We start from the raw sequence: 55,631 nt of genomic DNA, 5'->3' as shown, positions 1-55,631 counted from the left end.
CCGATGACCAGTTTGCGTTTGGTTTCAATGGCTTTCGCTACAACGCGTTTGGCATCAGCCACAGTCGTCGCGAGTGGTTTTTCAACGAAGACATGCGCTCCGGCCTCCATCGCTGTGCAGGCGTAATCAGCATGGCTGTCAGAATAGGTGGCGACGACTACCAGATCCGGGTTGGTCTCAGTCAGAGCTGTCTGAAAATCTGAATAAGCCGGATAGCCTGACAGATCGGGATGGTCCACGTGACCGGAACGGTTCACCAATCCCACGATCTGCGCGTCCGGGTGATGGTGGTGGGCTAGCGCGTGGCTCAGCCCCATATTGCCGAGGCCAGCGATCAGAACTTTGGTCATTTGACAGCTCCTGAAGTGATGCCGCGGATCAGTTGGCGTGAGAAGATGACGTAGAGCACCAGCACCGGCAGGATCGCCATGCTGAGCGCCGACAGAACCGCGTTCCAGTCGGTGACGAACTGACCGATGAAGACCTGACTGCCCAGCGTCAGAGTTTTGGTTTCCTCGGCCGGTGCGAGGATCAGCGGGAACCAGAGGTCGTTCCAGATGGGGATCATGTTGAACACGGCGACGGTCGCCATGGCAGGGCGGACGAGCGGAAGGACCAGTCGGAAGAAGATGGTATATTCCGATAGGCCGTCGACGCGGCCCGCGTTTTTTAGATCGTCCGAAACCTGTCGCATGAATTCGGACAGGATGAACACGGCCAGCGGCAGGCCTTGTGCAGTATAGACAAGGATCAGCGCCCAAAGAGTGTTCACCAACCCGGTTGCCACCATCATCTCAAGTATCGCCACGGTGCCGATGCGGATTGGGATCATGATCCCAAGGGCCAGATAGAGGCCCATCAGGGTGTTGCCCTTGAACTTGTACTCGCTCAGCGCAAAAGCAGCCATTGCGCCGAACAACAGAACAAAAGCCAGCGATACCACGGTCACGATCAGCGAGTTCTGGAAGTAGAGGAAGAAATCCCCTTGTTTCATCACCGTCTGATAACCGATCAGCGAGAAGCTTTCGGCATCGGGCAGGGCGAGTGGCTCGCGGAAAATCGAGCGGCGCGTTTTGAAGCTGTTGATGATGATCACGAAGACCGGGAAGAGGGCGATCAATGTGTAGAGGATCAGCGCCCCATGCATGGCGGCCGTGTTCAGCGGGTTATGGCGTGCTTTGTTCATCCGGCGATCCTCACAGCTGATACCGGCGCATCCGGGTCTGGATGCCGAAGAGGTAGATACAGACACCCACGAGGATGATGGCAAACATGGCGCCAGCGATGGCGGAGCCCATATGCGGGTCGCCCAGTTGCAGCTGGAAGCCAAAGAAGGTGCGGTACATGAAGGTGCCCAGAATATCGGTTGAGAAATCCGGTCCTGCCAGCGCGCCTTGCGAGACGTAGATCAGGTCGAATGCGTTGAAATTGCCTACAAAAGTCAGGATTGAGATGATTCCGATTGAAGGAATGATCAACGGCAGTTTGATCTTCCAGAATGCCGAGGCTCCGGTGATGCCGTCTATTTCTCCGGCCTCAAGGATCTCTTCGGGGATCGACAGCAGGGCGGCATAGATCAACATCATCGGGATGCCGACGAATTGCCAGACCGAGACAAGTGCCAGTGTCGTCAGCGCGTATTCTTCCTTGCCCAGCCATGGTGCAAACAGAGACTTAAGACCAACGGCGTCCAGCATCGAAGGTGCAATGCCCCAAAGCGGGGACAAGATTAATTTCCACGCGAATCCGACAATGACAAAGCTCAGAATGGTCGGAATGAAAATCGCGGACCGGTAGAGCGCCGCAAACCGCAGGCGGGGATGCGAAAGTAGTGCCGCCAGAGCGATACCGATTGGGTTCTGCAACAGCATGTGGATCAGGAAGAACCAGAAGTTGTTGCCCAAAGCGTTCCAGAACTGCTCGGACCAGATTGGATCGAAGAACAGGGTGCGGAAATTCTGCAGGCCCACGTAGATACGTGTCTGATCAACCTCGGTGAACAGTGCGAGGCGCAGAGTGTTGAACAAGGGGAAGATCATCACCGCCGTATAAACCAGCACCGCAGGGGCGAGGAAAACGGCAATGTGCCAGCGTATGCGGCGGGTCTGCATGGGAATCTCCGGGGAAAAAGGTCCGGACGCGACGCGGTGGCCGCGTCCGGTGTGAGTGGCCTAGGTGTTACTGATGCGGTGCGTACCAGCTGGCCAGACCGTCTTGCAGTTGCTGACCCAGCGCTTCGGGTGTCTCGGCACCCTTGATGGCTGCAACGGATGCACCCCAAGTCTCGTTTTCGAGGTTCGGCGTGCCGCGTGACAGGATTTGGTAGGTCGAACGGATCGTGCTTTCGCACTCTTCGCGCCAGCCTACGATTTCTTTGGCCAGTGGATCTTCCAGCTCGACCGGAGTGCTGGATAACGGGAAGAAACCGGGTAGGGCGTTACCGAATATGCTGGCAAACTCGTGGCTTGCGACCCAAGCCAGGAAGGTGCGCGCAGCTTCTTGGTTTTCGCTCGCGGCGTTCATACCGATGCCGATATCAGTGTGGTCCGAAATATAGCAGGTATCGCCCGCGTTCTGGACCGGCGGCTTAAAGGCGCCCATTTCAAAATCGGCCTGCGTGTTGAAGCCCGAGATTTCCCAGCTGCCTGCTGGATAGACCGCTGCACGACCCAGCGTGAACAGGTTCTGGCTGTCGGGATAGGTTTGCGCCTCATATCCATCGCCCAGATAATCCGCCCATTTGGCCAGCGTCGCATAAGGGGCAACCCACTGTGGATCGGTCAGCTTTTGCTCGCCCTTGATTAGCGCCTGACGGCCTTCTTCACCTTTCCAGTAGTTTGGGCCGATGTTGTTATAGCCCATTGTGGCGGCTTCCCACTGATCATTGGTACCCATCGCCATCGGGATATAGGTGCCGTCTTCTTTGATCTTGTCGAGGGCGGCAAAGAATTCAGCCTCGGTGGTAGGAACTTCGATGCCCAGCTCGTTGAACGCATCCTTGTTGTAGATGAAGCCGTGAATCACCGACGCCATCGGGACGCAGAAGCTGGCCGATCCATCATCGGTTTGCCAGGCAGATTTGGCGACGTCGGAGAAATTGCCCATAGCGTCCAGATCGGACAAATCCGTCAGGTGGCCGTCTTCATAAAGCGCGAGCGACGCATCAAACGGACGGCAGGTGATCAGATCACCAGCCGATCCGGCCTCAAGCTTTGAATTCAGAACGGCGTTGTATTCCGCAGGGGCAGAGGGCGAGAAAATCACTTTGATGTCGGGGTGCTCGGCTTCAAAAGCCGGAATGATTTTTTCCTGCCACAGAGCCAGATCGTCATTGCGCCAGCTTTCGATTGTCAGGGTGGCCTCCTGCGCATAGGCGCTTGTGACCAACGCCGTACTCATCAGAGCAAGGCTCAGAACGTTGCGTGTCATTTGGTTTCTCCCAGGTTGATGGTTTCTTGGTTTTGCTTAATCCGCTCCAGGGCGGGGCGGAGGTGATCATTTGCGTCGTGCAACATGGCCTGTGCCTCGCCCAGTGTTGGGGCCCCTGCTGCAAGCAAGGCGGCACATTTCAGATTGCCGCTGGCCGTCATCAATGCTGTTTCGGCTTGTTCGGGTTCAACGCCGGCCAGTTGACAAACAATCCCTTTGGCGCGGGCGCGGAGCTTATCATTGTCAGCGCGCAGATTGATCATCATGCCGTCCTGAATATGCCCCAACTCCATTGCCATCAGGGTCGACAGCATGTTCAGCGCGATTTTTTGTGCCGTGCCTGCCCCCATGCGGGTCGAACCCGATACCAGCTCGGGCGGTGTGGAAAGCAAAATGGGGTGATCAGACAGTCGCAACAGTTCGGTATCGCCGTTATTCGCGATCCCGACGATAGGGGCTCCCTTGTCGCGCGCAATCTGGGCTGCGGTAACGGTATACGGCGTCGTACCGCTGGCAGAAACAGTGATCAAAGTGTCTTTGGGGGACAGATCCACAAGATCACGAGCAAGAGTGCTGGTCGCATCTTCCGTATCTCCGGGCATCTCGACACCCGTTGGCATACCACCTGCCATATGAATGCGTATTTGGCTTGGAGGTATTGAATAAGTTCCGCCGAGTTCCAGCGCATCCGAAGCGGCCATCAGGCCAGATGACCCCGCCGCGAGATAATGCAAGACCCCGCCCGTGCGGATCGTTTGCGCCATTGCTTTTGCTCCGGTGCAAATGGGGGTGAGCGAGGTGAGCGGGGTTGTCGCGGCCTCAGACTGAGATTGGGCCAGCAACTCGGCAACTTCGGTCAAAGGGCGCGCGTCTAGCCCGATCGCATCCTTGTGCAGTTGTTCCGTTACTGGCGTGGCCACGTGATTCTCCCCTCAGTTCTGGTTATCATACCTTTTAGATACCATTAGTCTACCATTTTCTTTTTGTGTCGATATGTTTCAGAATTTTAGCCGTAATTCTGTAATTTGGTCGCAATTGGGTCTTCAAAAGCTTCAATAGGTATTATAAAGGTATTTTCATGAGTCGTCTTGCTGATACCATAGTGCTCGCTGTAGATGGCGGTGGTACGCGTTGTCGTATCGCTGTTTCTGATGGTTCCTTTGCTCGCCAAGTTGAGGTGGGGGCTGCGAACGTCTCGACCGATTTCGAAGCAGCTTGTGCCGAGCTGAATCGCGGTATTGCGGATCTGGCCAAGCAAGCCGGATTAAATGGCGCACAGATTGCAGGGACGTCGGCCTATTTGGGGTTGGCTGGGATCACTGGCAAAACGCTGGCAGAGCGACTCGCAGCGAGGCTGCCGTTCGAACGAGCCCGAATTGAAGATGACAGGCCCTCCGCATTGCGGGGTGCGCTTGGGTCGAAAGATGGTTTCGTGGCGCATTGTGGTACGGGGTCGTTTCTCGCGTCACAGAGAGATGGTCAGAGTCGCTTGGCCGGTGGCTGGGGACCGGTATTAGGGGATCAAGCTTCGGCGCAATGGGTTGGCCGACAGGCTTTGGCGCGCACTCTCGATTGTGTCGATGGCATCGTGCCGACCTCCGAGATGGCGAATGGTCTTTTGGCACGCTTTGATGGTGGCGCCGGGATTGTAAGGGCTGCATCCTTGATGACGCCCACCGAGTTCGGTGCGCTGGCCCCTGTAGTCACGCTTAGCGCTGAGCAGGGGGATGCGCTTGCGCGCGCTATCATGGAGGCCGGTGCACGATATCTGGCGGAACAGATCGAGGCGATGGGCTGGAAGCCCGGTCTATCGATTTGTCTGACCGGGGGGATCGGTCCGCAATACGCGCCTTACCTCTCGGAGATCATGCAGCAGGACCTGACTGAACCACTGGGCGATCCATTGGCCGGTGCAATCGCGCTGGCCCGTGCGTTTCATGAGGAGATCGAACATGAGCGTTGCTGACTTCCTGAAACCCGAAGGATGGCTGGGTCAGACCGCTGGTCCGCGTTATGTGCAATTGCGCCATCGGTTGGAGCAGGGGATAGAAGAGGGCATTCTAGCCCCGAACAGTTCGCTTCCACCCGAACGCGAGATCGCTGAGCTCACGGATCTGTCGCGCGTTACGGTGCGAAAGGCGATTCAGGAATTGGTGCGCAAAGGTGCGATTGAACAGAGGCAGGGTTCAGGCTCATTCGTGCGTCAGCCCGTTGCACGGGTTGAGCAATCATTGTCTCACTTGACCTCATTTACCGAGGATATGGAGCGACGTGGTTTTGAAACAACCTCGACCTGGTTGGAGCGCGGGGTGTTTCTGCCCTCTCCGGACGAGATGTTGGCACTAGGGCTATCGACCAATGATCAGGTCGCCCGAATTCATCGTTTGCGCGCTGCCGGAGGACGGCCAATGGCGTTAGAGCGCGCAGCTTTGCCGCTGGATATCCTGCCCAACCCGACCGAAGTCACTGGGTCCTTGTATGCCTTCCTGGAAATATCCGGGAACCGTCCGGTGCGCGCGATCCAAAAGATCTCGGCCATCAACCTTGAAGCCACCGAGGCACGCTTGCTTGATGTTGCAGAGGGCACAGCGGGGCTGCGCATTCAGCGTACCTCATACCTCGAAAGCGGGCGCGTCGCCGAACTCACCCGATCCATCTATCACGGCGATGCCTACGATTTTGTGGCAGAGCTGCGTTTATCAACCTGAAAGGCGGGACATATGTCCACCGAAACAACTCAAATGCGGAGGGAAATCAACGAGATACCCTTCGCCGTTGATCGACTTTTAACCGAAGGTGCCAGGGCGATCTCCGCGACTGCTGGCGCGATCCGCGAGCATGATCCTAATTTCCTGATCTCAGTCGCACGCGGATCGTCGGATCATGCCTGCAGCTATCTGAAATACGCGTCTGAACTGCTGCTGGGCCTGCCCATGGCGTCGGTCGGGCCGAGCGTCAAATCGATTTACGGGGTAGACATGCGCTGCCCCGGCGCCCTGTGTATCTCGGTGTCACAATCGGGCCAAAGCCCGGATATCGTTCAATTGACAAAATCCCTGACTGAAGGCGGATCATACTCGGTTGCAATTACCAATGATACAGGATCGGCCCTGGCCAAGGTTGCGTCTTCGGCTCTGTCGATCCACGCAGGCGCTGAACTGAGCGTGGCTGCCACCAAAACTTTCGTCACCTCTCTGGTTGCCGGGCTTTGGTTGTTGGCCGAGGTCAAGGGCGATGATGAATTGCTGTCGTCGATCCACAAACTGCCGGATGTTTTGTCGCGCGCGATCACATGCGATTGGGGCGCTGTCGTAGACGCCGTTGATGGCCAATCACTGTTCACGCTTGGGCGTGGCATGTCCTGGGCAATTTCGAATGAGGCGGCTCTGAAATTCAAGGAAACCTGCCAGATCCACGCGGAAAGCTATTCCTCGGCCGAGGTATTGCATGGTCCGGTTTCGATTGTCGATCAGGGGTTTCCAGTAATAGCCTTCGCCTCAGGTGATGCGGCCGAGGCCAATATTGCCGAGGTTGCGGATGCGCTTGCGGGCAAAGGGGCAAAGGTCTTTGCGACAACCAACAAGGTGGCTGATGCTGTGTCGCTGCCGCATGTGCGCACATCGCACTGGATGACGGATCCGGTTGCCTCGATTGCGTCTTTCTACGGTTTGGTCGAGGCAGTAGCCACACGGCGCGGTATCAACCCTGATACACCACGCCACCTGCGGAAAGTGACGGAAACGGTATGACGGCTGCGACGATCACCTTCGCCGGAGGGCCGATTTTCGACGGCGAAATGCTGGTAGAAGGGCATGCGGCCCGCTTCGTCGACGGGAGGTTGGATTGCTTCTTGCCCGAATCTCAGCTGTCTGCGGGTGAAGTGATCGAGAATCTGTCGGGTGACATTCTCAGCCCTGGTTACGTAGATTTGCAGGTCAATGGCGGCGGAGGTGTCATGTTCAATGATGATCCGTCAGTCGAAACACTGCGGCGTATCGCAGGGGCACATCGCCAACTTGGGGCGACATCGATCTTGCCGACGTTGATTACGGATACACCTGAAAAGACCAGAGCCGCGATAGCGGCCGCAACGCAGGCCATCAAACAGGGGGTGCACGGGATTGCAGGACTGCACCTTGAGGGCCCGCACCTGTCCGTGCGTCGCAAAGGCGCGCATGACGCTGCACTGATCAGGCCCATGGAAGGTGCCGATCTTCAGCAACTGTTAGATGCGGCAAAGGTGCTGCCTGCGCTTATGGTCACGATTGCACCCGAGAGTGTCACGACGGCTCAGGTCGAAACGCTTACCAAAGCGGGAGTCATCGTCTCAATGGGGCACAGTGATGCTGCGTTTGAAACCTGTGTGACGTACGTTAAGGCAGGCGCGCATTGTGCGACGCATCTGTTCAACGCCATGAGCCAATTGGGCAACCGCGAGCCCGGCCTCGTTGGCGCCGTCCTTTCCCAAGGCGCAATGTCAGCAGGTCTGATCGCAGACGCGATTCATGTTCACCCAGAGACAATGCGCGCGGCCTTCGCCGCCAAGCAAGGGCCGGGCCGCCTGTTTCTGGTCAGTGATGCGATGGCCGTCGCTGGGACAGACTTGACAGAGTTCAAGTTGGAAGGACGCATCATCCAACGAAAAAACGGTAGGCTAACCTTGCAGGACGGAACACTGGCTGGGGCTGATCTTGATCTGACCACTGCCTTGCGTGTGTTGACGACAAAAGTTGGCATATCACTGCCCGATGCCTTGGCAGCGGCAACGCGCATTCCCGGAGATATCATCTCGCAAAGAGCCATCTCTGATCTGAGCACGATCACGCAGGCCATTCGAATTTCCCCGGATTTGTCACAGGCCCGACCGGTTGTTGCAGGTTGAACGCCATTTTTGGCGAAACTCATGACACCACAGATTTAGCATCTCGCCGCAGCCGCTGCGGTTGTGTAAGACGATAGGCAAACGCGGTTTGGGAATGTCCTAATGTTTCAAGATATTGGCAAATTCGACATGAGGGCGGTTGCCCAGATTTTGCCATGACCCAGAAGCGAGGCGTTTTCATTGGGCAGCGCAAGGATCGTATGGGCGCGCGCCTGTTAATGATCCTGACCTGCATCCGTCTGGCTGAAGATTTTGAGACCGACTACCGCGTGAACTGGTTCCCACAGGGCGCGGACGCACCGGAACTGGATCAGCCCGAGGAGCTGTTCACTACTGATTGGATGGATGCGCATTTTCTTAATCAGCCAGAGTTCGACGCACTGAATGAGACCGCTCAGCCGATTTGGGCTTTCCAGAACGACCCATCGCCAGAGCGGTTGATGGACCATTTAGCCTCGGGCCGTTCGGTACTGGTCGAAGAAGGGTTCGAGGTGCTGGCGTTCCCTTGGGAGGATATCGAAGCCATCCGCCCCCGTTATCGTGATTTCATCCGCGGTGTTGGGTTCGTCGATAAGGTTCGTCAGATCATGGATCGGGCGGATGAAAAACTTTCAGGGCAGGGGGTTTCTGCCTATCACATCCGTCGTGGCGATATCTTGAATGGATTGCCGTGGAAACACTCAACCTGGCCCGCCAAGATCGAGCCCGAAGAGTTTTATGAGGTCCATCTGGAAAAATCCAGGGGCCAGACGGCGATCATGTTCTCAGATCAGCCCGAGTTGATCGTACGGTTTAAGCAGCGGTTTCCGCAGCTTATGCAAATGTCGGACATTGCCGATCTGTCGGGTCTAACTCGAGCGCAACGAGACTTTCTGGAACTCTACGCAATGTCGCGGGCGGATCAGGTGATTGCACCATATATTTCGGCCTTTTCGATGGCAGCGGCGCGGATATCGGGACAGCAGCGCAAGGTGTTTCGCGATGTATTGACTGAGGAGGAATTGCAAGGGGCGAATGAGCGCGTCATCGAGCGGGTCGCGCAAGGACCAGCAGAGTTTCTGAATCCTTCGGAGGCTGCGCATATCTATGCAAAAGCGGCGCAATATCTATCGGCTCAGGATCGCTGTGAAGAGGCGTATGAAAGTGCGAAACCCATCCTGGACACCGGGGCTGACAATGCCTTTATGCCGTTGCTGCAATCACTGAATTGTTTTTACCTGTCCAAGTGGCAGGAAAGCGAGACGCTTGCCCGTGAGGGGTTGGAGAATCCGCATCTCTGGCCCGAAGATTATGCCGTCATGTGCGCTTTGCGTGGCGCCATTCTGGGTGTGCAGGGCAAACGCTGGGCGGCGACACGGCATTTTGCAAAAGCGTTCTGGGCCAAGCCATTACGGCCGGATGTTGTAGTGCTGGGTTCCAGAATGTTGTACCGGTCACATCTGGCACATCGACTGCTGCCGCCGGTTGACTGGTCGTTACAGCGCACGGTGCGTCAGCGCCGTTTTCCACCGTTCAACAATCTTTATCTAGTTCAGCACAAGGTGGTATCATGGCGGCCGTGCAACTTTGATTTCGTTCTGCTGGATTGGGCGGATCTGGCGCTGGATCAACGCGCAAGACGCCTGTTTGATCAGCTTAAGAGGCTGGAAGCATTGAGCTCAGCCTTGGACGATTTGCCTGACGTACCCGCAGACGACCCGCGATTGCAGAGCGCGCAGGTTGTACTGCAAAAGCATCTGGGCAATGTCTCCGGCGCCCAGGCCATCGACAGAACACGTCGGATAGTAGCTGAAGTGCCGGAAAATACACTGTATCAGAAACGACTAGCCGAGCTTTATGAAGCGGAGGGCGATACCGACGCCGCCCAAAAAACAATGGCCGAGGCGCTGGCCTGCGACCCCGAAAGCCCATTTCTTCTGTACGCAATGGGCCTTTTGCTGGAGCGGACGGGCCAGATCGGGCAGGGCGAGAAGCTGATCTTGCAAGCCGCTGATCAGGATGAAGTCAGTGTCGCTATTCAGGGTATGGCGGGTCAGATCCACATGCGGCGTGGAAACAAGAAAAAGGCGCGGCCGTATCTTGAGAAAGCGCGCGATCTTTATCCGCCCTACAAGCGGTTTACCAATCAGTTGAACAGGCTTTCGGGGTAGACGCGGCCCTAATCCAGTGCAATCTCTTGCCGCAGTTTTCCGGTTGTCTTGTCAAAGATCAAAATACGATTGTCTTCGGTCACGACCGCATACCAGTTGCTGCCGATGGTCAATGCTTGGGCCTTTGCTCCGCCAGGTAACTCGATCTGATCGGGCAGCTTGGGTGTGCGGTCGGATAGGCGGATGACAATCAGGGCGAATGTAACTAGAACCCCGCCAATCATAACCGCGGTCAACAGCATGACCATGCGCCGCAGCAGTCTAAGCTGCGGTGTTTCCTGCGGTTCCTGAGGTTCGGAAGGGACAGTCATGGGCACCCGCCTGATAGAGTTTCAAATCGCGGCCGCTCCGCCGCCCCGCCTTGATAAGGCGCTTGCGCGGGATGTGCCAGCGGAAGAGAACCTGTCGCGTACCCGACTGACACGATTGATCACCGAGGGGGCAGTCACCGTCGATGGAGCGGTCATAAAAGACCCCAAGGCCAAAATTTCCGAAGATGCACAGATCGGGATTACAGTGGCTGAGGCCGAAGACAGCCATATCGGCCCAGAGGATATCCCTCTGGAAGTTGTCTATGAGGATGACGATCTGATCGTGATCAACAAGGCCGCTGGTATGGTGGTGCATCCGGCACCGGGCTCGCCGAACGGCACGCTGGTCAATGCGCTGCTTCATCATTGCGGCGAAGATCTATCAGGAGTCGGCGGTGTCAAACGCCCAGGAATCGTACATCGGATCGACAAGGAAACCAGTGGCCTGTTGGTCGTGGCCAAATCGGATGTGGCGCATCATGGGCTGGCGGCCCAGTTCGAAGCGCATAGCGTCGAGCGCTACTACCGCGCCATTTGTTATGGCGTGCCCGACGCCAACGATCCCCGATTGCGTGGGATAAAGGGCGTTAGTTTTGAGCCCGGCAACATTATGCGTCTGACGACTCAGCTGGCGCGACACAAAACGGATCGGCAAAAGCAGGCCGTGCTGTTTCACGGTGGACGGCATGCGGTGACACGAGCGCGGATTGTCGAAGTATTCGGGCCGTCCGGTGGCCTATCGTTAGTCGAATGCTGGCTCGAGACGGGCAGGACACATCAAATCCGTGTCCATATGGCACACGCTGGCCATGGCCTTGTCGGAGACCCGATTTATGGTGGCAAACGCAAATTGGCAGCGCGTGCGTTCGCGCCCGAGGCGATTGAAGCTGTGCGAGCATTCCCACGTCAAGCGCTGCACGCAGCGGTGCTTGGGTTCGAACACCCAGTTTCCAGCGAAATGCTGCGATTTGAGGCGCCGTTGCCGCAGGATATGTCAATGCTGTTGGAAAACCTGAGAAAGCCGCTGAAATAATCTGCAAAGGCTTGTGAAAATCGCAATTTCAGCTTTCCTTTACATAGGGTTAATTCCAGACTTGTATCAGATCCTCTTGAATGTACCGGGTCTGGTACCCATATCCCATGTTAAGGGCTTAAACATTTGTCCAAGGGGCAGAAATAAATGGCAAATTATTCAAATCTTCCAGCACCGACACCTGAAGGTGGACTGAACCGCTATATGCAGGAGATTCGTAAGTTTCCTCTGCTGGAGCCAGAGGAAGAGTACATGCTGGCCAAGCGGTGGGTCGAGGAACAGGATACCGAGGCCGCACATAAGATGGTCACGTCACACCTGCGTTTGGCGGCCAAGATTGCGATGGGATATCGCGGCTATGGTTTGCCGCAGGCCGAGGTGATTTCCGAGGCCAATGTGGGCCTGATGCAGGCGGTCAAGAAATTCGACCCTGAAAAGGGATTCCGTTTGGCGACCTATGCCATGTGGTGGATCCGCGCTTCGATTCAGGAATATGTCCTGCGGTCGTGGTCGATGGTGAAGCTGGGCACAACTTCGGCGCAGAAAAAGCTGTTCTTTAACCTGCGTAAGGCGAAGGCGCGTATTGGCGCGCTGGAAGAAGGCGATCTGCGTCCTGAAAACGTGGCCAAGATCGCTGAAGACCTCGGTGTGACAGAAGATGAAGTGATCAGCATGAACCGCCGGATGTCCGGTGGTGATGCCTCGCTGAACGCGACCGTCGGGTCCGAAGGCGAAGGCACGATGCAATGGCAGGATTGGCTAGAGGATGAAGATGCTGATCAGGCTAGCGACTATGAGGCGCGCGATGAACTGGAAGCCCGGCGCGAGCTGCTTGCCGCTGCGTTGGACGTCTTGAATGATCGTGAAAAAGATATTCTGACCCAGCGCCGTCTGATGGATCAGGCTGTCACGCTTGAGGAATTGAGCACGCAATACAGTGTAAGCCGTGAACGCATTCGTCAGATCGAAGTGCGCGCGTTTGAGAAGCTGCAAAAGAAGATGCGAGAGCTTGCGCGCGAGAAGGGGATGCTGGGATCAAACTGATCCCAGGCAGATATCAGCCCGCCAGATGAGCGGCCTGATTTTTTATGCGAAAATGAAGTCCGACTCGGACAGATGACTTGCCCAGACACCTGACAGATAGATGCTGTCTCCGTCATCCAGTTCGATCTTGGTACCAAAGAACTTGCCATCGATATCGTCCTCGATGTCCTCATAGCTGGTGATGCCATCGTATTCGGACAGGTCAATCTTGTCCTTGCCGACGCGGAAATCGACAATCCAGTCGTGACCGTCGCCTTCTTCGAAAACGAACATATCTTTACCATGACCGCCGAATAGCTTGTCGTTGCCCTCACCACCGTCGATGATGTCTTTCCCACGGCCACCGAAGATTTTGTCATGGCCTTCGTCGCCACGCAGAATGTCCTTTCCGCGCCCGCCGAAGATGATGTCATTCCCGGCACCGCCAAGCGCCACATCGTTGCCCGAGCCGGTGTTGATCACGTCATTGCCGCCATCACCGTGAACAAAATCTTTGCCGCGGCCGGTAAAGATGAACTCATCGCTGCTATCACCCAGGATAAAGTCTGTGTTCTTTTTACCCAGAATGCCCGATACCGAGACGGGCAAAAGCACCCCATCAAGCACATGGATTATACCGTTTGACGCATCCACGTCGAACGCGATCAGCCCTGGATCATCAATGCCCGGATCAGCATCGCCCAGACTGGGGGGATCGCTTTCAAGGTTCAGTTCGACTGACGGACCAAGCAGAGTTGGGATTTCTGCCCCGTCGCCCAGACCGACCACAGTGGTGCTGTCGAATTCTCCATCAACCACGTGATATTGCAGGATATTAGTCAACAACGGGATGGGGTCCCCACCACCAATCAACGTGAGTGCTTTGATGATGTGGCCCAATGCTCCGGCCTCGTCATCCCCCTGATAGCCAAGCGTCTGCGCCAGAGTGATGAAGGCAGCGTCGTTTGGGGCAAAGACGGTTAGATGCGCCTCTGGATTGTTCAGCGCATCCGCTAGCCCGGCTGCAATCACCGCTTCACGCAGGATGTCGAAATCCTGATTGTCGCTGTCAAATGTCCCGGGATCACCGCTTTTCAGCACTGTTCCTGTAATCGAATGTGTTGCTGGCATCTCAGTAAGCCTCCCACCCTGTCTGCCTTTGTTTCAGATGTTGCCGGGGCTCCATCCGAACGTGTTTCCGTGGATGATTGGACTACGGCGGCAGTATCAGACTGGATCAACAAATTTGATTTGCGAGGGCAGGTGTGGCGCAAGTCGCTGCTGGATTACCAATTTAGTACATTGGGTTATCGGTCTCTTTTAAACTTATCTAAAATTTATCCAAGACGCATGATCTCAAAATGGCCCGAGAAAGAACTGACTTATTGGCGGGTGATTGATAGACAGATCAGTAACTGATTTTCATTGAGCTCGCTGCGAGCGGGTTACGTCAATTTTAGGGGGCGCAGATGCATAAACCGGTCAATTGGGGTGTTCTGGGTGCGGCCAGATTCGCCCGGCAACAGATGGCACCGGCCATCCACGCAGCTGAGGGCGCGCGGCTGGCAGGGTTAGCGACCTCGGACCCGGCCAAGGCCGAGCCATTCGCCAGATATTGCCCTGATCTGAACGTCTACAACAGCTATGAGGACCTGCTGGCCGATCCTGAGATCGAAGCGGTCTACATCCCGCTGCCCAACCATCTGCACGTCGAATGGAGCCTGAAGGCGCTGGACGCGGGCAAGCATGTGCTGTGCGAGAAGCCGATGACCATGCGGGCTGATGAGTTTGACGCTCTGATCGCCAAGCGGGACCAGACCGGGTTGCTGGCTGCCGAAGCATACATGATCGTGCATCATCCGCAGTGGCATCTGACACGCAAACTGATCGCGGACGGAGCGATCGGACGGCTGGTCCATGTCACCGGGGCGTTCAGCTATGACAACCGGGCGGACACAGGCAACATTCGCAACCGTGCGGAAACCGGCGGGGGCGGTCTGCGTGACATCGGGGTGTATGTTATCGGCAGCGCTCGGTTTGCGACCGGGCAAGAGCCGGTCTCGGTCAGCGGCGCGATCCGATGGGAGAACGACGTGGATGTCTTCACCGAAATTCGCGCTCAGTTTCCGGACTTTACCTATTCCAGCTACGTCTCGACGCGCATGCACCCGCATCAGGAAATGGTGTTTCACGGAGAGGGCGGCATGATCCGTCTGACGGCTCCGTTCAATGCCCGCGTGTTCGGCGAAGCGCGGGTTGAACTGCACCGGCCGGGCCTTGAGGTTCTGGTGCCTCGGTTTCCGGCGGAAAACCACTATCAGTTGCAGGTCGAGGCGTTCTGCCGATCGGTTCGCGAGGGGTCTGAATATCCCTGTCCACTGGAATTCGTGAGGGGTACGCAAGAGGTTATCGATCAGGTCTTTGACAACGCCGTATCGCTCTAGCTTGCCACGCCCGTGGTGTCTCGCGTATCCTGTCCCGACCGGATCAGGAGGGTCAAATGGCGGGCGGTTGGGCGCGCGATGGCGCGGTGAGTGAACAGATCGAAGCGTCGATTTCGGATGAGCTGGCGCGGATGCAGGCGCAAAAGCGACCTGTGGGCGAAAGCCTGACCCATTGCGCCGAATGCGAGGAACCGATCCCCGAAAAACGCCGCCTTGCTTTGCCCGGCGTAAAGCTGTGCCTGGACTGCCAGCAAGATCGTGACAGCAGCTTCAAGACCCGCGGCGGGATCAATCGGCGGGGTTCGAAAGACAGTCAGCTGAAGTAACGCTAGGAGCGCCCTTTGAAGGATCAGCCGCAGAGATCATTACTGCAAAACGGGTTGGTTCTTGGGTTCCTCGCCGCGTTTCTATGGGGCACGCACAGCGTTATCGTGCGGTACCTGACCAGTGATCTCGGTGGGTTACAGATTGCCGTATCGCGCTTGTTCATAGCCGCATTTGCGATCTACTGCATGTTGCGGGTGATGGGCGCGCGGGTCTCGGTTCGGTACAGGGATTGGAACTTCCGGCTGGCGGTTTTGTCGACGGTAGTGAACTATATCCTGTTCCACATAGGCTTGGAACATACAGGTGCTGCTAATGCGATGGTGCTTGAGAATACCGCGCCGTTCTTCGTGTTGATATTCCTGTATTTCTTCGCGGATACCACCGTTGGCCGGACTGATGTGCTGGCGACGCTGTTGGCGATCCTCGGTGTGTTTCTGACCGTCTACCGGGATTTTCAGGGCGGGGGAGAGCCCCTGTTGGGCGATCTGATGGAAATCGGGGCGGGGCTCAGCTGGGCGGTGTTCCTGATTTCCAGCAGCCGCGCGATGCAGACCTCGGAAACTACCGCCGAAAGGTTGAACTTCCTGTTTGGCATCTTTTTGTGTTCGGGCGTCTTGTTGATGCCACCGGCGGCTTTCTCGTTCCAGATGCCAACCGCAAATGATGTGATCTTCTTGATCCTTCTGGGCGTTTTGCCCACCGCGCTTGCCTATTATCTTTGGTACGAAGCCGCCGCGCGCGTGTCGACATTGACGGCGACGCTGCTATTCGCCGCGTCGGTTGTGTTTACCTTTGTCAATTCGGCGCTGTTTCTGGGCGCAACGATCACACCGCTTGCGATTGTCGGCGCGTTTTTGATCGTGACGGCCATTTTCGTGACGACGATGAAATCAACCAAAGAGAAATGAGGCAGCCCTTGCAAGCTGCCCCTTAGATTTAGCTTTCCATCGCTTCCAGTTCGTCAATAAAGCTTGAGATCATCGACAGGCCTTTGTCCCAGAACTCGGGATCGCTGGCGTCCAGTCCGAACGGGGCAAGAAGCTCTTTATGGTGCTTCGAGCCGCCGGCACGCAGCATTTCGAAATACTTGTCCTCGAACCCGTCCGCACCGCTTTCGTAAACCGAATAGAGCGCGTTCACCAAGCCGTCGCCAAACGCATAGGCATAGACGTAGAAGGGCGAGTGGACGAAGTGCGGGATATAGGCCCAGAAGGTCTCGTACCCGTCCATGAATTCGAATGCGGGGCCAAGGCTTTCGGCCTGAACGCTCATCCAAAGGGCGTTGATGTCGTCCGGGGTCAGTTCGCCCTCGCGACGGGCGGCGTGCAGTTTGCATTCGAAGTCGTAGAACGCGATTTGGCGGACAACCGTGTTGATCATGTCCTCGACCTTACCGGCCAACAGCACCTTGCGCTGTTCCGGGGTTTCGGCCTGATCAAGCATTTTGCGGAAGGTGAGCATTTCGCCAAAAACCGAGGCTGTTTCGGCCAGAGTCAGCGGTGTCGATGACAGCATCTCGCCCTGATCGGCGGCCAAAACCTGATGTACGCCGTGGCCCAATTCATGCGCCAGAGTCATTACATCGCGCGGTTTGCCCAGATAGTTGAGCATCACGTAGGGATGGACCTCGGTGACGGTGGGGTGCGCGAAGGCACCGGGCGCTTTGCCAGGCTTAACCGCCGCGTCGATCCAACCCTTCGAGAAGAAGGGGGCTGCGATCTCACCCATCCGAGGATCAAACGCGTTATAGGCGTCCATCACCGTCTTCTCGGCCTCGGACCAATCAACGATGCGGGTGTCCTCCATCGGCAACGGTGCGTTGCGGTCCCAGACTTGCATGACGTCCAGACCAAGCCATTTGCGTTTCAGTTCATAATAACGATGGCTCAGCTTGGGGTAGGCGGCCACAACTGCCTCGCGCAGCGCTTCGACCACTTCGGGCTCAACGTCGTTGGACAGGTGACGTCCAGTCTGGGCAGTTGGCATGTTGCGCCAGCGATCGACGATCTCTTTTTCCTTGGCTTGCGTGTTATGAACGCGGGCGAAGGTTTTGATGTTGCTCTGGAAAACGCTTGCAAGTTCACGCGCAGCAGCCTCGCGCTTGGCACGGTCCTGTTCGGTCAGCAGGTTCAGCGTGCCTTCGATATTCAGCTCTTCACCATCAACGGTAAAGGTCAGGCCCGCGATGGTTTCGTCGAACAGGCGTTCCCACGCGTCGCCGACAACGCCGAGGTCGTGCAGAAATTTTTCCAACTCATCGGACAGTTGATATGGTTTCATCGCGCGAATGCGACGGAACACCGGTTCGTATCGTGCCAGATCGGCATTGGCGGCGAAATGCGCGGCCAGCTCGTCATCATCGATGCGGTTCAGTTCCAAAGTGAAAAACACCAGCGGCGTGGTGAAGACGGTGATCTTCTCCTGCATGTCCGACAGGAACTTGGCACGATCCGCGTCGGTGGTCAGCTGGTAATAGCGCAGACCGGCGAAAGACATAATCCGCCCGGCGATGGCGTTGATCTTTTCGTTGCGCAGCACGCAGGTCAGCAGTCCAGCGGCGTCCAGTTCGGCCAACTTGCCCTCATAATCTGCGGCAAAGGACGCACATTCGCCTTCCAGCCAGTCCAGATCGCGGGACAGTTCAGGCGCATCTTCCGAGGCGTAGAGGTCCGTCAGATCCCATTCCGGCAAATTGCCCAGATCATCGGCACCGCCACTTGCATTTGCATCACGGACGGGGAAGGGAAGGTCGCGCATGGAACACCTCGAATAAACTGCGTTGGCAAACATTTAGGCGCGGCACGTCCGGATCACAAGCAAGCTGTCGGCTTGGGCCTTAATGACAGGGCTCGGGTTTTGGTTTCGCCGCGGCTGCCGCGAAATGTGCAGCCAGTTGATCAAAGACCGGCTCGCGCACCTCGGGTGCCTCCATCAGAACTTCGTGTTCGCCGTCGGGGATCTCGACCAGAGTACCACTGGGCCAGTCGGCCATCCGGGCTCGGATCGCTTTGCGATCCACAATCTGTTCGTGACTACCCAAGAAGGTCAGGGCAGGGATGTCGGGCGCGGTCTGTTCCATCAGCCAGGTGCATTCATCCATCGCCTCTCGCAGCCAGATGGTGGATGGTGCCCCCAAAGCCAACTCAGGATGCGCGGCCAGCTGGCCCTGCATCATTCGGTACATCGCCGGATCGCGCGTCAGCACGTTTCCTTCGAAAGGTTGCGACACCACATAGCTTTCCAGAGAGGTTGTGGGCGGCTTTTTCTCTCCCAACCCCAGGCGCGGCCCCCAATAGGCGGTCAGCTGGCTGAGCGGTTTCATGATCGGTGTAAAGAAAATACCCCACATCGGCCCTGTGAAGGCACAAGCCGCGAAGTCATCTCCTTCCAGAACCGCGCGCAACCCAATGGCACCACCCATCGAGTGACCGATCACAAACCAGGGTTTGGGCAATTCCTGTTGCGTGGCGAGTGCCAGGGTGGATCGAACGTCATGCTGATAATCAGTGAATTGTTCGACATGACCGATTCTCGGATCATCAAGCAAGCGATCCGCCAGACCTTGCCCGCGCCAGTCAACGGAAAAGCAGGCAAAGCCCCGGCTCACGAATTCAAGGGCCGCGTCGCCGTATTTCTCAATATATTCCGTTCGACCGGGGAACAGCATCACCGTGCCGCTCGCATCACCTTCGGGCAGCCAATGTGCCACGCGGATGCGTATGCCGTCTTCGGTAGTCAGCCAATGGGCCAATCCACCAGCAGGGCCGCCGGCCACGTCTTCGAATAAGGGGGCCGGCGAAAACTCCATCAGGCCAGCACCGAGGCGAGTTTCATGGCGATTCCCATGTCTCCGTCAACGCTCAGCTTGCCGGACATGAATGCACCGGTTGGGTTCAGGTCGCCGCTGAGGATTTGTTCAAAGGTGTCCGCATCGGCGCTGAGGGTCACATCAGCCTCGTCGTCGCTGACGCGCGCACCGCTTGCATCAAGGATGATAGATCCCAGATCGGCGATGGCAAACTTGGCCGACGCGTCGAAATCGCCGCCAGACAGTTTCTCATTCAATGCCGCCGCGGCTTTTTCCAGAATATCGCTCATGGTCTTCCTCATATTGTTCATGCGCCGTGAATGGACATCCCCGGCCGCAACGCTACACTGACCATTGTTATGGGTATTGCAATCACCAATCTCAAACGTACCGTCGCGGCACTTGCCGTCATAGTCACGTTTTCCACCACTTGTACTGCGCAAGAGGCGGATTCGCGCGACGAGGCGGAGCTGTTGCAGCAACTGGCGCAATCGACGCCCGAGCAGGCCATTGGTTTGGATCGGCAATTGCAGGCGCTGTGGTCACAATCCGGTTCGGCCTCGGCTGATTTGCTGCTTGAGCGCGGGCGAGAGGCGTTGGATGATGGCGATGTCGAGGCTGCTCTGGACCATCTGACAGCGCTCATTGATCATGCACCTGAATTCGCCGAAGGCTGGCACGTGCGTGCATCGGCTTTTTTCGGCATAGAGCGGTTTGGTATGGCAGCTGCGGATCTTGAACACGCTTTGACCCTTAACCCAAACAATTATGAGGCTATCTATGGCCTTGGGCTGATCTTCGAGATTGTAGGTAAGCCCGAGCAGGCATTCGAGGCCTATTCGCGCGCATTGGCTATACATCCCCATCATGAAGAAGTAACCAATGCCGTGAATCGGCTGAAGCCTCAGGTTGCAGGCAAGGCGCTGTAAGTCTCAGGGCGCAGGGGGCGAAGGTGAGCGGGTCATCCCGAATCGTGGCCGTACTTGGCCCAACGAACACAGGTAAAACCCATTACGCGATTGAACGTATGCTGGGGTACCGGACAGGTGTGATCGGCTTGCCCCTGCGTCTGTTGGCACGCGAGGTTTATGACAAGATCGTCGCCATTCGCGGACCCTCCGTCGTTGCGCTGGTCACGGGCGAGGAACGTATCGTGCCGCCGCGGGCGCAATATTGGGTCTGCACGGTCGAGGCGATGCCCGAAGGGATGGGCGCCGATTTCGTTGCTATCGACGAAATCCAGCTCTGTGCCGACCCTGAACGCGGTCATGTTTTTACCGACCGTCTGCTGCGCTCGCGTGGAACGAATGAGACGTTGTTCCTCGGCTCTGACACTATGCGGGGTGCGATTGCCGCGCTTGTTCCCGAGGCGCAGTTTGTCCGGCGCGAGCGGATGTCTCAACTGGTCTATTCTGGAAGCAAAAAGATCAGCCGAATGCCCTCGCGCAGCGCGATTGTCGGGTTCTCGGTCGACAATGTCTACGCCATCGCGGAATTGCTGCGTCGTCAGAAGGGCGGGGCGGCGGTGGTCATGGGGGCGCTCAGCCCTCGCACGCGGAATGCGCAGGTTGACCTCTACCAGAACGGCGAGGTTGATTATCTGGTGGCTACCGATGCCATCGGCATGGGGTTGAACTTGGATGTGAACCATGTGGCGTTTTCATCCCTGACCAAGTTTGATGGCCGCCGAATGCGGCCTTTGGCTCCCAACGAACTGGCCCAGATCGCAGGGCGGGCCGGGCGAGGTATGTCGGATGGCACTTTTGGTGTAACTGGTGAAGCCCCTCCGCTGGAGGAGGGCGTGGCCCAAGCCATTATGGACAGCCGGTTCACGCCGATGAAGAAGCTGAACTGGCGGAATGCCGCTTTGCGGTTTGGCTCGATCGAGGCATTGATCGACTCGCTCGAGGTCAGCCCCGACAATGAGCACCTGATCAAGGCGCGGCCCGCCGACGACCTGAACGTTCTGAAATCTTTGTCCCAAGTCACCGAAGTTGTCGCCCGCGCCAGCGATGGACCATCGGTACGATTGCTGTGGGATGTATGCCGAATCCCCGATTTTCGCGGTATAAGCCACGCCGAACATGCCAGCCTGCTCGAAGTGATCTATGGCCACCTGCATGAGCGCGGATCCATCCCTGACGATTTCATGGCGCGGCAAATCCGCCGCATAGACCGTACGGACGGAGATATTGATGCGCTGTCCAAAAGGTTGGCGTATATTCGCACTTGGACATATGTTGCGCAACGAAACGGATGGGTGCGTGACGAATCCCATTGGCGTGATGAGACGCGCACTGTAGAAGACAGGCTGTCGGACGCTCTGCATGACCGTCTGACCCAACGATTTGTGGACCGGCGTACATCTGTTTTGCTACGCCGGCTCAAACAGAAGGAGGCCCTTTTGGCCGAAGTAAATGACAAGGGTGAAGTGACCGTCGAAGGCGAATTCGTCGGTCGTCTGGAAGGGTTCCGGTTTTCGCCGGACAAAAGCGCGCAAGGAACCGAGGCGAAAGCTTTGAAATCGGCCTCTTTGCAAGCACTCGCGCCGCAATTCCATCTGCGTGCCGATCGCTTCTACAACGCGCCCGATACCGAAATAGATTTCACCGATCAGGGCGGACTGATGTGGGGCGAATATGCTGTCGGTAAGCTGGTTGCCGGAGCCGAGCCTCTCAAGCCAGTGGTCGAGGTTTTTGTCGATGAGGCCGCAGGTCCGGACGTCGAACAGAAAGTGCAGCGCCGGTTGCAGCATTTCATCGACCGCAAAGTGGCGGCGCTGTTTGAGCCGCTGCTGAATCTGTCGCGCGACGAAGAACTGACTGGTCTTGCCAAAGGCTTTGCATTCCGCATGGTTGAGGCGCTTGGCGTGCTGCCCCGTGCGCAGGTCGCGCAAGAGGTCAAGGATCTGGATCAGGACGCGCGCGGCGCGCTTCGCAAGCACGGCATCCGATTTGGTCAGTTCACCATCTTCATGCCACTGCTGCTGAAACCTGCACCAACGCGCCTGCGTCTGGTTCTGTGGGCATTGTCCAGCGGCTTGCAGGAATTCCCCGAAGCACCGCCTCCGGGTCTGGTCACCGTGCCGGTCGCGAAGGATGCACCGCAGGGTTATGACACCATGTGCGGTTATCGCGATGCAGGCGAACGCTCGATCCGGATCGACATGCTCGAACGTCTGGCCGACATGTTGCGGTCCGAGGACAGCCGGGGTGGTTTCGAAGCCAAGCCTGATATGCTGTCGATCACTGGTATGACTTTGGATCAATTTGCCGACCTGATGCAGGGGCTGGGCTACAAGGCTGAACGTGGCGAACGTGAGAAAGTGAAGCCAGTACCGGTCGAAACCGCACCCGAAACTACGACAGACGCGCCCGAGCAAGCTGTCGCTGAAGATAACTCTGCGCCAGATGCGCCGACCGAAGACGTCGCGACACCCGCCGAGGCGTCAGCCGAGGCCACCGACAGCACCGAGACGGCAGACGAGACACCTGCTGCGAACGAACCCGAGGTCGAGGTGTTCTATACCTTCACCTGGGGTCGCCAGCGCCAGCAAAACCGTGGCCCACGTCGCGAGCAGGGGCAGGGTAAAGGCAAGCCGCGTGGTAAGCCGCAAGATGGTCGCAAGCCGCATGGTAAGAAAGGTGGCAAACCTCAGGGTGCCAAGTCCTTCTCGTCTCGGCCGCCCAAGAAGGAAAAGGCCATCGATCCCGACAACCCGTTCGCAGCAGCGCTGATGGGTCTGAAGGACGGTAACTGATCCGCGATGGCCGAGGCCAAGCTGCGGATCGACAAATGGTTGTGGCAGGCGCGGTTCTTCAAGACCCGTAACCTGGCCGCCAAACAGGTCAGCTGCGGCCATGTTAGACTAAACGGAAACCGGGTGCTGAAACCGGCGCAGGCCGTGGCACCCGGGGACGTCCTAACCTTTCCCCAGGGACGGATCGTCCGCGTTGTGCGTATCGAAGCGCTCGGAGAGCGCCGCGGCCCGGCCCCCGAGGCGCAAGGTTTGTACTTCGATATGACCGAAAAGCAGGATGTACCGCCCAAGAATCCCGGATTTGAAGGAAAAGGTCGTCCAACCAAGAAGGAAAGGCGCGCGCTTGATCTTTCTCGCACCCCAAAGGGGTGATCTGACCTTGAAGAGGCGGTCAGACTGGATTAGCTAGTCGCCAAAGCGCAAACGGGAATTCCAAAATGACCTACGTTGTCACCGAAAACTGCATTGGCTGCAAATACACCGACTGTGTCGAGGTATGCCCGGTGGATTGTTTCTACGAAGGTGAGAATACACTGGTCATTCACCCCGACGAATGCATCGACTGCGGTGTTTGCGAACCCGAATGCCCCGCCGACGCAATTCGCCCCGATACCGAGCCGGGTATGGAGCAGTGGGTCGAGTTCAACCGGAAATACTCGGAAATGTGGCCGGTGATTGTGACTAAGAAAGACCCCTTGCCCGAGGCAGAGGAACGCGACGGCGAAGAAGGCAAGATGGAGAAATATTTCTCGGAAGCACCCGGCGAAGGTGGTTAACCGATTCGGTGGCCCCTAACCGTACGTTAGACAACAATCTGCGCTATAATACATTGAGGTAAAAAGGGAATCTCCCATTTGCCTCAGGTCGGTCTTTTGAGTGTCGCAATTTTGTGATATACTTGGGGTCGAATGATGACTGTGATTGGGATGTGCTCCGTAAGTATGCTCGCTTTGGAGTTCTGATTTTATGACAAATAAGCCGCCTGACGGGGCCGTTTAGGGCCTCGGCTGTGGTCTTTTTGTCGTCTCATATCCCGATCAGTAATGAAGGATGAATCTGAATGTCGAAATCGAAAAAGCTTGAGTTCCGCCCGAACGATTATGTCGTCTACCCAGCTCACGGTGTAGGTCAGATCGTATCGATCGAAGAGCAGGAGGTTGCAGGCTTCTCGCTTGAGCTGTTCGTAATCTCCTTTGAAAAAGACAAGATGACGCTGCGCGTGCCGACCAACAAGGTCACCGAATCTGGTCTGCGCTCACTCAGCTCACCTGATGTGATCAGTCAGGCCATGAAAACGCTTAAAGGCAAGGCCAAGGTCAAGCGCGCCATGTGGTCGCGTCGGGCGCAGGAGTATGAGCAAAAGATCAACTCGGGTGATCTGATCTCGATCGCTGAAGTGGTTCGTGACCTGCACCGCACCGACGACCAGCGCGAGCAGAGCTATTCCGAACGTCAGCTATATGAGGCCGCGCTTGAGCGTCTGACCCGCGAAGTTGCTGCAGTGTCTGGTGCAGATGAAATCTCGGCCGCCAAGCAGGTGGATGAGGTGCTGACCTCACGCGCTGCCTGATCAAATGCACCACCCATTTCAAAGCCGCTCCGGTATCGGGGCGGCTTTTTTTATGAACCGTCGCTTGGTGCTGTAGTCGTTTCAGGGTATTTTTCTCTGAATATTAGGCGGATACGGGGTCAAGATGAAGCAGGCTGTGAAGTTTCTATACATCAGCCACGACCCGATTTCGGTCTGGTTTCGGTATGGTCTGATCCTGTTCGACATCGCGACGATCGTGTTCTTTGTTGCGACCGCGCATATTCCGCACGGTCCGGGTATTACCGCAACCAGTATTGGGGTCGGTGTGCTCATTCTCATGGATTTTTCTGCCCGGCTTTGGATATCGAAAGATCGTTGGAAGCTACTGCGTCAGATTTACACGTTGGCGGACATTGTTGTTATCGTTTCGCTTTTCCTTGATCCGTTTCTGACCGGCAACTTGGCGTTTCTGCGTATTTTGCGCGCCTTGCGTTTGATTCATTCATACCATTTGCTCAGGGATTTGCGGCGTGACAGCAGCTTTTTCCGAACGCATGAAGACGCGGTGATCGCTGCAATCAATTTGCTGGTCTTTGTCTTTGCGACTTCGACCGCTGTATTGGTCTTTTTTGTGCCGGAAGACACCCAGACGCCCTATATCGACGCGCTGTATTTCACGATGGCCACACTGACGACAACTGGGTTTGGTGACATCACGTTGTCGACGCCGGGTGGTAAGCTGTTTTCGGTTTTCATCATGGTTGTTGGTGTGGCCCTGTTCGTGCGTCTGGCGCAGGCGATCTTCATGCCGCAGAAAGTGCGTTACAAATGCCCCAGCTGTGGACTGTTTCGCCACGACCCGGACGCTGTGCATTGCAAGCACTGCGGCGCGACGCTGCGGATTGCGACGGGGGGTGCCAGTTAGATCAAAGCGATCAGCGTCAGCAGGAATGTGATCTCGGTTATCTGCTGCGTTGCCCCCAGAATGTCGCCGGTCTGACCTCCGATCTTTGCCTTGGCGATCTTCGCAACAATCAGGCTGGCGATCATCGCAAAAAGCATTGGGATCAACGCCAGAGCCCCCAATAAGCCCAATGCCAACACTGCGGCCACTACCAACCCGGCTAATACCGCAGATATCGGCGGTGCGCCGACCGATTGGCTTAGCCCTGAGTGCCGGGCATTTTTTAGAAAAGTCATCAAGGCGGGCATAAGAGATCGGGAATACACACATGCAGCCAGCACACCTGTCATCACCTCGGCGCCAACAAGAGCTGCAATGGCTGTGATACGTAGAATCTGAAATAGCAGCAGTGCCAGCACACCGTAGGTGCCGATATGGCTGTCCTTCATGATCTCGAGTCGCCGCTCGGGCGTGAACCCTCCCCAAAGGCCATCGAACGTATCGGCCAACCCGTCTTCATGCATAGCACCTGTGATTGCGATCAACGCGGCAACGATCAGGCCAGCGACTGCATATTCGGGCAACTGCGCCCAGACTGCGATCCACCCGATACCACACGCCAGGGCACCAACTATCAGCCCTGCAAGCGGAAATGCCCAGACGGCGCGCGACTGGCGAGTAAACGCCTCTTCCGGCAAGCGTGGCAGGGGCAAGCGTGTCAGCAAGACCAGCGCAAGCGGAATATCCCACATGGAAAATGGGGCAGTGTCGTTTTTGGTCACTCCCAGGCCTTTCAGGGTCTTGTTGCTTTGTCAGGTTTGGTTAAACACACAGCACCACTCTGATGCAACGAGGCTTTCAATGCTGCCTGAACTCGACGATTTGAACAGTTTCCGCGACGCGCTGAACGGTGCGGCCGGTCCGGATACTTCTGCCGTGCAGGGCGCGCAAGAGCGCAACGGCCAACTAACCAAACCACCCGGAGCCTTGGGGCGGCTTGAGGACCTGGCGATTTGGTATGCAGGTTGGCGCGGGGATGCGCGGCCTCAGATCACCGCGCCACAGGTTATCGTGTTTGCGGGCAACCATGGTGTCACGGCGCAAGGCGTTTCGGCGTTCCCGCCCGAAGTGACGGTGCAGATGGTCATGAATTTCGAACATGGCGGCGCGGCGATCAACCAGTTGGCCAAGGCTGCGGGCGCGAAGATGGACGTGCACGCGCTGGAGTTGGACCGTTCGACCGCAGATTTCACCCAAGCCCCCGCGATGAACGAAGAGGAATTTCTGAGCGCGTTGCGCACGGGATGGCAAGCGGTTGATCCGCAGGCCGATCTGCTGGTTGTCGGAGAGATGGGGATCGGAAACACCACGCCGGCTGCCGCCATCGCTTGCGCGCTGTTTGGTGGAGACGCCGCCGACTGGACTGGGCGCGGGACCGGTGTGGATGATGCAGGTCTGGCAAACAAAACCCGCGTCGTTGCCGAAGGGGTTGCCCTGCACGGTCAGGGCGACGGTCTGCATATCCTTCAGTGCCTAGGGGGGCGCGAGATTGCAGCCATGGCAGGCGCGATTGCCGCTGCGCGTGTGTTGCGGATCCCGGTCGTACTGGACGGATTCATCTGCACAGCGGCAGCGGCCTGTTTGGCGCAACTTTCGGACACTGCGCTGGATCACACTGTTGCGGGCCATCAAAGTGCCGAAGGTGCACATGCCGCAATGCTGAACAAGCTGGGTAAGGAACCGTTGCTAAGCCTTGGCTTGCGCCTGGGCGAAGGTTCGGGCGGGGCGCTGGCGATCAATATTCTTAAAAGCGCCGTGGCCTGTCATTCCGGCATGGCAACGTTTGCCGAGGCCGGAGTTGCAGACGGTTAAGCCGACTTTTTGGCGTGTTCCTCAGCCAGTTCCAGCAGCGCGGTTTCTAGGTCTTTTTCAAGTTGCCGCGCCCGCTCGATATACTTTTTGTTTTCTGCGGTAGGCATGCCGGGTATCCACAGCTCGGCCAACTCGCGTACCGATCCTCGGTCGTGGTGATAGAACGTTTGTTCGGCCTGCGCGGCTTCATATTCACTAAGGCCGATATTCTCGAGAACATAGCGGCCCGCACGTAGTGACCCATCGAACATTTCGCGCACGATGTCATTGGCCCCGGCCTGATAGAGTTCGTAAACATGAGTGCGATCTCGCGCCCGAGCGATGATGTGCAGGTCAGGCCGCTGGCGGCGCGCATATCCGACCAGACGGGTGACCTGTTTGTAATCATCCATGGCCGCGACCAAAACCGAGGCTTTTTCAATCCCGGCGGCGCGCAGCAGTTCGGGACGCGTCGGATCGCCCAAGAATCCTTTGACGCCAAACCGGCGCATAAGCTGGATGGTTTCAATGTCGTGATCAAGAACCACGGTCTTGAATCCGCTTGCCTGTACCAGGCGATTCACGATCTGACCAAAGCGACCAATCCCGGCAATTATGACAGGCCCTCTCTCATCAATTTCATCTGGTTCGACCTTTGGCTTGCTCTCGCCGATATAGCGAGAAAGCAGATCGTAGAGGATAAACAGGAGAGGGGTGATCAGCATAGTCAGGGCGATTATCATAAGCAGTTTTTGCGATAAGCCCGGAGGGATCACGTTTTGCTGTGTCGAGAATGCCAGCAGTACAAACCCAAACTCGCCAGCCTGGGCCAATCCCAAAGTAAACAGCCAGTGATCACGTCCACGTAGTTTGAAAGCACGCCCAACGATGAACAGGATGATACCTTTGGCCAAGATCACAAGTAGCGCCAGCCCGATCAGATCAAATGGATCGGCGAAGAAATAGCCCACATCGATCCCGGCACCAACGGTGATGAAGAACAGACCCAGCAGCAGACCTTTGAAGGGCTCAAGGTCGCTTTCCATCTCATGCCGGAATTCCGAACTGGCCAGAACAACGCCCGCAAGAAACGCGCCAAGGGCGGGGGAAAGGCCCACCAGCGTCATCAAGAACGAGATGCCAACCACGATCATCAACGCCAGTGCCGTGTACATCTCGCGCAGGCGGGTGGCGTGGATGAAACGGAAAAGGGGGCGGGTCAGGTAAATTCCCGCCAACACGACAAAGGCGACCACTCCGATTGTTACCAGCGTGACGGCCCAACCGGGCAAACCCTCGACCAGCGATAGTGTGGCGTGATGATCGGCTCCGTGGGCGGAATCCACACCTCGATTGATCGAGCCATCGTCTTCTATGTGGACGCTGGCAGGCAGTGCAAGAAGGGGCAGAAAGGCCAGAATAGGTATGACGGCGATATCTTGCGTCAACAGAACCGAAAATGTGGCTCGCCCGCCATTGGTCTGCATCAACCCTTTCTCGGACAAGGTTTGCAAAACGATAGCGGTGGAAGACAGTGACAACGTAAGGCCGACAGCCAGCGCCACCGACCATTGATGGCCTGCGTAGAACGCCACAGCTGCGATCGCGGCGGTTGACAGGCCAACCTGCAGCCCGCCCAGCCCCAACAACTTGTCGCGCATGTCCCAAAGGGCGCGGGGCTCAAGCTCTAGCCCGATCAGGAACAGCATCATGACAACGCCAAACTCGGCGACGTGCTGAAGGCTCTCTGTTTCTGCGCCTACAAGGCCCAGAATCGGTCCGATTGCAATTCCGGCGGCCAGATATCCTAGCACCGAACCCAGGCCCAGACGTGCGGATAACGGAACGGCGATCACCGCTGCTGCCAAATAGATCGATGCCTGATAAAGGAACTCGTCCATTATTGTCCTCTTAAATCCGCTCAGGTCGGGAGCGGCGCGTCACGTTTCAATTGGTCCATCACGATCTGGCTTTGCACACGTGCTACTGCAGGATGCGGCAGGATGACTTCGTGAAGCAAGCTGTTGAGTGCGGATAAGTCGTCACAATAGACATGAAGCAGGTAATCTGCCTCACCCGTCATCGTCCAGGCACTCGTGATCTCGGGGCGCGTGTTGACCATGCGGGAGAAGCTGGCGGATTGTTCGGGGCCATGTGTGCCCAGATGCACCTGAATGAACCCTTGAACCTGCAACCCCAGCATCAGCGGGTCCAGCCGGGCCGTATATCCGGTGATATAGCCCTCAGCCTCAAGGCGCTGTCGGCGGCGGCCCGCCTGACTGGCCGACAGGTTTAACATCTCACCCAATTGATGTGCCGTCAGGTGCGCATCTTTCTGCAAAGCTGACAACAGTCGTGTGTCTGTTGCATCCAGCATGTGCGGTGAATCTCCGGTTTTTGTGTGTTTCGTGCGGATATTCCGCGCTCAAATTCAGTCTACATGAAAACAATGCGCAGAAACAGCACCGAATAAGGCGTATTTTTGAATCAGCAAAGAAATTCCTGTTTTCCGAGGAGACGCGCCATGGGTCCTTTCCCGCATAACGCCCCGAAATCTGTCATCAGCGAAGAAAACCCAGCCGGCACCGACGGGTTCGAGTTCGTTGAATTTGCCCACCCCGAACCGCAGGAACTGCGCGATCTGTTTGCGCGGATGGGGTTCGAATATGTCGGCTACCACCGCGACACCCCCAAGGTCGAGCTGTGGCAGCAGGGCGATGTCACCTACCTCCTGAACGCGGACCCCGACAGCTTTGCCGCGAAATTCGTCGCCGAGCATGGTCCTTGCGCCCCTGCGATGGGCTGGCGTGTTGTGGATGCGCAGAAGGCTTATGAGCACGCGATTGCCAAAGGGGCCGAGCCCTATGACGGTGCCGACAAGACCATGAATGTCCCGGCGATCAAGGGTATCGGTGGCTCGCTGATCTATTTCATCGATCAGTATTATGACACCTCGCCCTATAACGAGGAGTTTGAGTGGCTGGAGCAATCGAAACCGCGCGGTGATGGGTTCTATTACCTCGATCACCTGACCCACAACGTGTTCAAGGGTAACATGGACAAGTGGTTCAAATTCTACGGCGACCTGTTCAACTTCCGCGAAATTCGCTTCTTTGATATTCAGGGCAAGCATACAGGTCTTTTCAGCCGAGCGCTGACTTCTCCTTGCGGTCGCATCCGCATTCCGATCAATGAGGACCGGGGTGAAACCGGGCAGATCGTGTCTTACCTGAAGAAATACAATGGCGAGGGTATCCAGCATATCGCGGTGGGTAGCGATGATATCTATGGCTCGACCGATGCGATTGCCGAAAAGGGGTTGAAGTTCATGCCTGGCCCGAACGAGACATATTATGACATGTCTTACGACCGTGTGTCTGGCCATGATGAGCCCAAGCATCGAATGATGAAGCACGGAATTCTGATCGACGGCGAAGGCGTTGTTGATGGGGGTGAGACCAAGATCCTGCTTCAGATCTTCTCGAAAACCGTAATCGGCCCGATCTTCTTTGAATTCATTCAGCGCAAGGGCGACGACGGGTTTGGTGAGGGTAACTTCAAAGCCCTGTTTGAATCGATTGAACGCGAGCAGATTGAATCAGGTGAGATTTCGGCCGCCTGATCTGAGATCAATGAAAATAACTGAGCGCTCTGTTTACCAAACAGGGCGCTCTTCTTTTATCCGCGTGGCATCTTGAGGGTGATGTTCTTACCGCGCTTCTGATAGCGCAATTCGCTATCTCCGATGGCCACGACATTCCCACCATCGATACGATCACCCACTTTCAGCTTCTTATAGCGTCCGCTGGGCAGGCGTACCAAGGCACGGCGATTGGCCGGGGTGCCATATACACCGATCAGGTTGAGCTTGCGTAGGTTGATGGCATTATCGATGGTCGCCTGTCGCGCAACCGAGGCGGTTGTCGGTATCTTGGGTTTTACGGCCCTGGGCTGGAATGAACCGGCCTCATCACTGCTGGTTGCCACATTCGCGGTCGATCCCAGCGAAGCACTTTGGGTGCTGGGTTTCTTTGCAACCAATGCGGCGATATTCGCAGGGCGTGGCTTGGGGCGTGGAACAAGAACCACCGCCAGAGCGGTCGGCGTTTCGTCAACCTCGGGCTTGGATTGCAAGCTTTCCGGGCGCAGTTTTGGTCGCACCGAAGCCAATTCCTGGCGAGACCGGCCACCCAATTGTTGTCTTTCGAATTGATCAACAAGGTTGTCGGGCCTTGGGCGGGGTCGGATTGATGCGAGCCTTTCGTCAACCTCTTCAACAACAACGGGCTCTGTCTCAAACCGTGTAGGGGATTCCGGAGGCACCGATGAAGGGCGGCCCAGGTAGACCATCACACCGGCTGGATTCAGAGTGCCCTCTGCGGTCGGCGTTACAAGACCACGTTCGTCCAACTCAAACCTCTGACCAGCGGCGCCGGGCAGGGCGGTGAACTCAAAGGCTTCGTCAGTTTCGAGGCTTTCATGCGGTGGCAGGGCAACGGTGTCGGTCGACAGATCTGCGCGATCAACCGAAGTTAGATAGACATCAGCAAGCTGTTCCAGCGGCGGTTCGGCCAACGGGTTCGGTTCAACAGGCGCGGTCCCGGTGAAGTCATGAAACTCTGCCCCGAAATCTGGCAGGCCAGCAATTTCTTCAACCGGTTCAGGAGCAACCTTCAAAGCTTCGAGAATGGCCTCATCAGTTGCAGACAGATCAATTTCGTCACCGGTGTTCGGCTCGGCGGGTTCAGGTTCAATTGCGAGTTCCGCAACATCTGGTGCGCTGGGTTCCACGGTTGTCGGGACATCTTGCTGTGGCTCTGGAACTAAAACGGGCGCCTCTGCCACGACTGGTTCTGGGGCATCGACCATAGGTTCATCGCTGTTCAGTGACCAGAGACCAAGTACCATGCCCAATAGAACGGATGCAGCAACCGCCGGAATGACATATTTTTTCACCTCTACCGACGAAGAGATCGCGGGCGATTCAGCGCTTTGAGCGGAACGGAAAGCGGTCGGATCAGCGGTATCCGCGATGGGATGAATGGGAATACTCGATGCCTCATCAGGCGTGGCTGCCGGCGATTTTGCCACGAGCGCAGAGCTGATTTCATTTGACTGGAAGTCCATCTCAGACGCAGGCACTTCGTAAACGGACCCTGATAGAGCGTCTTCACCATTGGCACTAAGCCAGAACCCTTCTGGGATAAATCCATGTTCCACCGCAAATGAGTGCGCTTCTTTCAAAGTTTGCTGCGCGACTGCCGCGACGTGAATGTCTGAACCGTTCGGAGTTGCGACAAAGGTCAGCTCGGACAACTGGTATGGCGTTGCTGAGGCTAAAGTTTCTTCAACTTTCTGCGTTGCCGCTTCGGTATCCATTCCATCGGTATCGACCGTCAAAAGACGTACCTGATCCGAAGGAATCACGAGCTTGCAGCTTAGGTTGTTTTCTAGTGCGAATCCCTGATCGCGCAGGGTCCGGATCTGATCAGAGAAATCCGGTGCATCCAACGGGATCGTGCCAATGCAGTACCAGTCTCCATCCGACTGGTGATGCAAGGAAATACCGTTTTCAGAAAATGACAGCACAAAGGCGGGTTTCATGATCGCGATGAACCATAATTGTCAGCTTCAATGCAAACGCTTGGATGTCTGCCCGACGAGATTAGAGCAGGAACTCGCCGAGGGAAAGAAAAAGGCGCGTTTCCCCCTTGCCGTGTACGGAGTATGACACCCATCTTAGCGACAAGTCATAAGGAGAGATCACCTTGAAGACACTTGCTTTTCTGGCTGCCATGACCGCAGCCGTCGCGGCGTTGCCTGCCCATGCGGAAGAACGTCGCATCACCGTCAGTGGAACCGGAACGGCCTTGGCTGCGCCAGATATGGCAACCATAACGCTTGGCGTGACGAACCAGGACTCCCAGGCATCGGTTGCGATGCAGGCGACCTCTGACGCTGTGACACAGATTCTAAAACGGTTGGATGAGATGGGCTTGGAATCACGTGATGTGCAGACCCGCGATCTGTCGTTGTCACCAGTCTGGTCTGGGCACAGGAACTCAAACGACGAAGCACCCAGGATCACCGGATTTACAGCCTCAAACCGTGTTTCTGTTCGGGTTCGGGATTTAGATAAACTGGGTCAAATTATGGATGCCGTCATCAAGGACGGGGCCAATGATTTTGGCGGCTTGAGATTCAGTGTACAGGAGCCTAAGCCGCTTGAGGCCGAAGCACGCGCGAAAGCGGTCGCAGACGCAACCGACAAGGCGCAACAATTGGCCGAGGCCTCAGGCGTGACTTTGGGTCCGGTGATTTCGATAAACGATCACGGTGGGGGCGTCCGTCCGATGGCCCAGATGCGTGAGATGGCGATGTCTGACGCCGGTGGCGTTCCGGTTGCGGGCGGTGAGATTTCCGTATCGGTCAATATCGCTATGGAGTTCGAAATCGCGGACTAAGCTACGCTCCAACGCGGGCTTGCAGCGGTTGTCGCTGCTGGCCCGCTGCATCGAAATTCCCCGGTGCAAGCCAATTCTCGAATGCTGCGCGAATGCGCGGCCATTCGCTGTCGATAATCGAGAACCAAGCGGTATCCCGGTTACGCCCTTTGTAATGGGTCGCTTGTCGGAAAATACCTTCGAACGTAAATCCCAAGCGTTCGGCCGCGCGCTTTGAGGGTGCGTTCAAAGCGTCGCATTTCCATTCGTAACGGCGATAGCCAAGCTCATCGAACACGCGTCGCATCATCAGATACATCACTTCGGTTGATTGCGGTTTGCGTTGGAGCAGGGGTGAGAAATGGATATGGCCCACCTCGATTGCACCCGCTGCTGGTTCGACACGCAAATACGAGGCCATACCCACCGGCGTTTCGTCGGCATCCAACACCGCATGGAACATGGGATCGGCGTCCATGCAGTTGTTCTGCGCCCAGTTGGTGAAATCAGCCTCAGAGGCGAAGGGGCCATAAGGCAGATAGGTCCAGTTATGGCCATCCGTGTCACTGGCAAACGCCCGGTACAATCCGGGCGCATGCCGGTTCACATCTAGCGGCACAACAGAACAGAACCGGCCCTGCATCGGCGTGTAAGGCGGAGTGGGGCGAGGAAACTCGCCTGTGACCGGCAAGCCAATAGGCTGGCCCAGTTCATTTGTGTTGTGCCCTGCCATCTGTTCAGGCACTTGCTTTGGACAGCGCTTGATCCAGATCGGCGATCAGATCGTCTGCGTCTTCGATGCCAATGGAGACGCGCACGACTCCCGGGCCCGCGCCTGCAGCTTCCTGCTGCTCAGGCGTCAACTGACGGTGGGTCGTCGAGGCCGAGTGGATGATCAGCGAGCGCGCATCGCCCAAGTTGGCCACATGACTGAAGATTTCCAACGCGTTGACCAGCTTGATGCAGGCGTCATATCCGCCTTTGACCGCAAATGTGAATAGCGCACCGGCCCCGCGCGGGTAATGCGCTTTGACCCGATCATGATAAGGCGACGAGGGAAGGCCTGCATAGGTCACGTAGTCCACGCGATCATCCGCTTCCAGCCAGGCGGCGATCTTCTGGGCGTTTTCGACATGGCGCTCCATCCGCAGTGAGAGTGTCTCGATCCCCATAAGGGTATAATGTGCTGCCTGCGGGTTCATGGTCATACCCAGATCGCGCAGACCGATTGCAATGCCGTGGAAGGTGAAGGCCAGCGGGCCGAAAGTCTCGTGGAATTTCAGTCCGTGATACGCAGTCTCGGGCTCGCTGAGCGAGGGGAATTTGTCATTCGCAGACCAGTCAAACTTACCCGAATCCACGATGCAGCCACCGGTGACGGTGCCGTTGCCGGTCAAGTACTTGGTGGTTGAATGCACGACCAGAGTAGCGCCGTGCTCGATCGGGCGGCACAGGTAGGGCGTGGCCGAGGTGTTGTCGACAATCAGCGGGATGCCAGCCGCGTCTGCGACGTCCGCCAGCGCGCGGATGTCAGTGACATAACCGCCAGGGTTGGCGATGGATTCGCAGAACACCGCGCGGGTGTTTTCGTCGATGGCGGCTTTTACGGCGTCCAGATCGTCGGTGTCGACGAATTTGGCTGACCAGCCGAAACGTTTGATGGTCTGGCTAAACTGCGTGACCGTACCCCCGTACAGGCGGGTTGAGGCGACCACGTTGCAGCCCGGACCCATCAGTGGGAATAGCGCCATGATCTGCGCCGCGTGACCCGAGGAACAGCAGACAGCGCCGACGCCGCCCTCAAGCGTTGCCACGCGTTCCTGCAAAACAGCGACGGTCGGGTTGGTCAGACGCGAATAGATGAACCCAACTTCCTGCAAGTTGAACAACGCAGCAGCATGGTCGGCATCGCGAAACACATAGGCCGTAGTCTGGTAGATCGGTGTCTGACGCGCGCCGGTAGCGGGGTCGGGGCGGGCCCCGGCGTGAATCTGCAGCGTGTCGAAACCATAGGTGGGGCCATCAGACATCTTCGAAATCTCCTGTTGGAATGTGCGTTAGTAAATCTCTAGGACATTGCTTTGCACCGCACAACGTCCACGTCACCGCAGCCAAAGTCCCTTGGCCTTGATGGTCTTGCGTATGACCTGTTCGCGTGCTGGCAGGTTGTTCCTGTCGAACATTGCCCGGATTTTTGCGCCTTTGCGCTGGATCACCAATTTCTTCATCGGATCATAGCCTTTGAGCACCTTCTTGATCTTGTTGGGAGCCACAACGGTCTCTAGCACCTCGACCACATGATCGCTTTCTCGTGCATAGAGCATCGGAAACAGGTGATAATGGCAGCTGACTGACCCATCCAGCAGACCTTTTGGCAGCGCATCCCGACCACCGCCGAACGAGTGGATGACCAGTGGCAATGCCACCTGATCCAGCCAGGGGTCTAGGACCTGCCCGGTGAGTTCGGGGATACCTTCGTCCCGAATGGTGCGGGCGTAATCAAGATACCGCCGACCAAACTTGTGAGGGCATTTGTAGAAGAAGTATCCCGCATTGAAATACAGGTAGTGTCGCCAATATCCCGGTGGCTGTCTGGAATCGAGCGAGCTTTCGAAATCCAGCCCGAAGCGGTTATAAAGCGCGCGCCAGATGCCGTCATAACCGGGGCCATAAAGTGTGGGCTTCGGCCATGTGCCTTCGACACGGAGCGAGGCGCCGGGCCGGTTGAAATCAAATGGCACATCGGCAATTTCACCGGTGATCAATGTATCGGTGTCGAAGAAGACAAATGGCTCGCCTTCCGGCATCGCCAGTAGCGCTTCGATCTTGTTGCCGTGGGGATAGCTTGCTCCAAAGATTTGCGATTCGAAGGGCAGGATCTCAGCACCCAATTGCCGCAAGGCTTGCAACACGTCCTCATCCTGAATGCTCGGGTCTTGGGACCACAAGGGGCCTTTCTGAGGAACACCAACAAATAAACGTCCGGTAAATCCGGGTGAGCTATGGCGCAGCGATGCCGCGAACAATAGTGCCTCGTATTGCAGACGGTTGTTTTGCCCGATGATGAGGATGTTGAACGTCGTTGGGCTTGCCTGCATCTTTTCGCGCTTTCTAAACGGGCCGGAATTGGGCACCGGTCTCGACCGGAAGTACAACAAGCTGTGAAGGGCGTCAAAACCCCAAACATGACCGGTTTGCAAATCCGGCTCGTGCTCCCATCTAATGTGACAGCAACGCAGGAGGATTGCAGATGCGCGTCAATGCAGATTTCACACAGCGGGTCGCTGTCCACTTTGATCAAACCGCATGGGTCGCGTCACCGGCTGCCGGCGTTGAACGCAAGATGCTGGACCGCATTGGCGAGGAAGTGGCGCGGGCCACAACCATCGTGCGTTTTGCCCCTGGCAGCGCATTTTCGGCGCACACCCATGACGGAGGCGAGGAATATCTGGTGCTGGATGGTGTGTTTCAGGATGAAACCGGAGATTTTCCGGTCGGCAGCTATGTGCGTAATCCTCCGACTTCATCCCACACTCCTTCGGCCAACGAAGGCGCGACGATCCTCGTCAAGCTTTACCAGTTCGACCCCAAAGACCGCACCGAAGTGCGTCGTTCCATCAACGGGGGCGGAGATATCGATTTGTTCAAGGATGCGCATGAGGATGTTCAGGTGCAATGCTGGGCTGCTGGTGAGCAAATTGAACTGGACTCTGGCAAGGGGCTTGAGGTCTTCGTTCTCGAAGGCAGCTTTATCGAGACAGGCGAAGAATTTGGTGTTTGGGATTGGCTGCGATTACCACCTGGATCACGCTCGACAGCCATCGCAGGAGAGAGTGGAGCCCGTGTTTGGATCAAATCCGGCCACCTAAGTGGGATGATCTGACACCAAACGTGCTAACAATGTGGGCAATTATTAAGGAAATCCGGGTCATTTTTCCCGGATTTCTATTTTTTTGACCATTTGGTAAATTTACCAATTGATAAAAAATCAGAATGTGGCAAGCTGAAGCTCATAACAAACATATCTACAGGGAGTAGAGTGATGGCACAGGGCCAGATGGCACCCGGGATCGTCTCCGGGCGGCTTTCCAGCGATGAGCTGACCTCGAATTTCACCGATCTGCATCCGCCTCTGGCTCCGCATGAGGCAGCCGTGGCAGCAGATCGTTGCTATTTCTGCTATGACGCACCATGTGTGACGGCCTGTCCGACGGATATCGATATTCCGTTGTTCATCCGCCAAATTCAGGCCGGACAACCAGCTGCGGCCGGACAGACCATTCTGGAACAGAATATCCTAGGCGGCATGTGTGCTCGGGTTTGTCCGACCGAGTCTCTTTGTGAAGAGGCTTGCGTGCGTGAGACGGCCGAAGGCAAGCCAGTCGAGATTGGACGCCTGCAGCGTTATGCAACCGACGATGTGATGGCCTCGGGCGTTCATCCGTTCGCGCGTGCAGAACCAACGGGCAAGACGGTCGCCGTGGTCGGGGCAGGGCCCGCTGGTCTGGCCTGTGCCCACCGTCTGGCGATGCTGGGGCATGATGTGGTGATCCACGAAGGCAAGCCCAAGCCGGGCGGGCTGAACGAATACGGCATTGCGGCGTACAAATCGACCAACGACTTTGCGCAGGCCGAGGTCGACTGGCTGCTGAAAATCGGTGGGATCGCGATTGAGACCGACTCAGTTCTGGGTGAGACGATTTCACTAGAAGGGCTGCAACAGAACTATGACGCTGTGTTCCTGTCGATCGGACTGGCAGGGGTGAATGCGCTACGTGCAGATGGGGTAGATAAAGACGGGGTGCGCCCGGCGGTCGACTTTATCTCGGATGTGCGGCAGGCCAGCGACCTGGCTGATCTCCCAGTCGGTCGGAATGTCGTTGTGATTGGCGGCGGCATGACAGCAGTAGACGCGGCAGTGAAATCGAAGCTGCTGGGGGCAGAGCATGTCACCATCGCCTATCGCCGAGGTCGCGACGCAATGGGTGCCAGCCGGTACGAACAGGATTTGGCGGCGTCGCACGGTGTTCGCATTCTGTGCAACGTTCAACCTGTGGCCATTCACGGAAATGGAGCCGCGGCTGAGATCGAATTGGAGTATACTGCTAGTCATGATGGTCGACTGACCGGTACAGGAGAAACCGTTCGTGTGCCTGCCGATCAGGTTTTCAAGGCCATCGGTCAGACGCTTGACGGTGCGCCGGAAGGGCTAACGCTGGATGGCAATAAGATTGCTGTAACCGGGGCAGGACGCACCTCGATTACCGGTGTGTGGGCTGGCGGAGACTGTGCAGCAGGTGGCGAAGACCTGACCGTTACCGCAGTGGCCGAGGGCCGCGATGCCGCGATGGACATCCACGCAAGTCTGGGCGCGTGAAACTCAAAGACAAAGATGCAAACCTGCATCAGGGAGGCCGGATAAATGGCTGATTTAACAACAAACTTTCTGGGAATTTCAAGTCCAAACCCGTATTGGCTGGCCTCCGCGCCACCGACGGATAAGGAATACAATGTTCGCCGCGCCTTCGAGGCCGGTTGGGGCGGTGTGGTATGGAAGACTTTGGGTTCCGAAGGCCCTCCGGTCGTAAACGTAAATGGGCCGCGTTATGGCGCGATCTACGGGGCGGACCGCCGATTGTTGGGGCTCAACAACATTGAACTGATCACCGACCGGCCACTTGAGGTTAACCTTGAGGAAATGGCCCGTGTTAAGGCCGACTACCCAGATCGCGCCCTGATCGCCTCGATCATGGTGCCCTGTGAAGAGGCCGCTTGGAAGGCCATTCTGCCGCGCGTGGCTGAAACTGGCGCGGATGGGATCGAGCTGAATTTCGGTTGCCCGCATGGGATGAGCGAGCGCGGCATGGGTTCGGCCGTAGGACAGGTGCCGGAATATATCGAAATGGTGACCCGGTGGTGCAAACAGTATTACGACCGCCCGGTTATCGTGAAACTGACGCCGAACATAACCGATATCCGCAAACCCGCAGCCGCTGCTAAGAACGGAGGTGCGGATGCGGTGTCGCTGATCAACACGATCAACTCGATTACCAGTGTAGATTTGGATACGTTCAGCCCCGAACCATCGATTGACGGCAAAGGCAGCCATGGTGGCTATTGCGGTCCGGCGGTGAAGCCGATTGCCTTGTCCATGGTGTCAGAGATTGCGCGGGCAGAAGCCACGCGTGGCCTTCCGATCTCGGGCATCGGCGGCGTGACCACTTGGCGCGACGCTGCCGAGTTTATCTCGCTTGGTTGTGGTAATGTTCAGGTTTGTACCGCAGCAATGACCTATGGCTTTAAGATCATCGACGAACTGACTGCAGGCTTGTCAGAATGGATGGACGAGAAAGGCTATACCAGCATCGATCAGGTGATCGGCCGCGCGGTGCCCAATGTCACTGACTGGCAATATTTGAATCTCAACTACATCGCAAAAGCAAAAATTGATCAGGACCAGTGTATCAAGTGTGGCCGCTGCTATGCCGCCTGCGAGGACACCAGCCATCAGGCGATTTCGATGTCGGCAGATCGGGTATTCGAAGTCATCGATGAAGAATGCGTTGCCTGCAACTTGTGTGTAGATGTCTGCCCGGTCGAAGGCTGTATCTCGATGGAGCCAATGGCGGCCGGAGAGGTTGATCCGCGCACGGGCAAAGTGGTTAATCCCGAATATGCCAACTGGACAACGCATCCGAACAATCCGATGGCCAAGGCCGCCGAGTAAGAGATACCGGAATCCCGCTACAACCGGTTCGGTGATACACTGCCGCTGACGGACAGGATCAAAGGAGCATGTCATGTCAGCGGCACCAATGGGTCGGAACAAGGGTGGCAACCGGGTCACAAAGCTTGATCGGGATACATCCAAGAAGAATGTCGCCCTTTCCAAAGCGAAACAGCGCGACGCGCTTGCGGCAAAAAATTTCGTGAAACATCAAAAGCAGGTCAAAAAGGATCTGGAACAACTGATCAAACTTCGGCGCTCGATCGAAGAGATGCTCAAGAAGCTGAAAGAGGACCGGCAACTTGATCAGAGATTTCTGAACCAAGTTACGAAAAAGGTTAAATCTCTTAAGGACTTTAGCACATTCATCAAAGCATCCGAACGTGAGCATTCGGTAGGTGTTCAGCAGCCCAAGATGTACACCGCAATTGTACGGGATGCCGGAAAAGTACCCAAAATCAATACAGTCAATACAATGGGCGACTTGACCATAATTCTGGCCATGACCATCGTGATTTTGAAGCGTATTCTGGCCCTGAAACCGGCGAAGTAACGTCTACGGCGTTAGAAGTTTGCGATAGAGTGTATCAACGAAAGTCTCAGCGCCTTCAAAAGGATCTTCGTCGCCCAAGATTGCGCGAACCTGCACGTCAAAATCTGCATAATGCTGAGTCAGCGCCCAGATTGAGAAAATCAAATGATAGGGATGCAGGCGCGCAATCTTTCCCTGATCCATCCAACGGGTAAGGATGGCGGTTTTTTCATCGACCAGCTTCTTGAGATCGCTGGATAAAGCATTGTGAATGCGGGGCGCTCCCTGAACCAGTTCATTTGCAAACAGGCGGCTTTCGCGGGGGAGGTCGCGACTCATCTCAAGCTTTCGGCGGACGTAAGATAAGATCTCTTCCAGCGGCTCTCCGTTTTCGTCAAGCTCGTACAAAGGTGCCAACCATACCTCAAGTAAGCCAGTTAGAAGGGCGGTGTGAATCGCTTCTTTTGACGGGAAGTAATAGAGCAGATTGGGTTTGCTCAATCCCGCCTCGGCGGCGATTTGGTCAACGGTGGCCCCGCGATATCCATGTGCAGAGAACACATTCAGGGCAGCGTCCAGAATCGCTGCTCGGTTTTTTTGCTGAATCCGTGTTGGCGCGCGGTCCTTGGGCATGTTTCCCTGTGCCTATTTTTGGTTTTCTGCGTGGCGGATATGTCGAAAATTTCGGCAACACCATGCATTTTCTTGACTGATGTCGAACCCGTGATAGCGTGAGTTTGACCAGATGGTCAAATCAAGACACCAAAAGCGAGCTAAATCGCAAGCAACAGGGAAGAACAAGATGGCAGCTCCGGCGCAGAATCTCAGGATCAATGGCGACAGGTTATGGGACAGCCTGATGGAGATGGCCAAGATCGGGCCCGGTGTGGCGGGTGGCAATAATCGCCAGACGTTGACTGATGAGGATGCCGAAGGGCGCGCATTGTTTCAAAAGTGGTGCGAGGACGCGGGTTGCACCATGGGATTGGATCAGATGGGTAACATGTTTGCCCGTCGAGAAGGCGCTGATCCTGAAGCGTTGCCGGTATATGTTGGGTCGCATCTGGATACGCAGCCGACTGGCGGCAAGTATGATGGTGTTTTGGGCGTGCTTGGCGGGTTGGAGATCATTCGAACCCTGAATGATCTAGGCATCAAGACCAAGCACCCCATCGTCGCGACCAACTGGACCAACGAAGAGGGGACGCGATATGCCCCCGCGATGTTGTCTTCGGGCGTATTCGCCGGAATGCACACGCAGGATTGGGCCTATGATCGTGAGGACGCCGAGGGCAAAAAATTCGGGGATGAGTTGAACCGCATCGGCTGGCGCGGTGATGAAGAGGTGGGTGCGCGCAAGATGCACGCGTTCTTCGAGCTGCACATCGAACAGGGCCCCATACTGGAAGCCGAGGGTAAGGATATCGGTGTTGTCACGCATGGCCAGGGGCTAAGCTGGACCCAAGTCACAGTGACTGGCAAGGATGCGCATACTGGGTCTACTCCGATGCCGATGCGTAAGAATGCCGGGCTGGCAATGGCACGTATTCTTGAGAAAGTGGATGAGATTTCGTGGTCACATGCGCCTCATGCCGTTGGTGCGGCGGGTCATATCGACGTGTACCCGAACTCGCGCAATGTGATCCCGGGAAAGGCGGTGTTTACGGTCGATTTCAGATCACCCGAATTGGATGTAATCACCGATATGGAGAACCGGCTGCGTGTCGCGGCAGAGGATATCGTCAATGAGATGGGACTGCAGATCGAATTCGAGAAGGTTGGCGGCTTTGATCCAGTAAAATTCGATGAAGGTTGCGTGGCGGCGGTGCGCGACGCTGCTGAACGGTTGGGTTATTCCCATACGGATATCATTTCAGGCGCGGGACATGATGCCTGCTGGATCAATCGAGTTGCCCCGACAGCGATGGTGATGTGCCCCTGCGTGGATGGGCTCAGCCACAATGAGGCTGAAGAAATCAGCAAGGATTGGGCTGCAGCCGGGGCGGATGTTTTGCTGCACGCCGTCGTTGAAACGGCCGAGATCGTGGAATAGGGGGCTTTGCCCCGTCGCCCGATGGGCGACTCCCCCGGGGATATTTTTAGCCAGATGAAGCAAGCGGCGCAGACCGCATCAGGGAGTTTAACATGAGCACTGTGATCAAGAACGGAACCGTCGTGACCGCTGATCTGACCTATAAGGCGGATGTGAAGGTTGAAGGTGGTGCGATTACCGAAATTGGGCCGGACCTGCGAGGTGATAAGGAACTGGATGCGTCGGGCTGTTATGTGATGCCGGGTGGGATCGATCCGCACACGCATCTTGAGATGCCGTTCATGGGGACGTACTCCAGCGATGATTTCGAAAGCGGAACACGGGCGGCGCTGGCGGGCGGAACCACGATGGTTGTGGATTTTGCGCTGCCCAATCCGGGCGAAAGCCTGTTGGATGCGCTGAAGCGGTGGGACAACAAGTCGACGCGCGCGAATTGTGATTATTCGTTCCATATGGCGGTGACCTGGTGGGGCGAGCAGGTGTTTGATGACATCAAGACGGTGATTGAGACGCGCGGGATCAACACGTTTAAGCATTTCATGGCCTATAAAGGCGCGTTGATGGTGAACGATGATGAACTTTTTGCCTCGTTCAAACGTCTTGCGGAGCTAGGTGGCACCGCGATGGTCCATGCCGAGAATGGAGATGTGGTTGCTGAGCTGAGTGCGAAACTGCTCGCCGAAGGCAATACCGGGCCGGAGGCACATGCTTATTCCCGCCCACCGCAGGTTGAAGGTGAGGCTACCAACCGAGCGATCATGATCGCAGATATGGCAGGTGTGCCACTCTATGTGGTGCATACATCCTGTGAAGAGGCACATGAGGCCATCCGGCGCGCCAAGATGCAGGGCAAGCGTGTTTGGGGCGAGCCATTGATCCAACACCTGACCTTGGATGAAAGCGAGTACTTCCACCACGATTGGGAACACGCGGCACGTCGGGTTATGAGCCCACCGTTCCGGAACAAGCAGCATCAGGACAGCCTTTGGAATGGTCTACAGTCTGGAACGTTGAGCGTTGTGGCCACGGACCATTGTGCGTTTACGACGGAGCAGAAACGGTATGGCGTGGGTGATTTCACCAAAATCCCGAACGGGACCGGAGGGCTGGAGGATCGGATGCCGATGCTGTGGACCCATGGGGTGAATACCGGTCGTCTGACGCCGAATGAGTTCGTGGCTGTTACTTCAACTAACATCGCCAAGATATTGAATTGCTATCCGAAAAAAGGCGCAATTCTTGTGGGCGCGGATGCTGATTTGGTTGTTTGGGACCCGGACAAGGCCAAGGTGATCTCGGCCGAGACACAGCAATCCTCCATCGACTACAACGTCTTCGAGGGCAAAGAGGTGCGCGGGTTGCCTCGGTTCACGCTAACCCGCGGTGCGGTGGCCGTACATGATGGCGAGATTCAGACTCAGGAAGGGCACGGGAAGTTCGTGGCGCGGGAGGCCAATACCCATGTGAACAAGGCGCTGAGCACCTGGAAAGAGTTAACAGCGCCCCGGCCTGTTGAGCGGACAGGTATTCCGGCAACGGGTGTGTAAACCCCTTGGGTCGCCTTTCCGGTGACCCGGGTCTGAGCTTCTTCAAGGCAATGGAATGAATACAGAAAATACTACTCAGCCCGTTATTGAGGCAAGGCAGCTGGATCTTACATTTCAGACGAATGATGGGCCCATTCATGCGCTGAAAGATGTGAACTTGTCGATTGGCAAGGGGGAGTTTGTCAGTTTCATCGGCCCTTCCGGCTGTGGCAAAACCACTTTCTTGCGCTGCATCGCGGCACTTGAGACACCGACGGGTGGGTCCTTAACCGTCAATGGAATGACCCCGGATGAGGCGCGGAGAAACCGGGCTTACGGGTATGTGTTTCAGGCGGCGGGGCTGTATCCATGGCGAACGATTGCGAAGAATATCAAGCTGCCGCTCGAGATTATGGGCTATTCGTCTGCTGAGCAGGATGAGCGGGTTAATAAGGTCTTGGAACTTGTTGATCTTGAAGGGTTTGGGGGTAAATTCCCCTGGCAGCTATCTGGCGGAATGCAGCAGCGGGCCAGCATCGCACGGGCCTTGGCCTTTGATGCGGATATCCTGTTGATGGACGAACCGTTCGGCGCTTTGGATGAGATCGTGCGCGACCATCTGAACGAACAGCTCTTGGCGCTGTGGGCTCGGACCGAGAAGACTATCGGCTTCGTGACCCACTCGATCCCCGAGGCGGTGTATCTCAGCACCAAGATCGTTGTTATGAGCCCGCGGCCTGGTCGGATCACGGATGTGATCGATAGTCCTCTGCCGAAAGAGCGGCCATTGGATATTCGCGATACGCCCGAGTTTATCGAAGTTGCTCATCGCGTGCGCGAGGGGCTGAGGGCCGGTCATGGGGATGATGTTTGATGGCGGGTGACGGCATCAGACGGGCATCTTTGGATGATGTGAAAGATTGCGCGCGGATCATTTGGACCTGGGCGAAGCAGACTGGCTGGATGCCCGATGAACTGCCGCAAGAGGAACTGGCAAGCCTGATCCGTGAGGCGTTTCCCAACCGGGACATCTGGGTCGCCGGAGATCCGCCTGATTGTTACATGTCGATTGATCCGGTCGAGAACAAAGTGGGTGCGCTTTATTGTCTGCGGACGGGACGGGGTGTCGGCAAACGGTTGTTGGATAAGGCGAAGGAAGGGCGCGACCATCTTTGGCTAACGACGCATGAGCCCAATGTGGACGCGCAGCGGTTCTATCGTCGCGAAGGGTTTATCGAGACGGGACGGGAGCCTCCGGTACCGCCTGACACGGTACCTGTCATTCGGATGGAGTGGCAGGCATGAAGCAAATTATTGCAGTCCTCACTGTTCTCGCGGCCATTGTTATCGTGTGGTACGCGGCCTGTATCCCGATGAATATCAAAGGGGTTCTGACTGAACAGGAGCGTGCGGGGGCCGAAGTCCAGCCGCCCTCAGCCAAAGATCGCCGAGACATGGGTGAGATCGGTCTGGCCTTGAATAACTCTTTCGCCATACCAGCGACATGGGAGCAAGAGCGTCCGCGCCTTCCAGCCCCCCATCAGGTTGCGATTGAAATGTGGGAGACCACGGTTCAGAAGAAAATCACCTCAAAACGCTCGCTGATCTATCATGGTTGGGTCACGTTAAGTGCCACAATGTTGGGTTTCGTTATCGGGACCGGGCTGGGCATTCTGCTGGCCGTTGGAATTGTGCACAGCCGGGTGATGGACTTGTCGGTGATGCCCTGGGCGATTGTTAGCCAGACAATCCCGATTATCGCGCTGGCGCCAATGATCATTGTCGTCCTGTATTCGGTTGGCGTTCAGGGTATCATTCCCAAGGCGATCATTTCGGCCTATCTTAGCTTTTTCCCGGTCGTCGTCGGCATGGTCAAAGGGCTGCGCAGTCCGGATGCCATGCAGCTTGATCTGTTGCGGACGTATAATGCCAGCCGCTCGCAGGGGTTCTGGAAACTGCGTCTGCCGGCCTCGATGCCCTATCTGTTTACATCGCTGAAAATTGGCGTCGCTGCGTCTTTGGTAGGGGCCATCGTTGGGGAACTGCCTACAGGTGCTGTGGCGGGGTTGGGCGCGCGATTGCTCGCAGGCAGCTATTACGGCCAGACCGTGCAAATCTGGTCAGCGCTGTTTGCAGCGGCCATTCTTGCCGCTTGTCTTGTAGGGTTGTTGGGGCTGATTGAGCGGACGGTTCTGAAACGGATGGGGATGGCACAATGATACCTATTCTTGGTGCAATAGCTGTCTGGTTATTGGGCTGGTGGTTGAACAGCCGTCTGGCCAGCGGACCCTATTCCGACACACGGATGGTGCGGTTTCTTGCGCCTTTGATCTTCGGTTTAACGGTCATTGGCATCTGGGAGCTGGTCGTGCGCGGCCTTGAGGTGCCATTGGTCATCTTACCAGCTCCGTCTGTCATCTGGGTTCGCTTCTGGGACAGCCTGCCCACACTTTGGGCAGACTTTGTGCAAACGATCATCAAGGGCGCTTTGAGTGGCTATCTCATCGGCTGCGGTTCGGCCTTCCTGATGGCGATTGCCGTGGATCGATGGGATTTCCTGCGGCTCGGGCTTCTTCCTGTCGGCAACTTCGTCGCAGCGCTGCCGATCGTGGGCACAGCGCCTATTCTGGTAATGTGGTTCGGCTTCGACTGGCATTCGAAGGCGGCGGTTGTCGTGGTGATGGTGTTCTTCCCGATGCTGGTGAACACGGTGGCGGGGCTGCGCGAAGCCACTGCGATGCAGAGGGATTTGATGGAGACCTATGCGGCCACTTATTGGCAAAGCTTCCTTAAACTGCGCCTGCCTGCCGCGATGCCATTCATATTCAACGGATTAAAGATTTCTACCACACTCGCCCTGATCGGGGCTATCGTGGCTGAGTTCTTTGGCTCACCCACCCTGGGCATGGGCTTTCGGATATCCACCAGCGTCGGGCAATTGTCGCTGGATATGGTGTGGGCCGAGATCGTGGTCGCAGCGCTGGCTGGGACGGCCTTTTATGGCCTTGTGGCGATGATCGAAAAGGCGGTGACCTTCTGGCATCCGTCTCAGAGAGGATAAATAGAATAATTCAACAGACCCCACAAACGGGGCAAACATAAGCAACTAGGAGATATGATGATGAAGAAGCTACTCAGCGGGGCGGTTGCCGCCTTTAGCCTGGCAGCCAGTGCGGCACTTGCTGCGGATGAGGTCACGCTGCAATTGAAGTGGGTCACGCAGGCCCAGTTTGCAGGCTACTATGTGGCGAAGGACAAGGGGTTCTATGAAGAAGAGGGCCTGGACGTTACAATTCTACCCGGTGGTCCCGACATTGCACCCACTCAGGTGATTGCAGGCGGTGGTGCAGATGTGACGGTCGAATGGATGCCAGCCGCGCTGGCCGCGCGTGAAAAGGGTCTGCCTCTGGTAAACATCGCACAGCCCTTCAAAAGCTCAGGTATGATGCTCACTTGCTGGAAGGATGCTGGAATTGCTGCACCTGAGGACCTGAAGAACCGCACCTTGGGAGTTTGGTTCTTTGGCAACGAATTTCCGTTTATGAGCTGGATGAGCCAACTGGGTATCAGCACCGATGGCAAAAGTGACAGCGGAGTCGAGGTTCTTAAGCAGGGCTTCAACGTTGATCCGTTGCTGCAGCGCCAGGCCGATTGCATTAGCACTATGACCTACAATGAATACTGGCAGGTTATCGATGCCGGTGTCACGCCCGAGGAACTGGTGACCTTCAAATACGAAGATCAGGGCGTCGCCACGCTTGAGGATGGTCTCTATGTGCTTGAAGAAAACCTGAGCGACGCGGCCTTTGCCGACAAGATGGAGCGTTTTGTCCGTGCCTCGATGAAAGGCTGGAAATACGCCGAAGAGAATCCGGATGAGGCTGCTGAGATCGTGCTTGAAAATGATGCAACCGGTGCCCAGACCGAAGAGCATCAGAAACGCATGATGGGTGAGATTGCCAAGCTGACCGCAGGGTCGAATGGTGCTCTGGACCCGGCAGATTTCAATCGTACGGTTGAGACTCTGCTGGCCGGTGGTTCCGATCCGGTTATCACCAAGCAGCCTGATGGTGCTTGGACACACCAGATCACGGATGCTGCGCTGAACTAAGTTCAGCGACACGCGCAACTCTAAACGCGGTCCCATTGGGGCCGCGTTTTCTATTGTAGATGCCGGATTCGTGCCTGTACTTGCTGCTTGAAACGTGTAGTATTTCACTGAAATTACCGGTATTTAGTGATGCCTTGAAACCCACCAGGTAAAAAATGCATAATTTTGCATCAGAATTCAATCAAGCGATCTCGTTGATCCTGAATGGGGATGCCGAGTTGTGGGCGATTGTTCTGTTGTCGCTGCGTGTTTCGGTATTTGCGGTGCTGATTTCGGCAGTCATTGGAATGCCTGTCGGGGCAGCATTGGCAGTCGCCCGATTTCCAGGGCGGCGCGCGCTTATCATTTTGATGAACGCTCTGATGGGATTGCCACCGGTTGTGGTCGGATTGTTGGTTTACCTGATGTTGTCCCGATCTGGCCCATTGGGTGTGCTGGAGCTGCTCTACACACCCACTGCCATGATCATAGCGCAGGTGGTTCTGGTGACACCGATCATGGCCGCGCTTACCCGCCAGGTGGTTGAAATGCTGGCCGAGGAATATTCCGAACAGCTCCGCTCGCTTGGGGTATCGCGGTTGGCCTCGGTTCCGGTGTTATTGTGGGACGCACGGTTGGCGCTAGTTACAGCTTTACTGGCTGGATTTGGCCGGGCGATTGCCGAGGTTGGTGCGGTGATCATAGTGGGTGGAAACATCAATCACGTCACACGCGTGATGACGACCACGATCGCTCTTGAAACCTCCAAAGGTAACCTTGCGATGGCGCTGGCCTTGGGGGTGATCCTGATCGGCTTGGCCGTGGCGGTAAACGCGATGGTCAGTGCGCTGACACTTCGTGCCGAGCGGGAAGGGCTGCGCCATGCGTGATGTCGTGACCGGGGCGCTGGGTATTCTGGACGTGAGCGGCCTGAGTATTGCACGTAATGGCAAGGCATTGCTGGACGTCCCGCACCTTTGTTTGGATGGTCCGGGCCCGACCCTTATTCTTGGACCGAATGGGGCGGGTAAAAGTCTGCTGCTGCGTTGCCTGCACGGACTGATACAACCAGATCGGGGACGGGTTTGTCAGAACGGTGCTGTGTTGAATGCCCGCCACAAGGCACGACAGGCGATGGTATTTCAAAGCCCTGTTTTGCTGCGCCGTTCTGTTGCTGCCAATCTGGACTTTGTTCTGAAACGGCGATCCATGCCGCGCGCGGAAAGGAAGCATCGTATCGAATCCTTGCTGGATGAGGGCGGGCTAGGTGGCAAGGCGCGTCAACCCGCGCGTTCGCTTTCCGGTGGCGAGGCGCAAAGGCTCGCAATATTGCGCGCATTGGCCTTAGACCCCGAGACGTTGTTTTTGGATGAACCCACCAGCGCACTGGATCCCAGCGCAACGCAGATGATCGAACGGATGATCCTGCGCGCCTCTGAGCGGGACGTACGCATCGTTATGGTGACGCATGACATTGGACAAGCACACCGGTTGGCATCTGACATAGTGATGATGCAAGCAGGGCGAGTTGTTGAACACGGTAAAGCAATGCAGGTTCTGGAAGCACCAGAAAGCGACGAGTCGCGCCGGTATCTGGCCGGTGGCCTCGTTACCTGATTTATACAGATGGAGAAATGGGATGATCCCTGATTTCATTCGGGCATCAATTGTTGCGCTTGGGCTGACCGCTGGCGCAAGTTTGGCGGAAGAACCCTTTATTATCGTGCAGTCTACGACCTCTACTCAAAACTCGGGTTTGCTGGATTATATCTTGCCCGGGTTTGAAGCCGAAACCGGTATTGACGTGCGGGTTGTGGCTGTTGGAACTGGTCAAGCGATCCGAAATGCAATCAACGGGGATGGTGATGTCCTGTTGGTTCATTCCAAAACAGCCGAAGAGCAGTTCGTTGCTGATGGTTGGGGGGTTGAGAGGTTCGATGTCATGTATAATGACTTTGTTCTCGTCGGCCCGAAATCTGACCCGGCCGAGGTCAAGGGCGATACCGATATCATCGCAGCCCTTGCGGCAGTGGCCAGCTCCAAGGCACCCTTCGTTTCGCGCGGCGACGACAGCGGAACCCACAAGGCCGAGATGCGTTTTTGGATGGTGACAGATATTGACCCGACAGCTGCGTCGGGAACATGGTATCGCGAGGCCGGAGCGGGCATGGGCGCATCGCTGAATATCGCTAGCGGGATGGGCGCTTATATCCTGACGGATCGCGCAACATGGCTTTCATTTGGAAATCGAGGTGATTTGGAAATCCTGGTTGAAGGCGACCCTCGAATGTTCAACCAATATGGTGTGATACTGGTGAACCCCGAGAAGCACTCAAAAGTTCGTGCAACTTCGGGGCAGAGGTTCATTGATTGGTTGATTGGTGCTGATGGTCAGGCGGCGATTGAATCCTATGAGTTGGATGGGCAGCAGATGTTCTTTCCGAATGCAAGATGAATTTCATCTTTGGCAATTATCATTGGAAAAATAGAAAGATTAGCCACTTGCGCCGTTGTGGTGAATCTGGCCCAGATTCCTGAGGTCATATCCGCCCAGGTCGGTAGCGCGTTCAGAGAAACGCTCGGATTGCAGGAACTGGATTAAAGTCTGCATCGGCGGCTCAAAGAAAACGCGTCGCCAGATGGCAAGATCTAACCGTTCAGAGTGAGTGGGCACAAAGCTCAGCCCATAAGGGCTCGCAAGTGCACCGAGGCCGAACCCGGCTTCTGCTTTGCCATCCCGTACGGCAATCGCCAGTTCTTCTTCAGTGCGGGCGCAGATCGGGAGGGCATTCAGATCCTCTCGACCGAGCCCATGCTTGCCAAGCTCTGCATCGAACAGGTGCTGACTGGCGGCACTGTCCTGTCGCAGAATGACACGACGGCCTTTCAAGTCCTGAATACCAGAGATTTCAGGTGTGCCAGTCGCAAGCAACAGGCCCCGTTGCCGATGCGCGACTTGGTAGAGGATCATTGGTGCGTTACCCATTTTGTCGCACAAAGACCGGGTATTGAAGCCTTCGGGCTCGTGGATATGCAGCGCAGCCGCTTGTGCTGCGCGGTCGGACAGGCGGTTCAGCCCGTCGAATGAGCCGTCATAATAGGTGGCCAACCCCGATCCACTTTCCCTCAGCGCCCAATCCAGCAGGGGATCATGACTGCCGGCAACAATCGGAGGCAGGGGTGGTTCAGCCACTTGCGGACCCGAGCGCGAGGCATTGAGCCATGCGATGACCTCGGCCTTGGGAAACAGCAATTTGCCCATGGCCCGCACGCAAGGGATTTCGCCGGACGAGGCCAGATCATAGGCTTTCCGCTCGCCAATGCGCAGCAGATCCGCCAATTCACGGGTTGTCAAATATTGAGACATTCAGTCGAGACGCACCGAAGAGCCGGAACCCACATCAGCGGCGCTGAAACCGATCTGGTCAAGAACGGTCGGCGCGGCAGTGGTTACGACGACCATCACAACGACGGCGGACAGGAAGGCTTTCATGGTCTTCTCCGGCTCAGTTTTTAGGTGCCGTCGCGCGTCGCAGGAAGGCGATCAGGTCGATACGGTCTCGCGATCCGGTGATCCGCTGCATCGGCATCTTTGACCCCGGAATGTAATGGTCCGGGCCTTCATCGAAAAGAGCGTTTATCGTCTCTTCATCCCAAATGATATCAGAGTTTTGCAGTGTGTTTGAATAGATATATCCCGGCAATGCACCCGCTTTGCGCCCAAAAACTCCATACAGGGTTGGGCCCGCACGCCGCTGGTCATCCGGTGAAAGGCCATGACAGATTGAGCATTTGCGGGCAAATTGGCGTTCCCCGTTTCCCATCTCGTTCGGGTTCTTCAGGAAACTGGGTTCGGCCGCCGCCATCTGCTCGCGGTCTTCCGAGGCCGCGACCGGCCAGCTATACATCGCTTCGTCAATTCCGCCGGCGTGAATGTTTTGCCCATCGTTCGAGAAGGCCAGAGCCCAGACCGGCCCGCGCAGCGTGGCCCTGAAATCCTGTGCGATGCGCCAGTTCCGTGTGTCGATGACCATGATGTAACCCTCACCATCGCCGACTGCGAGAAGACTTCGATCAGGGCTGAGGGCAAGCGCCAGGATCGGCCGTCGGTCCAGGGTGAAATCGCGTTCCTGTCCGGTCGCCAGATCAAGGATTCTGGTGACGCCATCGACGGCACCGTAGGCGATCCAATTGTCGATCGAATTCAAGACCAACCTGTTCACACCGAACCCGTGCTCGATAAGGCGATCCACCTCCTGACCGTTCGTAACATCCCAGAGGCGGACCGAACCATCGACACCAGCCGAATAAAGCTGTGACCCATCAGCAGTGAATGCCACCGCATTTACCCCGCTGCCCGTTGGCCCGAGCAACATGGGTTCTGACCCATCGACCGGCCAAAGCCCGATCATTCCGTCCCAGCTTGCCGTAGCGACATGAGTTCTTGATGCAGCAAGCCCGATGATTTTTCCTTTGTGTTGTCCGACAATTTCGCCGCCGGGCCAACGGCGCAGCGTAAAATCATCACCAGCTGAATAGATTGCGGTACCGTTGAACACGACAGTGTTGACGGCTGCTTCATGGCCTTCCAGCCATTCCGGGGTCTGTCCGGTCCACAGGCCAACCGAGTTGTCGAAACTCGCCGTTGCGATACGGCCATCCGGTGCGATTGCAATCCCCATGATTGGTCCGCCATGGCCTTTGAGCGTGAAGAACTCGGACCAAGCGGGCAGGGGGATCAAGCCAAGCGTCAGAACCAGCCAGCGCATTTATTCAGCGGGTGAGGCCGCCGCTTTGCTGGCCTCTTTTTCCTGCACCTCTTCCAGCCACAGTGAGTGATGCTCGCGCGCCCATTGTTCTTCGACTTCACCAGTGCCCATGGCGTCAAAAGCACCTTCCATGCCGACTGAGCCGAGGTAGATATGGGCTATGATGATCGCAATGAACACATAGGCCACCATGACGTGCCAAACCTGGGCATATTGCATCTCTTCTTGAGGCGACATCTGCACGGGTAGGTTCAGGCCCAGCATCTGTGGAATGCCGGTTGCGTTGGCGATTTGGAATGTCTTTGCGAACATCGGCAGCTCAAACGGGAACAGTAGCGAAAGGCCCGATAGGCTGATCGAGGCGCCGAGTAGTATACAGGCCCAGAAAATCACCTTTTGACCTGCGTTGAACTTCTTTGCGGGCGGGTGGCTGTTCTTGGTGAACAAACCACCACCGGCTGCGAGCCACTTCAGGTCGGTCTTGTTGGGTATGTTATGTGAAATCCAGTTCACGGTGACGATAATCAGACCAAGCATGAAGGCCCAGGCGAGGTTGTTATGTAGCCATTTACCCCCCTGAGCGATGGTTGCGAACCCTTCCTTGCCGAAGATCGGGATCAGGAAGTCACGGCCATAAAGCGCCAGCAGGCCGGTGATGCCAAGGATCAGGAATGAACCGGCAAATAACCAATGTCCGAACCGTTCGAAACTGTTGAACCGCAGGACCTTGCGCCCGGTCTTTTCGCCATCTATGCGGATTTTTCCGCGGATCAGGAAGAACAGAACGATGACCGCAAGCATTCCCGCGATGATGTATGTACCGTATTCGCGCAGTGGCCCGGTACGGAAACTCAGCCACCACATACCGCCATCTTGAATCAAAACGCTGTCTGCTGGTCCATGGGATGAAACGGTGACATCTGCCGATCCATAGCGCAGCGCGCGATAGACATCGCTGTCTGAGGCGACGCCGCGCGTGCCGATTTGCCCAAGCAGACCTTCCACATTGCCCTGTCCGGTATTTTCCGACCGATAGCTGTTGTCGACCTTCTCGCCGCGCTGACGGGCCAGAATGTCCTCAAGCGTTGTCGCTCCGCCAGTCGAAGCGCGTTCATTAGTGGTTGCGGGTGCCTCAGCATCGTTGGTTTGGGCAACGGAAGCGTGGACCAGCCCGATGGTGAACAGCAATGCGAAGAGTAAGCGGAACATCTGAACCTCGGTCAAAATCCCTGATCAGGCGACCCACGGATGCGGGTCGCCTGTTTGGTTCATGAAAGCGGAGTTATCCGTCTTTCTGGTCGTAGGCTGTACCCCAACCCCAAGCGCCCGAGCCGAAGCCGCGCGCCACGACGCGTTCGCGGTAAACGGCAGACACCACGTCGCCGTCACCGGCAAGCAGGGCTTTGGTGGAACACATCTCGGCGCAGATCGGCAGTTTGCCTTCGGCGATCCGGTTGCGACCGTATTTGGCGAACTCCGCGGTCGAGTGCGTTTCCTCGGGGCCGCCAGCACAGAAGGTACATTTGTCCATCTTGCCGCGCGATCCGAAGTTGCCCGCCTGCGGATATTGCGGCGCGCCGAAGGGGCACGCGTAGAAGCAATAACCACACCCGATGCACAGGTCCTTGGAGTGCAGGACGACGCCTTCTTCGTTCTGATAGAAGCAGTCGACCGGGCACACCGCCATGCAAGGCGCATCCGAACAATGCATACAGGCCACCGAGATCGAGCGTTCGCCCGGGTTGCCGTCATTGATCGTTACCACCCTGCGGCGGTTGATGCCCCACGGTACCTCATGCTCGTTCTTGCACGCGGTTACGCAGGCGTTGCATTCGATGCAGCGTTCAGCGTCGCAGAGAAACTTTGCTCTAGCCATTATCGTCCTCCTTACGCTGCCCAGATTTTGCAGAGAGTACACTTGGTCTCTTGCATCTGGGTCACTGAATCATAGCCATAGGTTTGGGCGGTGTTGGTACTTTCACCCAGCACATAGGGGTCAGCGCCGGCGGGATATTTGTGCCGCTGGTCTTCGCCCTGG

57 protein-coding genes (2 of these 57 cut by a window edge) are annotated in these 55,631 nt (G+C 56.5%); 33 read left to right on the top strand and 24 right to left on the bottom strand.

Annotation, left to right across the window (positions count from 1 at the left end):
- From ACR0IU_RS02495 to ACR0IU_RS02475, 5 genes are all read right to left on the bottom strand, one after another.
- On the bottom strand, window positions 1-350 hold the start of the coding sequence (locus ACR0IU_RS02495; RefSeq protein WP_480715131.1) for a Gfo/Idh/MocA family protein. The gene continues 685 nt to the left of window position 1, outside the view; only the first 350 of its 1,035 coding nucleotides appear in the window; the start codon lies at window positions 348-350; its stop codon lies beyond the left edge, outside the window.
- Window positions 347-1,186, bottom strand: a complete 840-nt coding sequence (locus ACR0IU_RS02490; protein WP_170393445.1) for a carbohydrate ABC transporter permease — start codon at window positions 1,184-1,186, stop codon at window positions 347-349. The genes ACR0IU_RS02495 and ACR0IU_RS02490 overlap by 4 nt, the downstream gene beginning before the upstream one ends.
- 10 nt (window positions 1,187-1,196) lie before the next feature.
- Window positions 1,197-2,111, bottom strand: a complete 915-nt coding sequence (locus ACR0IU_RS02485; RefSeq protein ID WP_480715130.1) for a carbohydrate ABC transporter permease — start codon at window positions 2,109-2,111, stop codon at window positions 1,197-1,199.
- A gap of 67 nt (window positions 2,112-2,178) precedes the next feature.
- Window positions 2,179-3,429, bottom strand: a complete 1,251-nt coding sequence (locus ACR0IU_RS02480) for an ABC transporter substrate-binding protein (protein ID WP_480715129.1) — start codon at window positions 3,427-3,429, stop codon at window positions 2,179-2,181.
- Complete coding sequence (locus tag ACR0IU_RS02475; RefSeq protein ID WP_480715128.1) at window positions 3,426-4,349, bottom strand: N-acetylmuramic acid 6-phosphate etherase; 924 nt, start codon at window positions 4,347-4,349, stop codon at window positions 3,426-3,428. The genes ACR0IU_RS02480 and ACR0IU_RS02475 overlap by 4 nt, the downstream gene beginning before the upstream one ends.
- Before the next feature lie 158 nt (window positions 4,350-4,507).
- Between ACR0IU_RS02475 and ACR0IU_RS02470 the strand changes: the two genes are divergently transcribed.
- The 5 genes from ACR0IU_RS02470 to ACR0IU_RS02450 all read left to right on the top strand — a co-directional run bounded on the left by ACR0IU_RS02470 (window position 4,508) and on the right by ACR0IU_RS02450 (window position 10,461).
- A complete protein-coding gene (locus ACR0IU_RS02470; RefSeq protein ID WP_480715127.1) occupies window positions 4,508-5,395 on the top strand; it encodes a glucosamine kinase nucleotide-binding domain-containing protein in 888 nt (295 codons plus the stop codon).
- Entirely contained in the window at window positions 5,382-6,137 is a 756-nt protein-coding gene (locus tag ACR0IU_RS02465; RefSeq protein ID WP_480715126.1) for a GntR family transcriptional regulator, read from the top strand. The genes ACR0IU_RS02470 and ACR0IU_RS02465 overlap by 14 nt, the downstream gene beginning before the upstream one ends.
- A gap of 12 nt (window positions 6,138-6,149) precedes the next feature.
- Window positions 6,150-7,178 carry an SIS domain-containing protein gene (locus tag ACR0IU_RS02460; RefSeq protein WP_480715125.1) on the top strand — a complete coding sequence of 343 codons (1,029 nt, stop codon included), beginning with the start codon at window positions 6,150-6,152 and terminating at the stop codon, window positions 7,176-7,178.
- The gene (gene nagA / locus ACR0IU_RS02455) at window positions 7,175-8,311 is read left to right on the top strand and encodes an N-acetylglucosamine-6-phosphate deacetylase (RefSeq protein WP_480715124.1); all 1,137 of its coding nucleotides are present in this window, start codon (window positions 7,175-7,177) and stop codon (window positions 8,309-8,311) included. Before ACR0IU_RS02460 ends, nagA begins: the two co-directional genes overlap by 4 nt.
- A 155-nt stretch (window positions 8,312-8,466) precedes the next feature.
- On the top strand, window positions 8,467-10,461 hold the full coding sequence (locus ACR0IU_RS02450; RefSeq protein ID WP_480715123.1) for a tetratricopeptide repeat protein: 1,995 nt from the start codon (window positions 8,467-8,469) through the stop codon (window positions 10,459-10,461).
- Between the two features lie 8 nt (window positions 10,462-10,469).
- Here the strand turns inward: ACR0IU_RS02450 and ACR0IU_RS02445 are convergent, their stop codons facing one another.
- Window positions 10,470-10,772 carry a DUF6476 family protein gene (locus tag ACR0IU_RS02445; RefSeq protein ID WP_480454669.1) on the bottom strand — a complete coding sequence of 101 codons (303 nt, stop codon included), beginning with the start codon at window positions 10,770-10,772 and terminating at the stop codon, window positions 10,470-10,472.
- Here ACR0IU_RS02445 and ACR0IU_RS02440 point away from each other — a divergent pair.
- Both ACR0IU_RS02440 and rpoH read left to right on the top strand, forming a co-directional pair.
- Window positions 10,771-11,805, top strand: coding sequence for an RluA family pseudouridine synthase (locus ACR0IU_RS02440; RefSeq protein ID WP_480715122.1), 1,035 nt, complete (start codon window positions 10,771-10,773; stop codon window positions 11,803-11,805). The genes ACR0IU_RS02445 and ACR0IU_RS02440 overlap by 2 nt on opposite strands.
- 147 nt (window positions 11,806-11,952) lie before the next feature.
- Window positions 11,953-12,849 (top strand): RNA polymerase sigma factor RpoH, encoded by an 897-nt coding sequence (rpoH, locus tag ACR0IU_RS02435; RefSeq protein WP_480715121.1) that lies wholly within the window; start codon window positions 11,953-11,955, stop codon window positions 12,847-12,849.
- Between the two features lie 42 nt (window positions 12,850-12,891).
- Here the strand turns inward: rpoH and ACR0IU_RS02430 are convergent, their stop codons facing one another.
- Complete coding sequence (locus ACR0IU_RS02430; protein WP_480715120.1) at window positions 12,892-13,959, bottom strand: fasciclin domain-containing protein; 1,068 nt, start codon at window positions 13,957-13,959, stop codon at window positions 12,892-12,894.
- 338 nt (window positions 13,960-14,297) lie between these two features.
- Between ACR0IU_RS02430 and ACR0IU_RS02425 the strand changes: the two genes are divergently transcribed.
- The 3 genes from ACR0IU_RS02425 to ACR0IU_RS02415 are packed head-to-tail and all read left to right on the top strand — an operon-like array spanning window position 14,298 to window position 16,507.
- Window positions 14,298-15,272 (top strand): Gfo/Idh/MocA family protein, encoded by a 975-nt coding sequence (locus tag ACR0IU_RS02425; protein WP_480715119.1) that lies wholly within the window; start codon window positions 14,298-14,300, stop codon window positions 15,270-15,272.
- A gap of 56 nt (window positions 15,273-15,328) precedes the next feature.
- Window positions 15,329-15,598, top strand: a complete 270-nt coding sequence (locus ACR0IU_RS02420; RefSeq protein ID WP_480715118.1) for a DksA/TraR family C4-type zinc finger protein — start codon at window positions 15,329-15,331, stop codon at window positions 15,596-15,598.
- 15 nt (window positions 15,599-15,613) lie between these two features.
- The gene (locus ACR0IU_RS02415; protein WP_480715117.1) at window positions 15,614-16,507 is read left to right on the top strand and encodes a DMT family transporter; all 894 of its coding nucleotides are present in this window, start codon (window positions 15,614-15,616) and stop codon (window positions 16,505-16,507) included.
- 28 nt (window positions 16,508-16,535) lie between these two features.
- Here the strand turns inward: ACR0IU_RS02415 and ACR0IU_RS02410 are convergent, their stop codons facing one another.
- The 3 genes from ACR0IU_RS02410 to ACR0IU_RS02400 form a co-directional block, all read right to left on the bottom strand.
- A complete protein-coding gene (locus ACR0IU_RS02410) occupies window positions 16,536-18,356 on the bottom strand; it encodes a M3 family oligoendopeptidase (RefSeq protein WP_480715116.1) in 1,821 nt (606 codons plus the stop codon).
- 79 nt (window positions 18,357-18,435) lie between these two features.
- Window positions 18,436-19,407, bottom strand: a complete 972-nt coding sequence (locus ACR0IU_RS02405; RefSeq protein ID WP_480715115.1) for an alpha/beta fold hydrolase — start codon at window positions 19,405-19,407, stop codon at window positions 18,436-18,438.
- A complete protein-coding gene (locus tag ACR0IU_RS02400) occupies window positions 19,407-19,697 on the bottom strand; it encodes an SCP2 sterol-binding domain-containing protein (protein WP_010439389.1) in 291 nt (96 codons plus the stop codon). Before ACR0IU_RS02400 ends, ACR0IU_RS02405 begins: the two co-directional genes overlap by 1 nt.
- A gap of 30 nt (window positions 19,698-19,727) precedes the next feature.
- Between ACR0IU_RS02400 and ACR0IU_RS02395 the strand changes: the two genes are divergently transcribed.
- The 6 genes from ACR0IU_RS02395 (at window position 19,728) to ACR0IU_RS02370 (ending at window position 25,623) form a co-directional block, all read left to right on the top strand.
- The gene (locus ACR0IU_RS02395; RefSeq protein ID WP_480715114.1) at window positions 19,728-20,336 is read left to right on the top strand and encodes a tetratricopeptide repeat protein; all 609 of its coding nucleotides are present in this window, start codon (window positions 19,728-19,730) and stop codon (window positions 20,334-20,336) included.
- Between the two features lie 23 nt (window positions 20,337-20,359).
- Window positions 20,360-23,167, top strand: coding sequence for a helicase-related protein (locus ACR0IU_RS02390; protein WP_480715113.1), 2,808 nt, complete (start codon window positions 20,360-20,362; stop codon window positions 23,165-23,167).
- 6 nt (window positions 23,168-23,173) lie between these two features.
- A complete protein-coding gene (locus tag ACR0IU_RS02385) occupies window positions 23,174-23,539 on the top strand; it encodes an RNA-binding S4 domain-containing protein (RefSeq protein ID WP_480715112.1) in 366 nt (121 codons plus the stop codon).
- Window positions 23,540-23,604: 65 nt separating this feature from the next.
- Entirely contained in the window at window positions 23,605-23,943 is a 339-nt protein-coding gene (gene fdxA, locus ACR0IU_RS02380) for a ferredoxin FdxA (RefSeq protein WP_010439399.1), read from the top strand.
- A gap of 284 nt (window positions 23,944-24,227) precedes the next feature.
- A complete protein-coding gene (locus ACR0IU_RS02375) occupies window positions 24,228-24,737 on the top strand; it encodes a CarD family transcriptional regulator (RefSeq protein ID WP_010439402.1) in 510 nt (169 codons plus the stop codon).
- Between the two features lie 124 nt (window positions 24,738-24,861).
- Window positions 24,862-25,623 carry an ion channel gene (locus ACR0IU_RS02370; RefSeq protein ID WP_010439404.1) on the top strand — a complete coding sequence of 254 codons (762 nt, stop codon included), beginning with the start codon at window positions 24,862-24,864 and terminating at the stop codon, window positions 25,621-25,623.
- Here ACR0IU_RS02370 and cobS read toward each other — a convergent pair.
- Complete coding sequence (gene cobS, locus ACR0IU_RS02365; RefSeq protein ID WP_480715111.1) at window positions 25,620-26,384, bottom strand: adenosylcobinamide-GDP ribazoletransferase; 765 nt, start codon at window positions 26,382-26,384, stop codon at window positions 25,620-25,622. The genes ACR0IU_RS02370 and cobS overlap by 4 nt on opposite strands.
- 79 nt (window positions 26,385-26,463) lie before the next feature.
- Between cobS and cobT the strand changes: the two genes are divergently transcribed.
- Complete coding sequence (cobT, locus tag ACR0IU_RS02360) at window positions 26,464-27,474, top strand: nicotinate-nucleotide--dimethylbenzimidazole phosphoribosyltransferase (protein WP_480715110.1); 1,011 nt, start codon at window positions 26,464-26,466, stop codon at window positions 27,472-27,474.
- Here cobT and ACR0IU_RS02355 read toward each other — a convergent pair.
- On the bottom strand, window positions 27,471-29,354 hold the full coding sequence (locus ACR0IU_RS02355; RefSeq protein WP_170539127.1) for a monovalent cation:proton antiporter-2 (CPA2) family protein: 1,884 nt from the start codon (window positions 29,352-29,354) through the stop codon (window positions 27,471-27,473). The genes cobT and ACR0IU_RS02355 overlap by 4 nt on opposite strands.
- Before the next feature lie 20 nt (window positions 29,355-29,374).
- Complete coding sequence (locus ACR0IU_RS02350) at window positions 29,375-29,830, bottom strand: Lrp/AsnC family transcriptional regulator (protein ID WP_010439413.1); 456 nt, start codon at window positions 29,828-29,830, stop codon at window positions 29,375-29,377.
- 147 nt (window positions 29,831-29,977) lie between these two features.
- On the opposite strand from ACR0IU_RS02350, the gene hppD reads away from it, so the two are divergent.
- Window positions 29,978-31,075 (top strand): 4-hydroxyphenylpyruvate dioxygenase, encoded by a 1,098-nt coding sequence (hppD, locus tag ACR0IU_RS02345; RefSeq protein WP_480715109.1) that lies wholly within the window; start codon window positions 29,978-29,980, stop codon window positions 31,073-31,075.
- A gap of 56 nt (window positions 31,076-31,131) precedes the next feature.
- On the opposite strand, the gene ACR0IU_RS02340 is transcribed toward hppD, so the two are convergent.
- Window positions 31,132-33,057, bottom strand: a complete 1,926-nt coding sequence (locus ACR0IU_RS02340) for a hypothetical protein (RefSeq protein ID WP_480715108.1) — start codon at window positions 33,055-33,057, stop codon at window positions 31,132-31,134.
- Between the two features lie 164 nt (window positions 33,058-33,221).
- Here ACR0IU_RS02340 and ACR0IU_RS02335 point away from each other — a divergent pair, with 164 nt between their 5' ends.
- The gene (locus ACR0IU_RS02335; RefSeq protein WP_480715107.1) at window positions 33,222-33,917 is read left to right on the top strand and encodes an SIMPL domain-containing protein; all 696 of its coding nucleotides are present in this window, start codon (window positions 33,222-33,224) and stop codon (window positions 33,915-33,917) included.
- 1 nt (window position 33,918) lies between these two features.
- Here the strand turns inward: ACR0IU_RS02335 and ACR0IU_RS02330 are convergent, their stop codons facing one another.
- The 3 genes from ACR0IU_RS02330 to ACR0IU_RS02320 all read right to left on the bottom strand — a co-directional run bounded on the left by ACR0IU_RS02330 (window position 33,919) and on the right by ACR0IU_RS02320 (window position 36,994).
- Entirely contained in the window at window positions 33,919-34,629 is a 711-nt protein-coding gene (locus ACR0IU_RS02330) for a GNAT family N-acetyltransferase (RefSeq protein ID WP_480715106.1), read from the bottom strand.
- 4 nt (window positions 34,630-34,633) lie between these two features.
- Window positions 34,634-35,926: an O-acetylhomoserine aminocarboxypropyltransferase/cysteine synthase family protein gene (locus ACR0IU_RS02325; RefSeq protein ID WP_010439425.1), complete on the bottom strand. Its 1,293-nt coding sequence runs from the start codon at window positions 35,924-35,926 to the stop codon at window positions 34,634-34,636.
- Window positions 35,927-35,998: 72 nt separating this feature from the next.
- The gene (locus ACR0IU_RS02320; protein WP_480715105.1) at window positions 35,999-36,994 is read right to left on the bottom strand and encodes a hypothetical protein; all 996 of its coding nucleotides are present in this window, start codon (window positions 36,992-36,994) and stop codon (window positions 35,999-36,001) included.
- A 152-nt stretch (window positions 36,995-37,146) separates the two neighbouring features.
- Here ACR0IU_RS02320 and ACR0IU_RS02315 point away from each other — a divergent pair, with 152 nt between their 5' ends.
- The 4 genes from ACR0IU_RS02315 (at window position 37,147) to ACR0IU_RS02300 (ending at window position 41,176) form a co-directional block, all read left to right on the top strand.
- Complete coding sequence (locus tag ACR0IU_RS02315; RefSeq protein ID WP_480715104.1) at window positions 37,147-37,779, top strand: cupin domain-containing protein; 633 nt, start codon at window positions 37,147-37,149, stop codon at window positions 37,777-37,779.
- Window positions 37,780-37,938: 159 nt separating this feature from the next.
- Window positions 37,939-39,273 carry an NAD(P)-dependent oxidoreductase gene (locus ACR0IU_RS02310; RefSeq protein ID WP_480715103.1) on the top strand — a complete coding sequence of 445 codons (1,335 nt, stop codon included), beginning with the start codon at window positions 37,939-37,941 and terminating at the stop codon, window positions 39,271-39,273.
- Between the two features lie 45 nt (window positions 39,274-39,318).
- Entirely contained in the window at window positions 39,319-40,623 is a 1,305-nt protein-coding gene (preA, locus tag ACR0IU_RS02305; RefSeq protein ID WP_480715102.1) for an NAD-dependent dihydropyrimidine dehydrogenase subunit PreA, read from the top strand.
- A 73-nt stretch (window positions 40,624-40,696) separates the two neighbouring features.
- Window positions 40,697-41,176, top strand: coding sequence for a hypothetical protein (locus ACR0IU_RS02300; RefSeq protein WP_010439437.1), 480 nt, complete (start codon window positions 40,697-40,699; stop codon window positions 41,174-41,176).
- Window positions 41,177-41,179: 3 nt separating this feature from the next.
- Here the strand turns inward: ACR0IU_RS02300 and ACR0IU_RS02295 are convergent, their stop codons facing one another.
- Window positions 41,180-41,788, bottom strand: coding sequence for a TetR family transcriptional regulator C-terminal domain-containing protein (locus tag ACR0IU_RS02295; protein WP_480715101.1), 609 nt, complete (start codon window positions 41,786-41,788; stop codon window positions 41,180-41,182).
- Between the two features lie 169 nt (window positions 41,789-41,957).
- Here ACR0IU_RS02295 and ACR0IU_RS02290 point away from each other — a divergent pair, with 169 nt between their 5' ends.
- The 10 genes from ACR0IU_RS02290 (at window position 41,958) to ACR0IU_RS02245 (ending at window position 51,279) form a co-directional block, all read left to right on the top strand.
- Complete coding sequence (locus tag ACR0IU_RS02290) at window positions 41,958-43,208, top strand: Zn-dependent hydrolase (RefSeq protein WP_480715100.1); 1,251 nt, start codon at window positions 41,958-41,960, stop codon at window positions 43,206-43,208.
- Window positions 43,209-43,300: 92 nt separating this feature from the next.
- A complete protein-coding gene (gene hydA, locus ACR0IU_RS02285; RefSeq protein WP_480715099.1) occupies window positions 43,301-44,755 on the top strand; it encodes a dihydropyrimidinase in 1,455 nt (484 codons plus the stop codon).
- Window positions 44,756-44,810: 55 nt separating this feature from the next.
- Window positions 44,811-45,608, top strand: coding sequence for an ATP-binding cassette domain-containing protein (locus ACR0IU_RS02280; RefSeq protein WP_170469499.1), 798 nt, complete (start codon window positions 44,811-44,813; stop codon window positions 45,606-45,608).
- Window positions 45,608-46,039: a GNAT family N-acetyltransferase gene (locus ACR0IU_RS02275; RefSeq protein ID WP_170469501.1), complete on the top strand. Its 432-nt coding sequence runs from the start codon at window positions 45,608-45,610 to the stop codon at window positions 46,037-46,039. The genes ACR0IU_RS02280 and ACR0IU_RS02275 overlap by 1 nt, the downstream gene beginning before the upstream one ends.
- A complete protein-coding gene (locus ACR0IU_RS02270) occupies window positions 46,036-46,953 on the top strand; it encodes an ABC transporter permease (RefSeq protein WP_170469504.1) in 918 nt (305 codons plus the stop codon). The genes ACR0IU_RS02275 and ACR0IU_RS02270 overlap by 4 nt, the downstream gene beginning before the upstream one ends.
- A complete protein-coding gene (locus tag ACR0IU_RS02265) occupies window positions 46,950-47,795 on the top strand; it encodes an ABC transporter permease (protein ID WP_010439450.1) in 846 nt (281 codons plus the stop codon). The genes ACR0IU_RS02270 and ACR0IU_RS02265 overlap by 4 nt, the downstream gene beginning before the upstream one ends.
- 60 nt (window positions 47,796-47,855) lie before the next feature.
- On the top strand, window positions 47,856-48,845 hold the full coding sequence (locus ACR0IU_RS02260; protein WP_010439453.1) for an ABC transporter substrate-binding protein: 990 nt from the start codon (window positions 47,856-47,858) through the stop codon (window positions 48,843-48,845).
- Between the two features lie 155 nt (window positions 48,846-49,000).
- Window positions 49,001-49,714, top strand: a complete 714-nt coding sequence (locus ACR0IU_RS02255) for an ABC transporter permease (RefSeq protein WP_480715098.1) — start codon at window positions 49,001-49,003, stop codon at window positions 49,712-49,714.
- A complete protein-coding gene (locus ACR0IU_RS02250) occupies window positions 49,707-50,441 on the top strand; it encodes an ATP-binding cassette domain-containing protein (protein ID WP_480715097.1) in 735 nt (244 codons plus the stop codon). Before ACR0IU_RS02255 ends, ACR0IU_RS02250 begins: the two co-directional genes overlap by 8 nt.
- Before the next feature lie 22 nt (window positions 50,442-50,463).
- Window positions 50,464-51,279, top strand: coding sequence for an ABC transporter substrate-binding protein (locus ACR0IU_RS02245; RefSeq protein ID WP_480715096.1), 816 nt, complete (start codon window positions 50,464-50,466; stop codon window positions 51,277-51,279).
- Between the two features lie 39 nt (window positions 51,280-51,318).
- Here ACR0IU_RS02245 and ACR0IU_RS02240 read toward each other — a convergent pair whose 3' ends face one another.
- The 6 genes from ACR0IU_RS02240 to ACR0IU_RS02215 all read right to left on the bottom strand — a co-directional run.
- A complete protein-coding gene (locus tag ACR0IU_RS02240) occupies window positions 51,319-52,191 on the bottom strand; it encodes a substrate-binding domain-containing protein (protein WP_480715095.1) in 873 nt (290 codons plus the stop codon).
- Entirely contained in the window at window positions 52,192-52,317 is a 126-nt protein-coding gene (locus ACR0IU_RS02235) for a hypothetical protein (RefSeq protein ID WP_480715094.1), read from the bottom strand.
- A 13-nt stretch (window positions 52,318-52,330) separates the two neighbouring features.
- Window positions 52,331-53,593: a c-type cytochrome gene (locus ACR0IU_RS02230; RefSeq protein ID WP_480715093.1), complete on the bottom strand. Its 1,263-nt coding sequence runs from the start codon at window positions 53,591-53,593 to the stop codon at window positions 52,331-52,333.
- Window positions 53,594-54,802, bottom strand: coding sequence for a formate dehydrogenase subunit gamma (locus ACR0IU_RS02225; RefSeq protein WP_480715092.1), 1,209 nt, complete (start codon window positions 54,800-54,802; stop codon window positions 53,594-53,596). It abuts the gene before it with no gap.
- A 73-nt stretch (window positions 54,803-54,875) separates the two neighbouring features.
- Window positions 54,876-55,469, bottom strand: a complete 594-nt coding sequence (gene fdh3B, locus ACR0IU_RS02220) for a formate dehydrogenase FDH3 subunit beta (protein WP_010439472.1) — start codon at window positions 55,467-55,469, stop codon at window positions 54,876-54,878.
- 11 nt (window positions 55,470-55,480) lie between these two features.
- A protein-coding gene (locus tag ACR0IU_RS02215) for a formate dehydrogenase subunit alpha (RefSeq protein ID WP_480715091.1) crosses the window boundary here: on the bottom strand, window positions 55,481-55,631 show its end. The gene runs 2,744 nt beyond the window's last position; the window shows 151 of its 2,895 coding nt (coding positions 2,745-2,895); the start codon falls outside the window, past its right edge — the gene reads right to left on this strand; its stop codon occupies window positions 55,481-55,483.

Source organism: Ruegeria sp. CL5, assembly GCF_056536485.1.
This window is presented reverse-complemented; position numbering and strand designations above follow the sequence as displayed.

What these genes read in the sequence shown, in the direction of transcription:
- ACR0IU_RS02490 (WP_170393445.1), bottom strand. Translation starts at nt 1,186, where the DNA reads ATGAACAAAGCACGCCATAACCCGCTGAACACGGCCGCCATGCATGGG.
- ACR0IU_RS02485 (WP_480715130.1), bottom strand. Translation starts at nt 2,111, where the DNA reads ATGCAGACCCGCCGCATACGCTGGCACATTGCCGTTTTCCTCGCCCCT.
- ACR0IU_RS02480 (WP_480715129.1), bottom strand. Translation starts at nt 3,429, where the DNA reads ATGACACGCAACGTTCTGAGCCTTGCTCTGATGAGTACGGCGTTGGTC.
- ACR0IU_RS02470 (WP_480715127.1), top strand. Translation starts at nt 4,508, where the DNA reads ATGAGTCGTCTTGCTGATACCATAGTGCTCGCTGTAGATGGCGGTGGT.
- ACR0IU_RS02465 (WP_480715126.1), top strand. Translation starts at nt 5,382, where the DNA reads ATGAGCGTTGCTGACTTCCTGAAACCCGAAGGATGGCTGGGTCAGACC.
- ACR0IU_RS02460 (WP_480715125.1), top strand. Translation starts at nt 6,150, where the DNA reads ATGTCCACCGAAACAACTCAAATGCGGAGGGAAATCAACGAGATACCC.
- nagA (WP_480715124.1), top strand. Translation starts at nt 7,175, where the DNA reads ATGACGGCTGCGACGATCACCTTCGCCGGAGGGCCGATTTTCGACGGC.
- ACR0IU_RS02450 (WP_480715123.1), top strand. Translation starts at nt 8,467, where the DNA reads ATGACCCAGAAGCGAGGCGTTTTCATTGGGCAGCGCAAGGATCGTATG.
- ACR0IU_RS02440 (WP_480715122.1), top strand. Translation starts at nt 10,771, where the DNA reads ATGGGCACCCGCCTGATAGAGTTTCAAATCGCGGCCGCTCCGCCGCCC.
- ACR0IU_RS02445 (WP_480454669.1), bottom strand. Translation starts at nt 10,772, where the DNA reads ATGACTGTCCCTTCCGAACCTCAGGAACCGCAGGAAACACCGCAGCTT.
- rpoH (WP_480715121.1), top strand. Translation starts at nt 11,953, where the DNA reads ATGGCAAATTATTCAAATCTTCCAGCACCGACACCTGAAGGTGGACTG.
- ACR0IU_RS02430 (WP_480715120.1), bottom strand. Translation starts at nt 13,959, where the DNA reads ATGCCAGCAACACATTCGATTACAGGAACAGTGCTGAAAAGCGGTGAT.
- ACR0IU_RS02425 (WP_480715119.1), top strand. Translation starts at nt 14,298, where the DNA reads ATGCATAAACCGGTCAATTGGGGTGTTCTGGGTGCGGCCAGATTCGCC.
- ACR0IU_RS02420 (WP_480715118.1), top strand. Translation starts at nt 15,329, where the DNA reads ATGGCGGGCGGTTGGGCGCGCGATGGCGCGGTGAGTGAACAGATCGAA.
- ACR0IU_RS02410 (WP_480715116.1), bottom strand. Translation starts at nt 18,356, where the DNA reads ATGCGCGACCTTCCCTTCCCCGTCCGTGATGCAAATGCAAGTGGCGGT.
- ACR0IU_RS02405 (WP_480715115.1), bottom strand. Translation starts at nt 19,407, where the DNA reads ATGGAGTTTTCGCCGGCCCCCTTATTCGAAGACGTGGCCGGCGGCCCT.
- ACR0IU_RS02400 (WP_010439389.1), bottom strand. Translation starts at nt 19,697, where the DNA reads ATGAGCGATATTCTGGAAAAAGCCGCGGCGGCATTGAATGAGAAACTG.
- ACR0IU_RS02395 (WP_480715114.1), top strand. Translation starts at nt 19,728, where the DNA reads ATGGACATCCCCGGCCGCAACGCTACACTGACCATTGTTATGGGTATT.
- ACR0IU_RS02385 (WP_480715112.1), top strand. Translation starts at nt 23,174, where the DNA reads ATGGCCGAGGCCAAGCTGCGGATCGACAAATGGTTGTGGCAGGCGCGG.
- fdxA (WP_010439399.1), top strand. Translation starts at nt 23,605, where the DNA reads ATGACCTACGTTGTCACCGAAAACTGCATTGGCTGCAAATACACCGAC.
- ACR0IU_RS02375 (WP_010439402.1), top strand. Translation starts at nt 24,228, where the DNA reads ATGTCGAAATCGAAAAAGCTTGAGTTCCGCCCGAACGATTATGTCGTC.
- ACR0IU_RS02370 (WP_010439404.1), top strand. Translation starts at nt 24,862, where the DNA reads ATGAAGCAGGCTGTGAAGTTTCTATACATCAGCCACGACCCGATTTCG.
- cobT (WP_480715110.1), top strand. Translation starts at nt 26,464, where the DNA reads ATGCTGCCTGAACTCGACGATTTGAACAGTTTCCGCGACGCGCTGAAC.
- ACR0IU_RS02355 (WP_170539127.1), bottom strand. Translation starts at nt 29,354, where the DNA reads ATGGACGAGTTCCTTTATCAGGCATCGATCTATTTGGCAGCAGCGGTG.
- ACR0IU_RS02350 (WP_010439413.1), bottom strand. Translation starts at nt 29,830, where the DNA reads ATGCTGGATGCAACAGACACACGACTGTTGTCAGCTTTGCAGAAAGAT.
- hppD (WP_480715109.1), top strand. Translation starts at nt 29,978, where the DNA reads ATGGGTCCTTTCCCGCATAACGCCCCGAAATCTGTCATCAGCGAAGAA.
- ACR0IU_RS02340 (WP_480715108.1), bottom strand. Translation starts at nt 33,057, where the DNA reads ATGAAACCCGCCTTTGTGCTGTCATTTTCTGAAAACGGTATTTCCTTG.
- ACR0IU_RS02330 (WP_480715106.1), bottom strand. Translation starts at nt 34,629, where the DNA reads ATGGCAGGGCACAACACAAATGAACTGGGCCAGCCTATTGGCTTGCCG.
- ACR0IU_RS02325 (WP_010439425.1), bottom strand. Translation starts at nt 35,926, where the DNA reads ATGTCTGATGGCCCCACCTATGGTTTCGACACGCTGCAGATTCACGCC.
- ACR0IU_RS02320 (WP_480715105.1), bottom strand. Translation starts at nt 36,994, where the DNA reads ATGCAGGCAAGCCCAACGACGTTCAACATCCTCATCATCGGGCAAAAC.
- ACR0IU_RS02315 (WP_480715104.1), top strand. Translation starts at nt 37,147, where the DNA reads ATGCGCGTCAATGCAGATTTCACACAGCGGGTCGCTGTCCACTTTGAT.
- ACR0IU_RS02310 (WP_480715103.1), top strand. Translation starts at nt 37,939, where the DNA reads ATGGCACAGGGCCAGATGGCACCCGGGATCGTCTCCGGGCGGCTTTCC.
- preA (WP_480715102.1), top strand. Translation starts at nt 39,319, where the DNA reads ATGGCTGATTTAACAACAAACTTTCTGGGAATTTCAAGTCCAAACCCG.
- ACR0IU_RS02300 (WP_010439437.1), top strand. Translation starts at nt 40,697, where the DNA reads ATGTCAGCGGCACCAATGGGTCGGAACAAGGGTGGCAACCGGGTCACA.
- ACR0IU_RS02295 (WP_480715101.1), bottom strand. Translation starts at nt 41,788, where the DNA reads ATGCCCAAGGACCGCGCGCCAACACGGATTCAGCAAAAAAACCGAGCA.
- ACR0IU_RS02290 (WP_480715100.1), top strand. Translation starts at nt 41,958, where the DNA reads ATGGCAGCTCCGGCGCAGAATCTCAGGATCAATGGCGACAGGTTATGG.
- hydA (WP_480715099.1), top strand. Translation starts at nt 43,301, where the DNA reads ATGAGCACTGTGATCAAGAACGGAACCGTCGTGACCGCTGATCTGACC.
- ACR0IU_RS02280 (WP_170469499.1), top strand. Translation starts at nt 44,811, where the DNA reads ATGAATACAGAAAATACTACTCAGCCCGTTATTGAGGCAAGGCAGCTG.
- ACR0IU_RS02275 (WP_170469501.1), top strand. Translation starts at nt 45,608, where the DNA reads ATGGCGGGTGACGGCATCAGACGGGCATCTTTGGATGATGTGAAAGAT.
- ACR0IU_RS02270 (WP_170469504.1), top strand. Translation starts at nt 46,036, where the DNA reads ATGAAGCAAATTATTGCAGTCCTCACTGTTCTCGCGGCCATTGTTATC.
- ACR0IU_RS02265 (WP_010439450.1), top strand. Translation starts at nt 46,950, where the DNA reads ATGATACCTATTCTTGGTGCAATAGCTGTCTGGTTATTGGGCTGGTGG.
- ACR0IU_RS02260 (WP_010439453.1), top strand. Translation starts at nt 47,856, where the DNA reads ATGAAGAAGCTACTCAGCGGGGCGGTTGCCGCCTTTAGCCTGGCAGCC.
- ACR0IU_RS02255 (WP_480715098.1), top strand. Translation starts at nt 49,001, where the DNA reads ATGCATAATTTTGCATCAGAATTCAATCAAGCGATCTCGTTGATCCTG.
- ACR0IU_RS02250 (WP_480715097.1), top strand. Translation starts at nt 49,707, where the DNA reads ATGCGTGATGTCGTGACCGGGGCGCTGGGTATTCTGGACGTGAGCGGC.
- ACR0IU_RS02245 (WP_480715096.1), top strand. Translation starts at nt 50,464, where the DNA reads ATGATCCCTGATTTCATTCGGGCATCAATTGTTGCGCTTGGGCTGACC.
- ACR0IU_RS02240 (WP_480715095.1), bottom strand. Translation starts at nt 52,191, where the DNA reads ATGTCTCAATATTTGACAACCCGTGAATTGGCGGATCTGCTGCGCATT.
- ACR0IU_RS02235 (WP_480715094.1), bottom strand. Translation starts at nt 52,317, where the DNA reads ATGAAAGCCTTCCTGTCCGCCGTCGTTGTGATGGTCGTCGTAACCACT.
- ACR0IU_RS02230 (WP_480715093.1), bottom strand. Translation starts at nt 53,593, where the DNA reads ATGCGCTGGCTGGTTCTGACGCTTGGCTTGATCCCCCTGCCCGCTTGG.
- ACR0IU_RS02225 (WP_480715092.1), bottom strand. Translation starts at nt 54,802, where the DNA reads ATGTTCCGCTTACTCTTCGCATTGCTGTTCACCATCGGGCTGGTCCAC.
- fdh3B (WP_010439472.1), bottom strand. Translation starts at nt 55,469, where the DNA reads ATGGCTAGAGCAAAGTTTCTCTGCGACGCTGAACGCTGCATCGAATGC.